The organism is Mycoplasma sp. 5912, from assembly GCF_054353835.1.
Genome location: NZ_JBTHHI010000008.1, coordinates 1 through 47,714, shown reverse-complemented (window position 1 = coordinate 47,714; position 47,714 = coordinate 1). Strand labels below are relative to the sequence as shown.

Annotated in this window: 42 protein-coding genes and 3 tRNA genes; 35 read left to right on the top strand and 10 right to left on the bottom strand. The window is 28.4% G+C overall.

Going from position 1 to position 47,714, the window contains the following annotated elements; genetic code table 4:
- Positions 1-231: 231 nt before the first annotated feature.
- From ACXYRP_RS03330 to ACXYRP_RS03290, 9 genes are all read left to right on the top strand, one after another.
- Positions 232-2,034, top strand: coding sequence for a S8 family serine peptidase (locus ACXYRP_RS03330; RefSeq protein ID WP_458615214.1), 1,803 nt, complete (start codon positions 232-234; stop codon positions 2,032-2,034).
- Positions 2,035-2,180: 146 nt separating this feature from the next.
- The gene (locus ACXYRP_RS03325; RefSeq protein WP_458597543.1) at positions 2,181-2,981 is read left to right on the top strand and encodes a hypothetical protein; all 801 of its coding nucleotides are present in this window, start codon (positions 2,181-2,183) and stop codon (positions 2,979-2,981) included.
- Positions 2,982-3,767, top strand: a complete 786-nt coding sequence (locus ACXYRP_RS03320; RefSeq protein ID WP_458597542.1) for a hypothetical protein — start codon at positions 2,982-2,984, stop codon at positions 3,765-3,767.
- Between the two features lie 127 nt (positions 3,768-3,894).
- On the top strand, positions 3,895-4,212 hold the full coding sequence (locus tag ACXYRP_RS03315; protein ID WP_458597541.1) for a 4'-phosphopantetheinyl transferase superfamily protein: 318 nt from the start codon (positions 3,895-3,897) through the stop codon (positions 4,210-4,212).
- Entirely contained in the window at positions 4,213-4,986 is a 774-nt protein-coding gene (locus ACXYRP_RS03310) for a lysophospholipid acyltransferase family protein (RefSeq protein WP_435129286.1), read from the top strand.
- Positions 4,970-5,737 (top strand): segregation/condensation protein A, encoded by a 768-nt coding sequence (locus tag ACXYRP_RS03305; protein ID WP_458614137.1) that lies wholly within the window; start codon positions 4,970-4,972, stop codon positions 5,735-5,737. The genes ACXYRP_RS03310 and ACXYRP_RS03305 overlap by 17 nt, the downstream gene beginning before the upstream one ends.
- Complete coding sequence (gene scpB, locus ACXYRP_RS03300; protein ID WP_458615213.1) at positions 5,727-6,302, top strand: SMC-Scp complex subunit ScpB; 576 nt, start codon at positions 5,727-5,729, stop codon at positions 6,300-6,302. Before ACXYRP_RS03305 ends, scpB begins: the two co-directional genes overlap by 11 nt.
- 64 nt (positions 6,303-6,366) lie before the next feature.
- Positions 6,367-11,025, top strand: a complete 4,659-nt coding sequence (locus tag ACXYRP_RS03295; protein ID WP_458615212.1) for a DUF4011 domain-containing protein — start codon at positions 6,367-6,369, stop codon at positions 11,023-11,025.
- 588 nt (positions 11,026-11,613) lie between these two features.
- Positions 11,614-12,444 carry a hypothetical protein gene (locus ACXYRP_RS03290; protein WP_458615211.1) on the top strand — a complete coding sequence of 277 codons (831 nt, stop codon included), beginning with the start codon at positions 11,614-11,616 and terminating at the stop codon, positions 12,442-12,444.
- Between the two features lie 70 nt (positions 12,445-12,514).
- Here ACXYRP_RS03290 and ACXYRP_RS03285 read toward each other — a convergent pair.
- A tRNA-Lys gene (locus tag ACXYRP_RS03285) sits at positions 12,515-12,590 on the bottom strand.
- 7 nt (positions 12,591-12,597) lie between these two features.
- Positions 12,598-12,683: transfer RNA gene (locus ACXYRP_RS03280), tRNA-Leu, on the bottom strand.
- Between the two features lie 186 nt (positions 12,684-12,869).
- Between ACXYRP_RS03280 and ACXYRP_RS03275 the strand changes: the two genes are divergently transcribed.
- The 4 genes from ACXYRP_RS03275 (at position 12,870) to ACXYRP_RS03260 (ending at position 21,071) form a co-directional block, all read left to right on the top strand.
- Positions 12,870-13,796, top strand: a complete 927-nt coding sequence (locus ACXYRP_RS03275; RefSeq protein WP_458615210.1) for an ROK family protein — start codon at positions 12,870-12,872, stop codon at positions 13,794-13,796.
- A gap of 57 nt (positions 13,797-13,853) precedes the next feature.
- Entirely contained in the window at positions 13,854-15,422 is a 1,569-nt protein-coding gene (locus tag ACXYRP_RS03270; RefSeq protein WP_458615209.1) for an endonuclease, read from the top strand.
- 9 nt (positions 15,423-15,431) lie between these two features.
- Complete coding sequence (locus tag ACXYRP_RS03265; RefSeq protein ID WP_458597534.1) at positions 15,432-16,508, top strand: endonuclease; 1,077 nt, start codon at positions 15,432-15,434, stop codon at positions 16,506-16,508.
- Positions 16,509-16,712: 204 nt separating this feature from the next.
- Complete coding sequence (locus ACXYRP_RS03260) at positions 16,713-21,071, top strand: hypothetical protein (RefSeq protein WP_458615208.1); 4,359 nt, start codon at positions 16,713-16,715, stop codon at positions 21,069-21,071.
- Between the two features lie 617 nt (positions 21,072-21,688).
- On the opposite strand, the gene ACXYRP_RS03255 is transcribed toward ACXYRP_RS03260, so the two are convergent.
- Complete coding sequence (locus tag ACXYRP_RS03255; protein ID WP_458597532.1) at positions 21,689-22,375, bottom strand: pseudouridine synthase; 687 nt, start codon at positions 22,373-22,375, stop codon at positions 21,689-21,691.
- Positions 22,376-22,470: 95 nt separating this feature from the next.
- Between ACXYRP_RS03255 and ACXYRP_RS03250 the strand changes: the two genes are divergently transcribed.
- The 9 genes from ACXYRP_RS03250 to atpC are packed head-to-tail and all read left to right on the top strand — an operon-like array spanning position 22,471 to position 29,421.
- Complete coding sequence (locus ACXYRP_RS03250) at positions 22,471-22,902, top strand: hypothetical protein (RefSeq protein ID WP_458597531.1); 432 nt, start codon at positions 22,471-22,473, stop codon at positions 22,900-22,902.
- Positions 22,889-23,662, top strand: coding sequence for a F0F1 ATP synthase subunit A (locus ACXYRP_RS03245; protein ID WP_458597530.1), 774 nt, complete (start codon positions 22,889-22,891; stop codon positions 23,660-23,662). The genes ACXYRP_RS03250 and ACXYRP_RS03245 overlap by 14 nt, the downstream gene beginning before the upstream one ends.
- A 12-nt stretch (positions 23,663-23,674) precedes the next feature.
- Positions 23,675-24,049 carry an ATP synthase F0 subunit C gene (gene atpE, locus ACXYRP_RS03240; RefSeq protein ID WP_458597529.1) on the top strand — a complete coding sequence of 125 codons (375 nt, stop codon included), beginning with the start codon at positions 23,675-23,677 and terminating at the stop codon, positions 24,047-24,049.
- Positions 24,050-24,052: 3 nt separating this feature from the next.
- Positions 24,053-24,628: a F0F1 ATP synthase subunit B gene (gene atpF, locus ACXYRP_RS03235; protein ID WP_458597528.1), complete on the top strand. Its 576-nt coding sequence runs from the start codon at positions 24,053-24,055 to the stop codon at positions 24,626-24,628.
- Positions 24,628-25,176, top strand: coding sequence for an ATP synthase F1 subunit delta (gene atpH / locus ACXYRP_RS03230; protein ID WP_435129330.1), 549 nt, complete (start codon positions 24,628-24,630; stop codon positions 25,174-25,176). The genes atpF and atpH overlap by 1 nt, the downstream gene beginning before the upstream one ends.
- Positions 25,177-26,751 (top strand): F0F1 ATP synthase subunit alpha, encoded by a 1,575-nt coding sequence (atpA, locus tag ACXYRP_RS03225; RefSeq protein ID WP_458615207.1) that lies wholly within the window; start codon positions 25,177-25,179, stop codon positions 26,749-26,751.
- Positions 26,751-27,602: an ATP synthase F1 subunit gamma gene (gene atpG / locus ACXYRP_RS03220; protein ID WP_458597526.1), complete on the top strand. Its 852-nt coding sequence runs from the start codon at positions 26,751-26,753 to the stop codon at positions 27,600-27,602. Before atpA ends, atpG begins: the two co-directional genes overlap by 1 nt.
- A gap of 12 nt (positions 27,603-27,614) precedes the next feature.
- The gene (gene atpD / locus ACXYRP_RS03215; protein ID WP_458597525.1) at positions 27,615-29,015 is read left to right on the top strand and encodes a F0F1 ATP synthase subunit beta; all 1,401 of its coding nucleotides are present in this window, start codon (positions 27,615-27,617) and stop codon (positions 29,013-29,015) included.
- Entirely contained in the window at positions 29,008-29,421 is a 414-nt protein-coding gene (gene atpC, locus ACXYRP_RS03210; protein ID WP_435129342.1) for an ATP synthase F1 subunit epsilon, read from the top strand. The genes atpD and atpC overlap by 8 nt, the downstream gene beginning before the upstream one ends.
- Positions 29,422-29,501: 80 nt before the next feature.
- Here atpC and ACXYRP_RS03205 read toward each other — a convergent pair.
- A tRNA-Lys gene (locus ACXYRP_RS03205) sits at positions 29,502-29,577 on the bottom strand.
- A gap of 116 nt (positions 29,578-29,693) precedes the next feature.
- On the opposite strand from ACXYRP_RS03205, the gene ACXYRP_RS03200 reads away from it, so the two are divergent.
- The 3 genes from ACXYRP_RS03200 (at position 29,694) to ACXYRP_RS03190 (ending at position 33,917) form a co-directional block, all read left to right on the top strand.
- Entirely contained in the window at positions 29,694-30,143 is a 450-nt protein-coding gene (locus ACXYRP_RS03200; RefSeq protein WP_458597524.1) for a hypothetical protein, read from the top strand.
- Between the two features lie 22 nt (positions 30,144-30,165).
- The gene (locus tag ACXYRP_RS03195; protein WP_458597523.1) at positions 30,166-31,392 is read left to right on the top strand and encodes a hypothetical protein; all 1,227 of its coding nucleotides are present in this window, start codon (positions 30,166-30,168) and stop codon (positions 31,390-31,392) included.
- Between the two features lie 92 nt (positions 31,393-31,484).
- Positions 31,485-33,917 (top strand): PTS transporter subunit IIABC, encoded by a 2,433-nt coding sequence (locus ACXYRP_RS03190; RefSeq protein WP_458615206.1) that lies wholly within the window; start codon positions 31,485-31,487, stop codon positions 33,915-33,917.
- A 26-nt stretch (positions 33,918-33,943) separates the two neighbouring features.
- Here the strand turns inward: ACXYRP_RS03190 and ACXYRP_RS03185 are convergent, their stop codons facing one another.
- The 3 genes from ACXYRP_RS03185 to ACXYRP_RS03175 are packed head-to-tail and all read right to left on the bottom strand — an operon-like array spanning position 33,944 to position 35,927.
- Positions 33,944-34,447: a dihydrofolate reductase gene (locus ACXYRP_RS03185; protein ID WP_458597521.1), complete on the bottom strand. Its 504-nt coding sequence runs from the start codon at positions 34,445-34,447 to the stop codon at positions 33,944-33,946.
- Positions 34,440-35,288, bottom strand: a complete 849-nt coding sequence (locus ACXYRP_RS03180; RefSeq protein WP_458597520.1) for an MAGa7180 family putative nuclease — start codon at positions 35,286-35,288, stop codon at positions 34,440-34,442. Before ACXYRP_RS03180 ends, ACXYRP_RS03185 begins: the two co-directional genes overlap by 8 nt.
- Positions 35,289-35,927 (bottom strand): hypothetical protein, encoded by a 639-nt coding sequence (locus tag ACXYRP_RS03175; RefSeq protein ID WP_458597519.1) that lies wholly within the window; start codon positions 35,925-35,927, stop codon positions 35,289-35,291. It lies immediately after the preceding gene.
- A gap of 443 nt (positions 35,928-36,370) precedes the next feature.
- Between ACXYRP_RS03175 and argS the strand changes: the two genes are divergently transcribed.
- The 3 genes from argS (at position 36,371) to fba (ending at position 39,241) form a co-directional block, all read left to right on the top strand.
- A complete protein-coding gene (argS, locus tag ACXYRP_RS03170; protein ID WP_458615205.1) occupies positions 36,371-38,026 on the top strand; it encodes an arginine--tRNA ligase in 1,656 nt (551 codons plus the stop codon).
- An 82-nt stretch (positions 38,027-38,108) separates the two neighbouring features.
- The gene (gene rpoE, locus ACXYRP_RS03165) at positions 38,109-38,366 is read left to right on the top strand and encodes a DNA-directed RNA polymerase subunit delta (protein WP_435129364.1); all 258 of its coding nucleotides are present in this window, start codon (positions 38,109-38,111) and stop codon (positions 38,364-38,366) included.
- Between the two features lie 8 nt (positions 38,367-38,374).
- The gene (gene fba / locus ACXYRP_RS03160) at positions 38,375-39,241 is read left to right on the top strand and encodes a class II fructose-1,6-bisphosphate aldolase (protein ID WP_458615204.1); all 867 of its coding nucleotides are present in this window, start codon (positions 38,375-38,377) and stop codon (positions 39,239-39,241) included.
- Positions 39,242-39,294: 53 nt separating this feature from the next.
- On the opposite strand, the gene topA is transcribed toward fba, so the two are convergent.
- On the bottom strand, positions 39,295-41,133 hold the full coding sequence (topA, locus tag ACXYRP_RS03155) for a type I DNA topoisomerase (RefSeq protein WP_458597516.1): 1,839 nt from the start codon (positions 41,131-41,133) through the stop codon (positions 39,295-39,297).
- A 358-nt stretch (positions 41,134-41,491) separates the two neighbouring features.
- Here topA and rpsF point away from each other — a divergent pair, with 358 nt between their 5' ends.
- The 7 genes from rpsF to ACXYRP_RS03120 all read left to right on the top strand — a co-directional run bounded on the left by rpsF (position 41,492) and on the right by ACXYRP_RS03120 (position 46,552).
- Positions 41,492-41,908 carry a 30S ribosomal protein S6 gene (gene rpsF, locus ACXYRP_RS03150; protein WP_458597515.1) on the top strand — a complete coding sequence of 139 codons (417 nt, stop codon included), beginning with the start codon at positions 41,492-41,494 and terminating at the stop codon, positions 41,906-41,908.
- Between the two features lie 9 nt (positions 41,909-41,917).
- A complete protein-coding gene (locus ACXYRP_RS03145; RefSeq protein ID WP_458607551.1) occupies positions 41,918-42,475 on the top strand; it encodes a single-stranded DNA-binding protein in 558 nt (185 codons plus the stop codon).
- A gap of 17 nt (positions 42,476-42,492) precedes the next feature.
- Positions 42,493-42,753 (top strand): 30S ribosomal protein S18, encoded by a 261-nt coding sequence (gene rpsR / locus ACXYRP_RS03140; RefSeq protein ID WP_458597513.1) that lies wholly within the window; start codon positions 42,493-42,495, stop codon positions 42,751-42,753.
- An 88-nt stretch (positions 42,754-42,841) separates the two neighbouring features.
- Positions 42,842-44,128 (top strand): HAD family acid phosphatase, encoded by a 1,287-nt coding sequence (locus ACXYRP_RS03135; protein ID WP_458615203.1) that lies wholly within the window; start codon positions 42,842-42,844, stop codon positions 44,126-44,128.
- Between the two features lie 220 nt (positions 44,129-44,348).
- The gene (gene rplJ / locus ACXYRP_RS03130; RefSeq protein ID WP_435129389.1) at positions 44,349-44,852 is read left to right on the top strand and encodes a 50S ribosomal protein L10; all 504 of its coding nucleotides are present in this window, start codon (positions 44,349-44,351) and stop codon (positions 44,850-44,852) included.
- Between the two features lie 40 nt (positions 44,853-44,892).
- Positions 44,893-45,264 (top strand): 50S ribosomal protein L7/L12, encoded by a 372-nt coding sequence (gene rplL / locus ACXYRP_RS03125; protein WP_458597510.1) that lies wholly within the window; start codon positions 44,893-44,895, stop codon positions 45,262-45,264.
- 220 nt (positions 45,265-45,484) lie between these two features.
- Positions 45,485-46,552 (top strand): DNA-methyltransferase, encoded by a 1,068-nt coding sequence (locus tag ACXYRP_RS03120; protein ID WP_458607548.1) that lies wholly within the window; start codon positions 45,485-45,487, stop codon positions 46,550-46,552.
- Here ACXYRP_RS03120 and ACXYRP_RS03115 read toward each other — a convergent pair.
- A complete protein-coding gene (locus ACXYRP_RS03115; protein ID WP_458607547.1) occupies positions 46,549-47,256 on the bottom strand; it encodes a hypothetical protein in 708 nt (235 codons plus the stop codon). The two genes, ACXYRP_RS03120 and ACXYRP_RS03115, sit on opposite strands and share 4 nt — an antisense overlap.
- Positions 47,222-47,674 (bottom strand): hypothetical protein, encoded by a 453-nt coding sequence (locus ACXYRP_RS03110; RefSeq protein ID WP_458614827.1) that lies wholly within the window; start codon positions 47,672-47,674, stop codon positions 47,222-47,224. Before ACXYRP_RS03110 ends, ACXYRP_RS03115 begins: the two co-directional genes overlap by 35 nt.
- Between the last annotated feature and the right edge of the window lie 40 nt (positions 47,675-47,714).

Genomic DNA, 47,714 nt, shown 5'->3' with positions numbered 1-47,714 from the left:
AGCTGACCATTACTAATAAATTGATAGGTTTAAAAGTAAATGTATTCAAGACATTTTAATGAATTATAATTACTATTCAGTTTTCAAAGAACTATGCCTAAGGGGCATTTTTTTATTCAATTTACGAATATTTCTACAAAAATATGCTTTTATGTTAAAATAATGATAGAAATTATATTTAGAACATTATAAGTATATTGTTTTAATAATAAAAACTGAAAGGAATTGATAATGAAAAGATTTAGTAAATTAAAGATGTTATTATGAGCTTTACCTACGACTGCATTAGTTTTAGCATCTACAGTGATTTTTTCAGTTAAAGAAAAAGGAAAATCTGATATTAAATGATTTGAAAATTATCATAATAATAAATTTCAAGTGAGGAATTTTAGAATAAAGACAAGTTCTTCTGATCCGACTATAATTAATTCACTTAAAAATTTCGAGTTGAAAATTATTTTAAAACATGAATTTGACAAAAACAGCGAAAATGATTTGGAGGATTTGTTAAAAAACAAGAACCAAGATTTCATTGAAAAAATCAAAAAATCAAATCTAATTTTTAAAGATGTTAAAACTTCTTCGTTAGCACCGTTTGTTTGATTTTATTTTGAAAACGAAGAACAACGAAAAAATTTTGTTGAAAAAATACAAAAACTTGATTCAATATTAGGAATTGTTCTTTTTGATCAAAGTGTTGTACAACTAAGCAATAGTAATCAATATGATCCATATTATAAACTTTATAGAAAAATAAATAATAATAATGATTTGTTTATGGATTTTATTAAACAAAAAGAGCGAGAAAATCATAGAAGTTATATACCCACATCTAAAATTGGAATTTTAGAAGTTGGTGGAAAATTTGATGAAACTATGGATAATGACTTTTTAAACAGAGGTTATGAGGTTCTAATAACAAATAAAAATCTTGAATTAAACCATCATTCTCAAGAGGTTCCATTGATTGCAGCTGGTAGTCAGGGATTTGACAGATACGCTAAAATGTATTTTAGTAGTTTTAAAACTGATAAAGAATGAGAAGGCGCCCTTGAATGGTTTGTTAAAAATGGTGTAAAAGTTATAAATCATAGTTATGGATCGATTTATGATTTATTAGGTAGCGAATATAATGAAAATAACTTACTTTTGGATAGTATTTCAAGAAAATATGGAATTATAAATGTATTTGCATCCGGGAATGATAATGATAACCGTGACAAAGGAAATGAATGAATAAATTCAAAATCATTATCAATTAACAATATTGTAGTCGGAGCATTAGAATATGATTCATATCGTGGAATATCATCTGATAATATTGCCCGATATTCAAATTATCTATTATTTGATAAATATAAAAACTTAGCAAAACCTAATGTTGTTGCACCAGGTTATTTATATAAAAGAAAAATATTGGGTTATGGTGATAGTCAATATAATAAAATTGGTACAAGTTATGCAGCACCAATTATTTCAGGGTTGATATCTACATTATTAAGAGAGAAAAGTTTAATTAATAATGATAATTATAGAATTCAAGCAATTAAAGCAATTTTAGCTGTGGCATCTTGAATTCCGAATAATAATGATATAGCTTATAAAAGTAATGGGTACTCACTAAAATATGGAGCTGGTATTCCTAATTTTGAAAAGATGCTTAAAGCGTTTGATAATCTAACAATTGCTAATATTGATAAAAAAACAAACGGAACTGTGTTAGCAACAAAAGAATTTTATGCTTATAAAGGACAAAACATAAGAGTAGCTAGTTCGTGATTATTCAATGCTGGATTGCTTAAAAATAAAGAAAATAAACCAAGTTCGAATTTTAGTTGATATCTATATTTAATTCCATTTTTTGCAATCGGAACAGGAATTGCAGATTTAGTGTGAAGTGGTACACATAAAAACGACAGCCAACTTAAATTACATGAAACCCTAAAAAGACAAGAACAAAAATTATATTCTGATTATGATTTAATTTTAGAATATAAAGATAAAAATGGGAATTGAAAGCAAATTAAAAAATAATTACAGAAGATTCAACAGATGAACTTATAATCCATAATGCAAATATATCAGGTTTATATCGAGCAAGGGTAGTAAAATATAAAGATTCATTATTTGAAAATTCTATTGATGATAATATTGCAATGACATATTTGGTATCTTGATAAATGAAAAGAACATTTAAAACTATATTAGCATCTTCTGTTTTATCAACTTCTTTAATAGCTTTATCCTGCTCTAGTAACAAAGTTTCTATAAATTACGACGATGAAAATATTGATTATCGTTTAAGATTTGCTGAATTACTTGATCTTTACCAAACCCAAACTAATATAAAAAGAAATCCATATGATTTTTTTATGTTAAAATGAGAATCTGGTGAAAATAATGGTGGGTATGGTGTTGAAACCTTATTAAAGAATAATTTTACAATATTTACAAGTTCCAATCAAGTTCGGAATGATTATTTAAGTAGGTTTTCACTAGATTTTTATAAGAAAATATACAATATGTTTTTAAGGTTAAATGAAAAAGAGAGGGATTTTAATATCAATAATTATTGAAAAATTAATCCTAATAATATGACACAAGAGCAAATAAATAAGTATAATGAACAAAAATTCGAAGAACAATATTTATATAATCAAAAAATAGATGAATTTTTTAAGACAAAAAACTTGGTTCTTTCTACATCTTGACATGCTCGCTATCGTATTGACTATTCCCAAATAGATTACTTGATATATAATCCTAGAAGTAATCCTGATGAAATCTCGTTTATTAAAGTACATACTGGACAATTGCAACCTGCGAGGTATTACCAACCTGCAAGTGGAGGTGCATCATTTATGGATTCTGCTGTAATAAATAAAAATATTAAAATTAATCCGATTGTAAATGATCACTTAACTAAGCAAGAAGTTATAGATCTCTTTGAATTTCTTGAAAAAAAATATGAGGTAAAATAAATGAAGCATCATAAGTGATTGATATTATTTGTTTCTGTATCAATGATTGCACCTATTTTAATTGCTTGCTCAAATGTTGAAACAAAAAAACCGACGGAAAATAAAGCAGAGATTAATGCCACAAATGAATTTAATAATTTACTCGAGTGATATCAAAAGCAAAATAAAATAGTATCTAACCAAGACCGCTTTGGTAAGTATTGAAGTTATCTTTGAAACAAAGATAAGATACCTTTATTTAAGCAGCCATACCTTATTATTGAGACACTAGATGACCTAAAGAAAAAAATACTTAATAAATTTGATCGTAAATTATTTGTGGAACTATATAATAGTAAAAAATATAGTTTAGATTTTGATATTCGAAAATTAGATGAAAAAGATATTCTTGAACTTAATTTACAAAAATTTTCTAATATTTTTTTAAATAACCAAAACCTTGAAACTTTCTTTAAAGAAAATAATTTACTTATAGCTCAATATTGACTCGATCCAAACGATAAAAACAAATACAATCAAAAATATCTTATACCAGATCCTACACACCAATCAGATACTCATTTAATATTTGATGTAGTTAGTCCAAATGACTTATATTATGTGGAAGATTTTTGGTTATATCAAAGTTCACCACAATATGAAAAAGACTTTTTATACAAAGATGTAAAATTAACTGTAATTACTTTTAATAAAGGAAAAAAGATTTTTATAGATGAAAATTTAACAAAAACTCAAACTAAAAATATTTACAAAACACTTTTAACAAAATATGGTGATCGAGTATAAAATATACACAACAATATTAATATTGTTGTGTTTTAATAACAAAACACATAAATTTAAAAGCAAAAAATATTAAAATTAGCTTATTTTTATACACTAAAAAACCTAATTTTATAATATAATTTAAGATATGAATAAATTGAAAATAGGTGTTGATATAACACATATTTCCAGGTTTGTAAACAAAAGTAATTCTTTTATTGATAGGTTGCTTTCTGCAGATGAATTAGTTAAATTTGATAAACTTAAACAAAAACAAAAGCAATTATTTTTAGCACGAAGTTGAGCAATAAAGGAAGCTATTTTTAAAGCAGATAATCAATATTATAAATTTAAAGAAATTGATATAAAAAAAATAAACAATAGATGAATCTTTAAAGATTTTATTATTACAATTTCGCATGAAAAAGATATATTGGTTGCTTTTGTAATTAATATGGGGGAATAAATGAAATTTACAATAGATACTAGAATTAAGTTTCTTGCTACATGTTTAGCATGATTGCGTCGTTGATTGAAACTTGGTTCAATGCTGCGTAAGTATAAAAAAACACCTGAATTAGTTTCTCGTGAACAACGCTATAAGTTTATTCTAAAAATTGCTAAGAAATTAATTAAAATTTATAATATTGATTTGGCTATTGAAGGCATTGAAAATATTCCAAATAATGGTGGAATTATTTTAACCCCTAACCATAAATCATATATTGATGCCTTAGTTTTGATTGCTGCATTAGAACAAACAAATCAAGAATTTATTGATAAGCCTCGTGTCCCTACATTTATTGGTAAAGAAGGATTGAAAAAAAGTAAAACTATTTATAAATCAATGCAACTACTTGATTCATTTTTTATAGATAACAAAAATATCCGCGATAGTCTTCGTACATTAGATGAATTTACTGATTTTGTCAAAAATCAAAAAACTTTTGGAATTGTCTTTCCGGAAGGAACCCGCATTAAAGAAGAGAAATTAGGTGATTTTAAATCAGGTATCTATAAAATGGCCAATAATACATATATGGATGTGATTCCTGTTGCTATCTCAAATACATTAGATGCTTTTAGTCTCAAACGTCATGGCAGAATCAAAGTTACAGTTTCATTTTTAACTACTTTAAAAGCCAAAACTAATATTACTAAGGAACCAGCAATAATTGCAACAAAAGCAAAAGATATGATTGCTGCAAAGTTAGGATATACTGATGAAATTAAAAAATAAAAATCTTAACTATTCTTATGAGCATAATTTCAAATTAGCTGATTTTGATGGACCACTTGATTTGTTGTTAGAGTTAATTAAAGCGAAGAAAATAAGCATCATGGAAGTTAATTTAATCGAATTAGCAACTCAATATATTCAAATCATTAATCATTTAAAAGAAGCAGAAATTGATATTGCTGGCGATTATTTAGTAATGGCTACAACCTTAATTAACCTAAAAGCAAAGATGATCCTACAAGGTCCAGACGAAGTCGATGAAGAAATAGAACAAGAAAAGAAGTTGTTTATTCAAGACTTAGTTGAATATGAGCAGTTTCGTCAGGTTCGCGAAGCTTTAAAAACATTTCAAAGCCAGCGCGCTGATATTTATATTAAAAAAGCAAGTAATATTGATGAATACATTCAAGACAGTGATTCAGCAAAACTTGATGGACATTCAAATCCGATAAAATTAATTAATGTTCTGCGTAAGATGTTTGAAAGAGTTTATGCACAGCATTTAAGACAAACCAAACTTGAAAAGTTTAATTTAACACCATCCGATCAATTTCCGTTTATTAAGAATTTATTAAAACAACACCAAACCTTAACTTTTGAAATGGTATTTAATCAACCAACCTTAAATCACTTTGTTATTACCTTAATTGCAGTTTTAGATTTAGCAAGACAACAGTATTTACTAATCAAACAAGATAATCAATTTGATGCAATTTCAATAACCAGAGGAGAAAAATTCAATGAAGAATAAAATATTAGAGGCACTTTTATATATTCAAGGTGATGATGGACTTACTTTAGAACAAGTTAAAGAAATATTTAACTTAAATACCTTACACGAAGCAAAAAAAGTAATGGCAGATTTTCATAAGGATTTCAACTCTGAAGATCGTGGTTTAAAAGTTGTAGTATTCAATGAAATATATAAATTAGCTACCCGTGAAAGTGTTAAAGAATATATAACTAAGATGGTATCAGTTGTGAGTCCACATCGTTTATCAAATGCTGCTATTGAAGTAGCAGGAATTGTAGCTTATAAACAACCAATAACCCGTAGTCAAATTAACAAAGTGCGAGGAACTGCATCTGATCAGGTAATTAATACTTTATTAGTTAAAGGTGTGATTGAAGAGGTTGGTATTTCGCCAACTCCTGGTAGACCAATATTATATGGGATAACAAATAAATTCTATGATCACTTTAAAATTTCTACTTTACGTGATTTACCAAAACTAGATGATTTCAATTATGTTGATGGTGTTGAAAATGAGGCAAATGATTTTGATTTATTTACCAGCCAAAGAGAGGATAAATAACCTATCACTTAGATAGGTTATTTTCTATTTCGCAAAAAAAAAAAAAAAAACTATAATAATATTTATGAAAAATCAAACTAATATTGATGTTAATCTTAGGAAATGAAAACAAAAATTATTGGATTTATCGAACAGAAATAACGCAATAACTTTTAAAGTTGATCCACTAGGTGAAAGCACAAATTTTAAAACTAAAAATAAACAACAAATTCAAATTATTAATCCGACCTTTCAAGAAATTTTATCCATTTTTCAAAACACAGAAAATAAAGTATTCAAAATAAAAACAATTGACGAATCTTCACAAATACAATATAACACTAAGTCGAATATTTTTTATACAAATTCAGAAACCGAAGAAATTGATGCAAGATTAAAAAACATTTATAAAAAAGTCGAAACCTTTAAAAACGAATATTCTATTGATATTCTTTATTTTACTATTGGGTTATTAAAATGATATGAAGATTCAAACTCTGATGTATTCCATTATTCACCGCTTTTATTTATTCCAATTACATTAAAAAAACAAGAAAATATCTTAAAGATTGAATTTACAGACACAAGTAATGTAATAATAAATGAATCACTTTTATTAAAATTGAAAGAAGATTTTGGTATCTTTGTGGAGTGAAATCTTGATGAGAATTTAGATTTATATACCCAATACCAAGAACTCAGTTCTAAAATATTGAATTCATATCCTAACGATACAAGATGAAAAATTATTGATTATTGCTATATTTCTACATTTGATTTCACTAAGATTGTTATATATGAAGATATCCAAAAGAATAGTCAAAAAATTATTGAAAGCAATTTCTACAAAGGATTTCAAGGTAAAGGAGATTTAAGTAATTATGATATTAGTTCCATTAATTCTGACAACATTAATTCACATATTGATGTTAATACAGAATATCGTGGACTAGATGCAGATTCATCTCAAGAAATAGCAATTCAAAATGCTATTAAAGGTAAATCATTTGTTTTACAAGGACCTCCTGGGACGGGAAAATCACAAACAATTACTAACATTATTACTGAGTTAATTGCAAGAAATAAAAAAGTACTATTTGTAGCAGAAAAGAATACAGCATTGCAGGTTGTATTTAATAATCTTAAAAAAATAGGTTTAGAAAAATATGTAGTTGCAATTCACGATGGCGATCTTGATAAAAGGAAAATACTTAATGATATAATAACATCGATAGAAGATTCAAAATTTTATGAATTAGATAGTGAAAAAACTGATGCATTATTAGCAAAACATAATAATAGCAAAGACATTTTAGATGCATATGGTGAAATACTTATTAAAAAAAGAAAACCACAAAACTTAAATTTATATGAATATATTTCTGAATATTATAAGTTAGAAAACTATCCTGATATAGAATTTTATACAGGAAATTTCTCAGAATTGTCACTTAATGAACATGAGAATATTCTTGAAAAAATAGATAGTTTTTATAAAGCATATAAAGAATTAAATTTTGATATGCAAGCATCGGTATGATATGGTTTAAATATAAATCAAAAAAACCAACAAATATATCAGTCATTAAAAGAGAGTATTTGAAACCTTATTAATAATTTTGCTAATATTAATGAATATTTTAATAATATTTTATTAAAACCTTCAAATATTTTTATTAACAATTTTCAAAAAATATTTATGCAACTTAATTTATATACAAAATATAACATTCAATTATATAAATTTGCAAACTATGCAGAATTTATACAAATTAATGATAATTTAAAAACCATATTTAATAAGAAAAGTGAAAATAACAAGTTATTAGATGAATTTATTGAGCATTTTGTTGATGTTAATGTAATACAACAAATTAAGATACAAGAAATTAATAGTAAAATACCTAGCATAGAAAACTCATGAACTAGAATATTTTCATCAGCATGAAAATACGCTAAAAAATTACTTAAAAAGTCATCGTTTAAAGTTTTATCTAAGCAAGATAAAGGGATTTCAAATTTATACAAAAAGGTTGCACAATATTTAAAAAATAATTTAGATATAAAAGAAATTTGAAATAAGTTAGGTGTATCTGTTATAGATGATGTTGACAAACTAAATGAATTAATTGATGTCTTTGATAAAATTATTGAATTTAATGATACAGAAAGTAATGGTTATATTTCTTTTTTGACTAACCTATCATATATTAATCAGATGATTAATGATTTTGAAAAATTTTATTCAAATTGGAACCTCTTTATCTCATTTTTTGATAAAAAACAAATTGATTATGCAAATTATGATTACCAACAATTAATATCAAAAATACAAACATTACAAAAAAATTTTTATGATACATTGGAACCATATATTGAATTAAATTGAGCTATAAGTGAACTTAAATATATAAACTTAGATTCATTTGTAAATGCAATTATTAATAACAAAATAACAAATTATTTTCAAGAAATTTATTTACGCAAAAATTATCAAATATTGATTCAAAGTATATTATGAAATGAAGTAAAAACAAATCAAGCACAATTTCTATCTACACACCTTGATATATTACGTGAAAAAGAAATCGAATGTCTTTCATTTTCAAAGCAAAAAGTTAAACAAAAAAATGATGAATATTTAAGTTATAAACTCAGTTTATCTAGAAATAACCCTGAATATAGAATAATTAAAGCAGAAAGTCAAAAGAAGAGAAATTTTTTACCTTTTAAGAAAATCTTTGAAAAAGCATATAACTTTATATTAGATGTAAAACCCTGTTTATTATTATCACCCTTAATGGTATCAAATTTATTTAAAGATATTGATTTTGAATTTGATACAGTGATTTTTGATGAAGCTTCTCAAATAAAACCTGAAAAAGCAATTTGTTCACTTTTTCGTGCTAAACAAGCTATAATAGTTGGTGATCAAGAACAAATGCCTGCTTCCGACTTCTTTGAAAAACAACTCATATCCGAAACTTATATTGATGAAGAAAGTGAAGATATTTCATCTGGTTACGACTCGTTACTTGATTTTGTTGCTTCTAGATATGATTCGATAAGACTAAAATGACATTACCGTTCAAAATTCGAAGAACTAATTCATACATCAAATCAAATGATTTATAGAGATTTAATAACCTTTCCTAACTCAAGAAACCCTAAAAAATTTGAGGGATTAAACTTTATTTATGCAGAAAATGATACTTTTAATAAAAAAGAAGATATTTTTGTATTAATTGAAGAAACTAAAAAACTTCTTAAAGATATTATTGAAACTCATAGAGATAAGTATTCTGTAGGTATTGTTGTATTTAATGTTAATATCTTAGATAAAGTTGAAAGAGAAATTGAAAAATTTAGAGAAAGCAATCCTGAATTAGCTTATTTCTTTGAAAAAAATAAAGATGAACCATTTTTTGTTAAAAGCATTGATGGAGTTCAAGGAGATGAAAGAGATATTGTTATCTTCATAATTGAAGCAAAAAGAATTTCAAAGGATCGTTTTGGAACAAGTTTTGGTGCAATAAATCGAAGTAATTCAGGTTATAAACGTTTAAATGTTGCAATAACTCGTTCTAAAATTGGAATGCATATAATTTCTAATTTCACAAGTTCGCAAATAGACTGATTCCGTAGTGAAAGTCGTGGGATAAAAATCTTAGAGCAATTTATTAAAAATGCAGAATTTGGTATTTCTAATCTAAGTGATAACGATAGTAATAATGGTGATGTAAGTATATATTTTGATTCAGGTTTTGAAAAACAAGTATATGATAAACTAATAATGCAAGGCTTGATGGTTCGCACCCAAGTCGGAGTTTCAGGGTATCGAATTGATTTAGGAATTGTAAATCCTAAAACAAACAAGTTTATTTTAGGTATAGAATGTGATGGGGCTTTATATCATTCTTCTAAATCAACTCGTGATAGAGATCGCTTAAGGCAACAAGTCTTAGAAACACGTGGTTGGATAATCCATCGCATCTGGTCTACTGATTGATTTAATAATCCGGATCGTGAAGTTCAAAAAATATTAAATAAATTAAAAGAATTAGAAATGTCAAAAACAAATCAATCGCAACAAGAAACAGGTATACCTAAAATAGCAAATAATGTCCATCAAGAATCATTAGTAAATACATATTTAAAAGAAAATAAAATTCCTAATGTTGAAATTTTTGAAAAATATTGACCAATACAAAAAAGTGCAAGACACTATAAAGTAGAATTTAATTTACATTCTAGCTTGAGAAATAAATTAAAATGTAAGGAAATATTGCTAAAAATTTTTGAAAAATCAGGAGCATTAACATTCAATAAATTCCTTGCCTTCGTAAAAATTTTATTAGAAGAAAATTCTACAACAAATAAAGTAAAGGATTTTGCTCAGTCTATAATAAATAGATATAATTTGATTTTAGATTCTGATGAATTTGTTTATCCTGATTCAGAAAATTTTAAATTCATCTTTAGACAATCAGATGAAGATGATGAACGCAGACCGATAAATGAAATTCATAATAATGAACTTCAACATTTAATTTTGACACTATTTAAATATGCTAATGTGTTTGATTTTAAAGGTATTAGCACTGAAATTCTTTCACGAACTAACAATAAAGCATTAACTGTGAACACTAAAAATAAAATAAAATCAGTAATCGATAAAATGATTGATAACCAACTACTTGAAGAAATATCGAATGAGCATTATAAACTGGTAAAAGCAAATTAACTTGCTTTTATTTATACAACTTTTTAAAACTATTATAATTTTATTATGTTAAAAAGTCATTTATGAATCATTTTGCTTTTTTATCCAATTATAGTGTTTTTAATGCTATATAATATCACATTAAAACGAATACAAATCTATAAAAATAGTTATGAATTAACTATTTTAATAATTTATGCTTTAAGTAGCATTATTTATCTTTTAGCACTATATAATAGTGCTAAAAGGAATATTCTATCGTTTATATACTTTATTATTGATTTTGTTATTAATTTTATTTTCCATTTAATTTATAAAAATTATATTAATTTATTTACTACTTTAATAACTTTTATTATTCTAACTTTATCAATGTTAAAACAATTAATAAGATGGAATAAAACTAATAAAGGAAATAAATTTATATATTATCGGTTAAATATTATTTCTATTTTATTTTTAATAATTTTATTTATTCTAATTTTTAATTTAACTTATTTTTTAAGTTTTTGGTTTAAAAATACTTCAAAAAATTACTTTTTTACCTATGATATAGTCTCGAAAGTAATTTTTAGTATATCAGAAAGCATTTATATTATCTTTATTTTGATGTTAATTTTTGGAATCAGATTTTCATATATATTAACATTTTTATCTAGTATTTTTGCAATTATTTTTTATTCTTTAAAAATAGTAGATATATCAAAAATAATTTTAATTTTAATATATCAAATTATTTATTTATATTTATTTTTTATTAGTAAAAACAAGCAACTTTCAATAGCATTTATCGGTATGGGGGCTTCAGGAAAATCAACTTTAATAGCAAAATTAGATGATTTTTGAATTCCTAATAATTTTAAAATTCTAAATGATCGCAGTAAAATAATAAAACCATATAATGAATGTTTAAAAGATTTAAAAGATAATGCTTTTAAATATCAATGAACTTTTTTTACTGATCGACTTAGACAACAGCAGATGATGCAAAAATATGATTGTTCTGTAATTGATCGACATTTAATTGAAGAACTTATTGCTCATAATGTGCTTGAAAAAATGCAGTTTTTTAACCAAAAACAAAAATTTTTATGATACATATGGTATAAACCACTGATGAATTTTATTCTAAATTCACAACCCAAAACAACTTTAGCTTTTATTATTCTTAAAAATCCAGAATTTATTAAAAATAACCGTTTGAATGTTATTAATAGTAAAGATATACAGCAAAGTCAAAAAAGACAAAACGAACTAATAAATACTGAATTTATGAACTTAATAAATAAAAATTATTTAGATCAGCAAAAGGTTGGTAGACTTTTAAAACGTCTTTTAAAACATATTAAATATTCATATATATTCATTGATGAACAATGATTTGAAAGTATACCTAAAATTAAAAAAATAATATTATCGCATCTAAATAAATATGTTTAAGTCTAGAATATAGGTTTAGACATATTTTTGTATAAAAAAAGACCAAAGGCCTTTGGTCAATTACTTGAAATGGTACGTCCTAGAGGATTCGAACCTCTGACCCAATGGTTAAAAGCCATTTGCTCTACCTGCTGAGCTAAGGACGCACAATCCTGGTGCCCAAGACTGGACTTGAACCAGCACGGTCTTGCGACCGAGGGATTTTAAGTCCCTTGCGTCTACCATTCCGCCACCTGGGCAATTCGTTAATTGCTTATAAATTATAGCACAAAAGAATAATAACATAATTTTTATTTTATTTATTTTTCTTATGAACACTATTAATTTACAATGCAGTTTTTCACATATTTTTAAGCAAATAAAGAATTTTATGATATTTAAAAGAAACTTTTAAATATCTAAAATAAATGAAGTAAAATTAAAATATGAAAGAACATTTACAAAATTCTGAATATGCTGCTGTTGATATTGGCGGAACCAATACTCGCTTTGCTGTATTTGATAAATATGGAAACATTATCAAAAAGAGCAAAACACAAACTGATTATCTATCAGCAGAAAAAACTTGTGATTGAATAATCGAACAAATTAAAAAATATGAAATTAAATATCTTGCTTTATGCATTCCGGGACCATCTGATTATCAAAATGGTATTGTTTTAAAGAGTCCTAACTTAGCAGGTAGTTGAGTAAATTTTGATGTAAGAAGTTATCTTATGCAAACACGCACACTTTCTGATATTGTTTTTGAAAATGATGCAAATGTTATGGCCTTAGCAAATCATGTAAAAGCAAATGGATTTAATTCAGATAAAATAAGTCAATTTTTTACTATCAGTACAGGTTTTGGTGCAGGACTGATTATAGATAATAAAATTTATCATGGACGTGATTATTATGCACAAGAAATTGCCCAACTACCTGCAAGCAAAATCGGTTTTTATCAAGAACATCGTCTTAAAAATCCTTATGCATTAGAGTTACATTGTTCAGGTAGTGGTATTGAAACCAAGGCAAAAGCATTATTAATAGCAAATTCAGCAAAAGAGGTGTTTGAATTAGCTAAAAATAACGATGCTAAAGCCATGAATTTAATTAAAGAAGCGTCTGATGTATTAACTAATATTTTTGCTACTTGTGCTGCTTTGTTGGCTCCACATGATTTTTATATTGGCGGAAGTTTAGCACTTGCTCAAAAAGATTTTGTAACAGATGCATTTGAAAAAGCAAAATTAATTAGTGATCCTAATCATTTTAAAGATGTCAAACTTATCTTTGATCAACACGGTGATGATTCTGCATTAATCGGTCTATATTATTTAACTAAAATGCGAAATAATATGGATAATTAATCAAAACAATCACATCTGCTTATAAAAGTTTATAATTAAGATGTAATAAGGAGAATTATGAAGAAATTTTTATTACCTTTTTTAACTATTGTGTCAGTTACTACCCTAATAGCAACAAGTTGCAATAGTCAAAGTAATTCTACACAAGAAAAAACAGACAAAAATTCACAAAAACCATCTGAAATAAGCATCCCTAAGGAATCAGGAGGCCAAAAACAACAAACCCCTCAAAATCCCATGAATAAACAGCAACCAAAGACAGAAAATAAGATTCCTAAGATCCAATCTGAATCAGGAAATTTTAGTGGTAATGAATTAGATAACTTTGTTTCAAGTCATTTAGATATGGTTTCATTGCTTAAGCAAGATTTATTAAATGAAGTTGCTACGAGTGATTTAAAAATTGTTTATGATTGGAAAAATAAGAAAATTATCAAACTTAATAAAGATGAGTCATTAAACTGAAAAAACCTTGGGGATCGTAGTTTAAGGAATATTTTTGATGTCAATATAGATAAAACATATAATATGGTAAATGATCAACAACCAAAGCAAGAAAATAACGAAAAACCAAATGATTATTTAAGATATACAGCTGAAAATAATCAATTTAAATTATTTTTTAAAGTTGCTAAAATTTCCAAAGGAAAAGTTACATTACTTTCAGATAATACTTTTTCTATAGTTTTTGAAGTGCAAAAACAAACTACACAAGCAGATTCAACACCAGTTCAGATACAACCAAAACAAGAAATTAATATCCAAATCCCAAATCCAGTTGATATATCAAATTTAAAATATAAATCAGATAATTATTATCAAGCAGCAAATGGAAAAAGTGGAAAAGCACTTTGAGAAGCCCTAAGCAAGCTGCAAAAAACACATTTAAATGAATTACAAAATAAAGATTCATATAAAAAACTACCTGAATTTTATAAGGATTCAAAAGCATTCATAGATTTATATTATGAAAAAGATAATTCTTTATTGGATATTTATTCAGAAAATCCAAACGGTAAAGATCCTTATGAATATAAAAGTTATCAAGGTGGAGACTCTGCTAATACCGAAGGAAAAGGTACAAATCGTGAGCATTTAATTCCACAAAGTTGGTTTAATAAAAACCTACCAATGCGTTCTGATCCGAATTTTGTATGACCAACTGATATCAAAGTAAATTCAGAGCGTGCTGATTTTCCACATGATAATGTAAAAAATGTAGAATTAACAACTAAAAATGGTTCAAAATTAGGAACAAACATTCTGGGCCAAAAAGTTTTTGAAGTAATTGATGCTTTCAAAGGAGATGTGGCGCGAAGTTATTTATATTTTATTACAATTTACCATGATAACAGTATTTATCATAAAGAAACTAATATATTCACTCAAACATTTCCAAATATTAAAGCACACTTTTTGCAAACTTATTTAAATTGAGATACTAAAGACTCTGTCGATGCTTTTGATATCAATCGAAATAACGAAACATATCGAGTTTATGGATTAAGAAATCCTTTTATCGATTATCCCAACCTTTTTGAAAATTTATTTTCAAAAAATCCTAAACCATTTATAAACAAAGGAATTTTAGTATCAAATGGTTCATCCGAGATACTAAATTCATAAAGGAAGTATATGAAATTTAATAAGAAATTATTATCATTATCATTTTTTATCCCTGCTGCAGCTGCAATAGCAACCAGTTGTGCATCACATCCGAGTAAGGTGGATAAAAAGTCTGGTGATAAAGACGATAATCAAACTACTACATCAGGACAATCTGCTGATAAAACAACAAATCCAGGTTCTAAAACAAACCCAGTGACAACAGAAGAAGATAGAAGTCCAATTAATTTGACGGATACAAGTAATTTAGTTTATAAACCATCTAATTATTATGCATCTGCAGATGGTAAAAAAGGTATGGATTTATGAAGAGCATTAGAAATGCATCATCACGGAATTCGGGCTGGTATTTTACACGGTTCAGTTATATATGAAGCATTAAAAACTTTTTATAATGAATCTAATGCATATAAAGATTTATATTATAAAAAAGATAAAAGTATTTTAGATATTTTTACAGCCCAACCAGATAAAACTAATTTTGCTTCAAAACAAACTTTTGTAGAAAATGCTAACTCATCATCTGAAAATACTGCACAAATGCGTGGACATTTAATACCAGAAAAATGATACTCAAGCGATGATCCGATGCAACCCGATCCATTTGTAACTTGACCATTAGATACATTTGTAAACTCTAAAAGGGGTAATTTTCCTTTTGGAGAAGTAAAAAATGTAACTTTTACCTTTAAGAACGGGTCAAAACTTGGAACAAATAACAAAGGACAAATGGTGTTTGAAGTGATTGATAAATTTAAAGGTGATGTGGCTCGTAGTGTGTTATATTTTATTTTAATGTATTATGAAAAAAATATTTATTCAGATGCATCTAATAATTTATTTATAAGTAATTTTCCTTATATCAAAGATGATTTTTTACATACACTTTTAAAGTGAGATATGCAAGATCCAGTTGATGCTGTAGATATTAACCGAAATAATGAAATTTTCAAAAAATACCAATTTAGAAATCCATTTATAGATTATCCAAACCTTCCTGCAAATCTTTTTGGTGCAATGCCAGACACATTTAATGATAAAGGTATTTTAGTTTCAAACGGCGATAATGCTGTAATCAAAGAGTAGTAGTTGTATTTTTTGGTATTTTTATAAATTTACTAATTGCAAATTTATAAAAATCATATTTTCGCAAAAAATATAAATACAAAAACAGATAAAACACAACATTTAAAAACACAGATTATTTATTGTATTTTTTTACATATAATAATATAATTTAAGATATTAAAATATTAAATATACCTTATTGGTAGTTATATAGGAGTTTATATGAGTGAAAAAAATACTCACAGTGAAAAAGAAAGAAAGCATCGTGTAGGAAAACAAGCATTTATAGTTGCTTTTGCTGCTGCAACTGCTACTGCAGCATTAACAATTGCTGTTGCTACATCAGGTGTTAAAACTAACAAGGAAGCACAAGCGAAGTATGAAAAAGCAGTTAATGATTTTTTAGCAGTAGTACCAAAGATCCAAACTGTTGCTAATCGTAATTTATTAGTTGAAGAATTTCATAAAATCCCATTACAATATTCTGATGCTTCATATCGTAAAGTATTAGATTTATTTAAGCAAGCCAACGATTTTATTCAGGCAGAATTTGATGCTAAAATTAAGTTTCAATTAGATAATGTTAACTCACAAATTAATGCTGTTAAAAATCAGGATGCACAAGAAACTAAAGCAGTTGTTGATAAATTACACCAGTTAGTTGAAAGTTCTAAAACCCTAAGTGAAAGTTTGTTACATAAAGATGGAATTTATAGCGAAGGTAAATTATTAGGACTTTACACTTCTAATTTTATTACTAAGTTCAACCAACCACTTAATTTATTAGATAAATTGTTTTACAGTGAAAACTTTACCAAACAAGCTGATGATAAGAAGCTGAATATCGAAGGAAAAACAACTTTATTAGATGCATTGTTACAGACTATCAATTTGGATGTACTTAAGTTTAAACCAACAAATGAAAACAATTTAACCAAAGTAAAAGATGAGACAATTGCTGCTTTAACTACATCTTCATCAGCATTAGATGATGTATTATCGCGTATTAATACTGCAATTGATACACAGTTTGCTAACTTTAAATTCAACCTTGATAAATCAAGTGAATATTTAAATAATCAAAAATATGCTAATCAAGCATACTTTAATCAAAAAGTTATTGAATTTAAACTAGATTTACAAAAATTACAACTTAAAATGCAACAAAAAGATACCTTAACCAAATCTAATGTAACTGATGCAGAAGTTTTATATTGAAAATCTAGATATTTACTTGAAGCAACTGAGATGACTGAAAGTCTTTTTGATCAAGCAAGTAAGAATACTGCTCGTGCGATGATTTTAAATTCTGAATCAATCAATGATTTTCTTAATGTATTAAAATACATCGAAGAAAAACGCAAATCAGAAGCGTCTATGAATCAACAAAAACTTGACTTAATTTTAAGTGTAGTTAAACAAATTAAAGATAGTGCAAAAAACAAAGAATATCAAAATAAATATAATGCACTTGTGCAACCATTGAGTGAATCAATGATTAATCCATTATTATCATATGCACATGCATTATTAACTGAAGCAACTACTTTTACCAGCGATCAAAAGAGTTCATATCAATCACAAATTACAGATTTTGAAAGTAAATTAGGATCAGATTTTGATGAAAAAACAGGTGCTTCATACTTACAAGAACTCAATTCTATCGTAGCACATATGGAAAATGATTTAAGATCATTACCACTTGCTGACTTTGAAGCAAAAAGATTAGCTGCTAAAAAAGCAGGTTTAACCAACTTCATTAAAAAATACTTACCTTCACTTTCATTAGATTCATTGAATATTCCAACAATCAGCAACGATGATGATTACAATACTTTATACAATAATGTAATGTCTAAATACATTGATTTATTTGTAGCGACTCATACAGGATTGATCGCTTCACGTTTAGCAAACTTTGATGAAGCAGATTTAGTTGCATACCGTCGCATAGATTTAGTTGATGCAACATATAAAATGTATGATGGAGATGCATATGAACCAAGTTTTGTAAGAACCCAATTTAATGCTCTTTATGCAAATACCTTAGCAAAACAACAAGCATTATTTACTACTTTACAAAACAGTTTTGATGCACAAAAGCAATCCTTAACCGATGATATTAATAAAATTACAGATGAAAAAGTTAAAAACCTATATACATCTGAATTAAACAAACTTACATCAACTGATTCAAAGACAACTATAAATGACTTTAAAAACTTACATCAAAAAGTAATATATCATTTATCATTGCAAACTTATCAAGGCCAAATTATTAAAGAAGCAAATGATTCAGGTTTATCAAATGATTTTAAAACCAATTTTGCTAATGCGATAAAATTACCAGAGAATTTTACTTATGTTAATCTAACAAAATATCAATCAGTTTTAAGACTAAAAGGAACTGAAAGCAAAATTAGGACACAATTACAAGAATCAATTAATAAACTATCCGATGCGGATAAAACAAAGATGCAAGTTGAGTTTGATAGAATCAAACAAATTAGCACTGATAATTTATCTAGCATCCAAGCAGCTGTAAGTAGATTGACTCAACTTGCAACAATTTATGAAGCATCATTATCACAAAATAATGCTCCAAAAGCAAGTGCAAACGATTTAACCATAGTAAATTTTGGTTCTTATGCTAAATTACAATATCAAATTGCACAAGCAACCGAATCGACTTCACAAACAGCAGCCTTAAAAGCACTCTTAAATTCACAAAAAGAATACCTTTTAAAATTAGCACAACTTTTTGGTCAAGCAGCAATTGATGAAGTTAATAAAGTTGATAAGAAAACAGTCGATGGAAAATTAGAAGACGAACCCGATTTATACACAATTCGTCATAATATTGATAAAGTTCAATATATGCTATTTTATAATAAATTAGGCACACCTGGATTTATTACAAAAGATGAACATAATTCATCAGAAGATAAAACTAATAATAAAACAACTGAAAACAAAACTGATGCAACTAAAAATACAAAAGATCAAGCAGCAGGGTCAAATGCAGCATCTGGTTCAACAGATAAAAAAGATGCAGTAAAAGAAACAACTAGTGATAATTCACAAAAACAGATAAATGCAGACAAAACTCAACCAGAAAATGCAAAACAACCATCAGACATGACTGAATCTGGTGCAGCAAGTACCGAAACTAAAGATAAACAAGGTGCTACAAGTACGCCTGCTACAAATAATGCTGGGGCAGGACAAGGTAATAATGAACAAAAAAACTCTCAAACCTCTACATCACCTGCAACAAATACTACTTCTGAAAACACACAAAATCAGCAAAATCAACAACAAAACCAAGCAACACAGTCAGCAGATGAAAGTCAAACTAACGCATCAGCAAATACAGATGTTATAGCAAACAAAGTTAAATATGTAGAAATTATATTAAGAGAAATTAATGATATACTTTCTGCTTTAGCATCTATTCAAGATGTAACCACTAAGAATCAAGCAACAATTCTTAAAAACACATATACTACTCTTAATGATACAAATAGTACAAATAAATATAAAAATGCTTTAGCATCAGATAAAACAGAAGATAAAGTCTTTGTTAATTCATATTTAGATAATGTAATGACATTAAAATTCCAAGTTGATAAACTTGCATATGATAATATGTATCGTAGTAGTGTATGAGCATATTTAAAACCACAAATAGCCCAATTGCAATTTGCATCTGATCGCAGCAAGATTATGGCATTAATTCGTGATAAAAATGTAGATAATTTATTAACACTTGATAGTATCAAATCTCTTATTGATTCTTATGCTTCATTAGTTAATCGAAATAATTTATCAAAAGTATTCTTAATCGCTGCATTATCAGTTGTTTCAGATACTTTAAAAGATGATAGTCAATTTAAATTAGATTACTACCAAAGTATTTCAAAATACTTTGATGCAGATAAAGATAATTTAGTGCATTCTAACTTAGGATATAACCAAGTTTTTGAAATGTTGCTTTCAAACTTTGACTTAGCAAAACAAACAGCAAAATTACTGGAATTAGGTAAATCATTACAACCAACTGGTTATGCAAATTATGAAACAAACAAAAAAGAACTTGATCAAATGCAAAAATCAAGAAATTTTGATCAAAGTAAGTTGATGCAAATTAATTCAGATGTGCAAAGCGCTTTAAATGAGCAAAAAAATTCTGCTTTAGATGAATTATTAACTTGAAACGATCAAAATCCTAATAAAGAAAAATTCCTTAGTCAACTTAATACTCAAACTGCACAAAATCTTTTTGATGTAGTTCAAGAAATCAAATTTACTACATTATTGCAAACACTAATTGCACAAGTTAAAGATGAAAGTAAAAAAACAGAATTTACCAATGAACTAAATTCTGCTACTAATTTAACTAAATTGACAGAATTAAAAACAAAAGTAGATGCTCAAATAGAATCACAGAAACCAAAAGAACAAACACCTCCTGCAAACACAGCACCAAGTGATCAACCTAGTTTACCAGCAGAAAATAACCAAAGTGCAAAAACACCAGATAATGCTAGTGGACAAGGTGAGCAAACAAAGTCACCATAAACCGAAAACACCGAAAATAACCCTAAAACTCCAACTGAATCAAAAAACACACTTTCTGGTAATGGTGAATCAGGAGGTCAACAACAAACCCAAACTGCACCAAAATCTAATGAAGTTGACGCATCTGCTTCAACAGGGGAGGACAACAGTCATAATACCACTGCACAAGTTCCAAACTCAGGTGGTTCAACTGCTTCAAACAACCAAACAAGTAATACTCCTGCTGCACAACCTGGACAAAGTGAATCAAGCGAATCAGCACAAACTGCAACAAATCCATCATCAACAGCTAGTTCATCGACTACTGGAACTACAACTTCTCAAGGACAAACAGATGCATCTAGTTCGGGTAGTTCACAAACATCATCAGGACAAACTGCTTCAGCCACTCATACAGAAAATAGTGGTTCTGAACAACATACAGAGCAAGGAACTTCCACAACAACTCAAGCTTCACAAGCATCAGGATCAAGTCCACAAGGAGCAACTTCAACTGATACACAGGCAGTAACACCACAAGCATCTGCACAATCACAAGGACAATCATCCGAAGCTTCAAGTACACCTGCTAAACAAGCAGCTTAATTTACTAAAAATAACCCAAGAATGGGTTATTTTTAAATTATTTGATCTTTATTAATGCTTATGTATTCTCTTGGTGATAAATCATCTGGCAATATAAACTTACCAAAAGCAACTCTCTTTAAATCAATTACATTGTAACCAAGTTTATTAAACATCCTTTTGACTTGATGGTATTTACCCTCATTTATAGTTAAATAGCAGTTATATCGATCAATAATCTCTAGTTTAGCACTTTGACATACCTTTGCTTCACCAATATCGATACCTTGCTTAAAAACTTCTATCATATATACATCAAGTTCTTTATCAACTTGCACTAAATAAACTTTTTGAATATGGTTTTTTGGTGATAACACCCGATGAGTAAAAGCACCATCATTTGTAATAATTAGCAAACCGTGTGTATCTACATCAAGTCTACCTACGGTATGGATATTTTTGGCAAACCTATATAAATCTGAAATAAGATGCAAAACACTTGGATACTTAGCATCCGCATTTGCACAAATATATCCTTTAGGCTTATTCAGTGCTAAATAAAACAACTTTGTATTAATGTTCTGATTATCAACTGTGATGATATCATCAACATTTACATAACAACTTTTATAGACAACTATATCATTCACCTTTATTTTACCTTTTTTAAGCATTTTATTTATCATCAAACGAGAATAATTAGTATTATTAGCAACCATTTTTTCAATACGATGTTTCATATAATTATTTTATCTATTTAAAATTAAAAATAAAAATTTTTTTGTTTTTATTTTAAAAAAGGTATAAAATAACTAACAGCAAAACAAGGAGAAAAATGCATAAATTCCAAAGAGATTATGAAATAGTATTTTGAAGTCTTTTTGGGTTTTTATCAGTTATTTTTAGTATCTTATCAATATGATTTAAAGGTAGTTTTTTTGGTTTTGCGATTGGAGCGCTAAGCTCATATTTGCTTTTTATGATCACAAGAATTTTCGGGATGATACCATTAAAAAAACGAAAATCACTAATATTTTTAAATATTTTAAAGATGTTTGTCTTTTTTATTTATTTAACTGCAGTAATTTTAAGCATATATCATATTAATTTAAAAATATATGCATTAAAAAAATATACTGGATTATCTGAATTTACTCTACCAATTAATATGTTTGTGTTTTTTGGGAGCGTAGGATTTAATTTTTTTGTGATTATAGCAACATTTATTTATTCAAAATACAAAGGAGGCAAAATTGGACGAAATTAAACAAAGACTTTGAAAGTTTGATTTACCTCAGTTATTTTCACTGATTGTAACAGTGATAATTATCGCGATATTCTCATTAATTATCTTTTTCAAAGTTCGCAAACAACGTGCTGATCAAGCTCCTAAAGGTATCACTCAGCTTGCTGAAGGATATTTAGGATATATAGATAATTCGTATCAAGAAACAGTTGGTGATCAACTACCAGGTTCGCGTTTTTATATTTTTACCTTAGCAACTTTTTTACTTGTTGGTAACTGAGTTTCAATTATCGGTTTAGAACCAATTGGAACTGCATTTAGTGTTCCAATTACCTTAGCAGTTGCTACTTGATTAGGAATTATTCTTTCAGGGACTATATACCGTCGCTGAAGATATTATTGATCCATTATTAAAGCACCTTGAGATATTTTTGGTAAGTTTTCCCCACTTATTTCCTTAAGTGCTCGTATGTATGGGAATTTAGTTGGAGGATCAACCATTATTGTTTTAATTTATGCAATGTTTGGATATTTATTTAAGGTTGCTTTAGGCACAGATAATAGTGCATTTCAAAATATTTTTGCCATATATTTCACACCATTGCTACATATGTACTTTGATTTATTTGATGGAATATTGCAGGCATTAATTTTCACAATGCTGACTGCTGTATATTGAACAATAGAATCGCAATCTACAGAACCAGCTAAAAAAACAAAGAATTCTGAAAGTAGATTCTTTAAGAAATTTACCAAAAGAAAGATACAATCGATTTATTAATAAGGAGATAAAATGATTTTAGATTTACTTACAAAATTAGCCGATGGAACAACCTCTACTACAGCACCTGCTTCAAATGCTGCAGCTGCAGCAAAAACAGCCATATCAAATTCTGCCAGTGATATGGGATCTAAGGCAGGAACACACATTGGTTTAGGTTTAGTAGCAGTTGGTGCTGGATTAGCAGCAATCGGGGTTCTTGGTACTGGAGTTGGACAAGGATATGCTGCTGGTAAAGCAGCTGAAGCAGTTGGACGTAATCCGGAGGCTGAAAGCAAAATAAGAACTATGTTAATTATCGGTGTTGGTATTGCTGAAACAGCTGCGATTTATGCTTTCGTTACTGCGATTATTATCTTATTCGTTTTCGCAAGTAAAGTAGTCTAGAAAATGATTACTACATCAGTTGCTGCAGCAGTAAAGTTTGAGTCAAGTTCAGATGTAGGACAAGCTGTAGCAGGAAAATTTGAAGGATTATTTCCTAGCATCCCAATTATGATTGCAACTATTATTGCATTTATAATTGTTGCTATTATTCTCTGAATTTTCTTTTATAAACCCATTAAAAAAATGATGAAAGCACGCAGAGATTTTGTTCAAAACAATATCGATGAATCTGTAAGACAAAAAGAAGCAAGTATTTTAGCTCTTAATAAAGCAAATGAAAATCTTAAAAATGCCCACACACAAGCAGATAACATCATTACAAATGCTAAAATAAAAGCTGAAAAAGTTGCTGAATTTTATACCATAAAAGCACAAACCGAAGCAAAAAGGCTTTTATCTGAAACTGCTTTGGATATCAATGCACAACAAAAAGAATTTCAACAAAATGCTAAAAAATACATTGTTGAAGTAGCTACAGACCTTTCGCAAAAGATTCTTAGACGTGAAATTAGTCAACAAACACAAGATGAAATTGTAAATCAATTTTTAAATACAGATAAAGATGTTGAAGACTTATAATGCAAATTAAAAAGAACATTCAAGCTTATTCTGTAGCTATATTTGATTTAGTTCATGAAGCAGATAAATTTCAACAATTACATACCCAATTTGAAGCAGTCAAAGAAATTTTTAGCAAACATCCTGAGTTTGTTGATTTCTTTAAAGATGAGTTTGTTCCTGAAGAAGAACGTTTGAAAACTGTTGATTTAGCATTCAAGGACTTTGATTGAATTATTATTAATGCTTTAAAAGTTATAATAATGCGAAAGGTTGCCAAATATATTCGTAAAATCATTATCGAATATTTAAAACTTTCAAACCGTGAATTAAGAATTCGTTTTATTGATGTTATTTCAGCTTTTCCACTAACAAATGAGCAACTTGAAAAAATAAAAACTAAAATTCAAAATAAAACTCGTCGTACCATTGAGATGACCAATCATGTTGATCCATCTTTAATTGCAGGGATAAAAATTGTGTCACGTAGTGAAACAGTTGAAATGAATATCAAAAACAACTTAGAAAAACTAAAACATGAACTTATAAAATACGAAAAGGAGGTGTAAATGGCAATTAAATTAGATGATATTTCAGCAATTATTAAAGATCGCATTCAAAATATGGGATCTAAAGTAGATTATTCTGAAATAGGACGTGTAATTTCAGTAGGTGATGGAATTGCTGTTGTCACCGGATTAGATAAGGTTAAAAATAGCGAGATAGTTATTTTTAACAAAAGTGTCTATGGTTTAGCATTAAACTTAGAAGAAGAAACCGTCGGGGTAGCACTATTTGGTAATGCTAACTCAGTTTCTGAAGGTGATTATGTTGAACGTACCGGAAAAGTTATCTCTGTTGAAGTAGGAGATGCTCTTTTGGGTCGTGTAGTCGATGCTTTAGGAAATCCAATTGATGGAAAAGGTAAGATCGATGGAACTCACCGTTCAGAAATTTTTAAAAGAGCATCAGGTGTAATGTCACGTCAAGAAGTTAATCAACCACTTGAAACAGGTATTTTAGCAATCGATACAATGATACCAATTGGTAAAGGACAACGTGAGTTAATTATTGGAGATCGTCAAACCGGAAAAACAGCCATTGCAATTGATACTATTATTAATCAAAAAGGTAAAAATGTTAAATGTGTTTATGTTGCAATTGGACAAAAAAATTCTACCGTTGCTCAAATAGTTCAAAAACTTTCTGATTCACAGGCACTTGAATATACCACAATTGTGGTTGCAGGTGCTTCAGAACTTGCGCCACAACAATATATTGCTCCATATACAGGAGTTACAATTGCTGAAGAATGAATGAGTAAAGGACAAGATGTTTTAATTATTTACGATGATTTATCAAAACATGCCATTGCATATCGTACCTTATCATTACTTTTAAGACGTCCACCTGGTCGTGAAGCTTATCCTGGTGATGTTTTCTATCTACACTCACAACTACTTGAACGTGCTGCTCGTTTAAATTCTGAATATGGTGGTGGTTCAATTACTGCATTGCCAATTATTGAAACACAACAAGGTGATATTAGTGCTTATATACCTACTAATGTAATTTCAATTACAGACGGACAAATTTTTACCAAAGAAAGTTTATTTAATGCCGGACAGCGTCCAGCAGTTGACATCGGTTTTAGTGTTTCACGGGTAGGTTCTGCAGCGCAAACTAAGGCAACAAAGCAAGTTGTAGGTTCATTAAAATTAGAACTTGCACAATACAATGAAATGCAAGCTTTTGCACAATTTGGTTCAGATTTAGATGATTCAACTAAAACTATTTTGGATCATGGAGCAAAGGTATATCAACTTTTGAAGCAAGAACAATACTTTCCTATTCAACAACAAACACAAGCGATTATTTTGTTAGGTGTTAAAGAACGTCTTATCAACCCGCTTCCTCTTGATTATATGCATGAATACCGTGATCAAGTAATTAATTGAGTTACTAATGATAGTGAAGGAATGCAAGTATTTAAAAACATCACTGCAAGTGGAAAAATTTCAGAAACAGATTATCAAGTAATTGCTAAAAAATTAGCAAGCATCATTGAAGGTATCATTGCGACTATTCCGAACTATGATAGACGTATGTATAAAGAAATACCATCAAAATATAAGGTTGCATAATGCCGAGTTTAAATAGCTTAAAAAATCGCATTTCAGTAGTTTCTAATACTCAAAAAATTACCAATGCGATGGAATTGGTTTCAACTTCCAAATTAAGACGTTTGCGCAATGAATACACCCGAATACAAGCATATAAAGAAACATTAGAAGATACTTTCAATGAATTAATTTCACATGTTAGTTCTCGTCAATTTTATGAAATTTTTCCTAAAAACGAAGGAATTGATGGTAGCGTATATATTGTAATCACAAGTGATTTAGGTTTATGTGGTTCATATAATTCTAATATATATAAAATGTTAAATGAAAATCTTAAACCACAAGATAAAATTGTTGTAATTGGTACCAAAGGATTTAGTATGATAAATTCTGCGACAATTAAAGCGCAAATGATTAAATATTACATTAATAACGGAGATAAAATTACATATAAAATTTGCAATGATATCACTAAAATCGCATTCGAGTTATATAGTAAAAAACTAGTTTCGCAAGTGAAATTAATTTATACTAAATTTATCAATAATATAAATCAAGAACCGCGATTAAAAACACTTTTTCCACTAGATTTTAGTATTCAAAAACAACATAATGCACAAATTATTGAATTTGAACCCTCTGCTGAAGAAGTGCTTTCCGATTCAGTTCCGATGTATATTGCAAGTATGATATATGCTTTATCAGGTGAATCAAAAATTTCAGAAATGGCATCACGTCGAAATGCAATGGAAAATGCAACCAATAATGCTGAAGATTTAATTAAAGAACTTAGATTAGAGTTCAACAGACAACGTCAAGGAAAAATTACTCAAGAAATTACCGAGATTGTTGCTGGTGCTGATGCAACTTAATAAGGAGAGAATATGAAACAACATAATGGAACAATTGTTCAAATTTTAGGACCTGTTGTTGATGTGCGTTTTAGCGAAGGAAAACTTCCAAAACTTCTTAATGCTTTAACTATAACAACTGATAATGGACAAGTTTATACATTAGAAGTAGCGCAACATATTGGTGACGATACTGCTCGAACCATTGCGATGGGTAGCACAAATGGGTTGCAACGTGGAATGACAGTTGTTGATACCAAAGCACCTATTTCGGTTCCGGTTGGAAATATTGTTTTAGGTCGTATTTTTGATGTTTTAGGTAACCCGATTGATGAGTTACCGCTTGAAGGTGAAATAATCCGTGCTCCAATTCATGCTCCTTCTCCATCATATGAAGAACAAAAAACATCTTCTGAAATTTTAGAAACCGGGATTAAAGTTATTGACTTATTAATCCCATATGCAAAAGGTGGAAAAATAGGTTTATTTGGTGGTGCAGGAGTTGGAAAAACAGTTTTAGTACAAGAGTTAATCAATAACATTGCTACCCAACATAATGGTCTTTCAGTGTTTGCTGGTGTCGGTGAACGTACCCGTGAAGGTAATGATTTATACCACGAAATGAAAGCAGCTGGTGTGCTCGATAAAACTGCCTTAGTCTTTGGGCAAATGAATGAATCCCCTGGAGCTCGTATGCGTGTTGCACTAAGTGGTTTAACAATGGCTGAATACTTTCGTGATAAACAAAATCAAGATGTGTTATTGTTTATTGATAACATCTTCAGATTCACCCAAGCAGGTTCAGAAGTATCAGCACTTTTAGGACGTATGCCTTCTGCAGTTGGTTATCAACCTACCTTAGCAACTGAAATGGGTGCTTTACAAGAACGGATTACTTCAACACGTCGTGGATCAATTACATCAGTGCAAGCTGTTTATGTTCCTGCTGATGATTTAACTGATCCAGCTCCTGCAACAACATTTACCCACTTGGATGCTAAAACTGTTTTAGACCGTGGAATTGCATCCTTAGGAATTTATCCTGCTATCGATCCACTTAACTCCGCATCAAGATTACTTGATCCTCTGGTAGTTGGAGCGGAGCATTATAATGTTGCACAAAGTGTAATTTCGATTTTACAACGCTTCAAAGAACTACAAGATATCATTGCAATTTTAGGAATGGGTGAACTTTCTGAAGAAGATAAAAAAATCGTTGCCCGTGCCCGTAGAATCCGTAACTTTTTATCACAACCTTTTACTGTCGCTGAAAAGTTCTCAGGAATCAAAGGACAATATGTACCTCTTTCAAACACCATACGCAGTTTTAAAGCAATTTTAAATGGTGATTATGATTCATATCCTGAAGATATCTTTAGATATGCAGGAAGCATTGAAGATGTAATCGAAAGATACCAAAAGAATAATGGCTAATACATCATATCTTAAAATTACTGCACCAAATGGAATTGTTTATGAAGGTAAAGTATATATTGTTACCTTAAAAACACCTAAAGGTTACATTGGATTGCAACCAAACCGATCTCCATTGTTTTCAAGTATCGAAATTGGAACCTTGAAGATTGAAACATCTAAATCTGATACTTTAACATATTATATTGGTGGTGGAATAGTTTATGCAGACCAACATAAAATCAATATTATCACCGATGATATTATTGATGTTAAAAAAATCGATATAGAACGAGCTAAAAAGGATGCTGCATCATTAACTGAGGCAATTAAAAGTAATAAAGATACAGTTGATTTAGCCTTATTAGAAACGAAACTTAAAAAAGCTTTGTTTCGAGTTGATACATATAATTTATTCAATAAATAACACCTTTGGTGTTATTTTTTTATCCTTTGGGTAACAAAAACCTACTAAGTGTATTAGTAGGTTTGATCATAAAAATGAAATGGTACATCGTACAGGGTTCGAACCTGCGACCCGCTGGTTAAGAGCCAGCTGCTCTACCGACTGAGCTAACGATGCAGGATTATTATAAACCTTTTTAACAAAAATATAAAAATATTTTTATCCTATCTAATTATTTTTGTTCTTTTTTAGTTCTTAAATATACATTTTCTTATATATATAACGAGGTAAGAATGAAACTAGATGAAAAATTTAAACTAACCAGCAATATCAAACTTTTTAGGTTATACAAAATGAGCGAGAAACTCAGTAAATCTATAAGTAAATTTACTGAGCAGCAAACTGAGCATTTGCTTCCGATTTTATATATAGGTGATGATATTATTTTTGGTGAAGTTCGAGCACAGGATAAAACTGAAAATCTTGAGACAACCGATTTATATAACCATGAGAAAATGTGGGATGTTGCTTTATATTATAAAAATTTCTATCGGATGAACTCAAAAATCTTAAAAGAATATATTTATGAAGATGAACAAACCATTTCATTAGGGCATGTTAGCGAAGTTAATGAGTTAAATATTTTAGATAAATTAAAATACTGCTTTACAAGTTTAGATGCTGATACTAAATTAACATATATTTATCCGAAAAAAACTGAAAATAAAAGTATTGCTAATTAAGAGTTTCTGCTAAAATTTTGACATGAATATTTTAACGATTGAAAAAAAGTTATGAAGGTATTGATTTACCAATACATTCATTAAACTCTTATTTATAGGTTTGCTAGTATTTAGCATCGTTATCATTCCGAGTCTTAATTTAGTTGATATCAAAATCAAGCAAGACTCAGATCTTGCTTTTTTATTTTTATTTGATGTAATTTTGTTTATTTTAAGCATCTTTTTTGGGTATTATGAGCAATTTTACTGAAAAAAACTACTTTATAAGCATTTGGATGATAAATATCAAACAAATAGGTTTTTAAAACTATTAAACATCTCTTTTTATACATATTTATCAGGACCATTGTATCGAGCATATTTATTAATTTCATTATTTTTTGAAGATGGTAAATATCATTTTATGTTTAAATATGCCAGACGCAAAAAATATGGTTTTTCAATTCAAGATATTTCATTTTCAGGAATTTTATTTGCCTTATTTTTAACATTAACTTTAATTAAAAACTTTACAGCAGCAAGAATAATCAATTTAGATTTTGAATTTGCTTTTTATATTCTCTTTGCTTATTTTTTAGGTAAATTCAAAGGTGCTTTATTATCCTTTATGGCTGATTTTTTTGGATTGCTGTTTTCAGGAAGAATCGGTTTTTATCATTGAGTTTATGCCATCGTTCCGATTATTGCAACGATATTGATTGGATGATTTATTGATTTATTTAAAAAACATAAACAAACATCGATGATTGTGATGAATATTGCATTGGTTGTTATTTTTGTTATTTTGCTAGTTGTATTTTTATCACAAGTTAATAATCCTAAAGGAATAAGAATTTCTAAAACCTTTGGAGTTTCAAAAATATCACTTGCAGCTGGGATAATTTTATTAGTTTTTGCTGCTGCATTTATATTTATTATGATAGCCTTAACTATTTATTATTTAAAAACTAAAAATGATTCACAAAGCAAAAATAGAATTGGTTTTTTAGTTCTATCATTCTTTTTAACAGTTGCATTAATTGTTGTAGCCCGTTGAATTTGAGGACCATTTGCATTCATTCGTTTTGCTAACTACTTCTTAGGTCGTAAATACACATTATCACAACACTATTTAATATTTATGACACCAATTGTAATTAGATCACTGATATCAATTCCGATTTATGTTTTTATTTTATATATTATCTTGCTTCCGTTATCTATAATGAAGAAGCAATATGAAAAAAAAGAATATGGTATTACATATTAATAAGGATTCGTTTCCTTATTTTTATAAAAAAAATTAAATAAATTTGCTGTGTGTTATAATTTATAAGAAAACAAAACTACATAAGGAAAAAAATGAAATCAATTAAATTAATGTTTCAGAGATCGACACAAAAGAAGAAATTAAATAACTCTGGATCTGGTAAGGTTCGTAAAGTGTTATCAAAAATTTCTGGTGCTTTTATGTTACCAATCTCTGTTATGTCTATTGCTGGTTTATTTTTAGGAATCGGTGCAGCAATTGCAACTGGTGCTCCTGAAGGAAGCACTGCAAATATAATAGGTAATTTAGTTAAACAACTAGGAGACCCAGTTTTTGGTGCATTACCATTGTTATTTGCAACTGCCTTTGTGATTGCATTCACGGATGAAGCAGGAGTCGGAGTGTTTGCTACGATAATTGCCTTTTTAATCTTCACTGCTGTTCAGAGTGTCTTTATTTTTGATCATACAGTAAAGTATATGGGTAAGGAGTGATTTAATGGTGCATTACGAGATTCTGTAAAAACAAAAATAACTGGTTATACAATATTCTTTCAAGGAGCAGGACGTAATCCACAAAACTTAGTTAAATTAGTTGGAACTACCTTAGGGATTAAGTCAATGCAAACTTCAGTATTTGGTGGGATAACAATCGGATTATTAGTGCAATGATTATATAATCGTTTTCACACCATACAACTACCACAAGTTATCTCATTCTTTGGTGGTAAAAGATTTGTTTCAATAGTTGCAATCCCTGCTGCATTTATTGTTGCAATCATCTTCTTAATTTTTTGACCATGGATTGGAGTTGGATTAAATGTTTTTGGAACAGCACTTGGAAAAGCTCCATATGGTATAGAATCACTTGTTTTTGGTATCATCGAAAGATCATTGATTCCATTTGGATTACACCATGTATTCTATGCTCCATTATGATATTCAAGTGTTGGGGGAGATTTAAATACATCACTTGTTAACTGACAACAAGGATTACAAAAAGAAAATATTACATTAATTCCAGGTGATACATTAACTACATTAATAAAAGCTATTACTAAGGATCCTGATAAATACCAAGGTGATTCAACTGCTGCATTATCACTTGTTGGTATGCCGAACCATATTGATTATACCTTGCAGCAAGTAGGTAAACCTGATTTGCATATATCTAAACAATTATTTGTCTTTGTCGCAGATGAATTAGGAACAAAGATAGGACGCTTTACTGATGGTAAGTTTGGATTTATGATTATAGCACTTCCTGCAGCTGCTGCAGCTATGATTATGGCTGCTCCAAAAGAAAATCGTAAAGTTGCCTTAGGAACAGTGCTACCAGCAGGATTTACTGCAATGCTTACAGGTGTAACTGAACCAATCGAATTTACCTTCTTATTTTTAGCACCATATCTATTCTGAGGTTTCCATGCATTTATGGCTGGATTGTCATTTATGTTTGCTAACTTAGCTGGTGTGCATATTCCACAAGCATTCTCAGGAGGATTATTAGACTTCTTTATTTATGGAGTGATAAATGTAGCAAAAGGAACTCATTTCTGATGAACACTTGTTATAGGTGCTGCTTATGCACCAGTATACTACTTTGTCTTCTACTTTGTAATTAAGAAATTCGATCTTGCTACTCCAGGACGTGGAGGGAATACTAAACTATTTACAAAAGCAGATTTTCAAAATAAAAATGCTCAAGTAAATGATGAAGCAGCAAGCGAAATAGATCCTACTGCCTTAGCAGTGGTTGAAGCATATGGTGGTTTAGAAAATATTACAGCTTTTAATAACTGTGCTTCTAGACTTAGATATGATGTTAAAGATGCAAGTAAGGTTGATGTTGATAAACTAAAGGCTGCTGGTGCATTTGGTGTAAAAATTGAAGGAAATAACCATGCACAAGCAATTATGGGTCCTGTTTCTGAGCAACTTAATGCTAAAATAAAATCGCAAAGAGAATTAATTGCTAAATATGAATCAGAACATAAAGGACAAGAATTTGTTACACCTACAACATCACAGTCACAACCAAAAATAATCACTTCGGCTAAATCGCTTGAATTACATACTGCTGCTCGTGGAAAAATCTTACCACTAGAAGATTTAAAAGACGGTATCTTCTCTGAAAAGATGCTTGGTAATGGTTTTGTAGTTAAATTTGATTCAACTACTGAAGGAAATGTTTATACACCTGCTGCTGGAACTATTGATTTAGTAGCAGACACTAAGCATGCATATGGAATAACTACTGATGAGGGTGTTAAATTGCTAGTTCATATTGGTCTTGATACCGTTAAATTGAATGGACAAGGATTTAAAGACTTAGTTAAAGTTGGTGATAAAGTAAAAATTGGTGATAAGCTTGCAAGTGTAGACTTAGAATTTATTAAATCACAAAACCTTCGCAGCGATGTTATTGTCGTTGTGCTGCATGAAGGAAGTATGTCAAACTTCGAAGTTTATAATAATTCTAAAGCTGACACCACAACTGAAATAGTCGGAATTGTCAGAAAGTAAAAAAAGATACTAACCGTATCTTTTTTTTATCTCTCATGGTTAATATGTTCATATTTATATGTAGTGAATTCTGCTTCTTGATGGATAATATTTTCTGGTATCAATTGGCTTTTATCAATGTATTCAAAATATGTATCACATTTATAAGTACCATTAATCACTGAAACATATACTTCCTTAGTTATTTGTCAATAATCTAAATATAAAAATCTTCCACCACAAATAAAAATATCCTTATCACATTTAAGCATCGCAGCAGTTGCTGGGCCTGAATCAAAGAAAACACGATGTGGTCGTAATTTTTTGTTTTCTGGTATCTCAAAAGGTTGATAATAGGTTAAAACTCAAATTTCCCGATTTGATGTATCAAAATCATCTGGCAAAGAAAAAAAAGTTCTTGCACCAAAAACCAAAACACTATTTTGAGTTATCTTATTAAAAACTTTTAATTCGCTTTTTGTCTTTCAAGGAAGATGGTTTTTATATCCAATGCAGTTTTTCTCATCAACTGCTACAATTAATTTAATCATAAAAATCCTTATCTGCTTTCCCGTTGGCTTTTCATCTTACAATTAATTGGTTATATTGTTCATAATTTTCACATTCTAAATATTCAAGTTGATCAGCATCATTACTAAAATCAAATTGTGGAGATGTATCGGTACTGGTATATTTATAATATCATTCTTTAACCAATCGAATATCTTCTTCAACTTCAGCATTATTAACATTAAAAGTATATGATTTGATTTTACGTTTATTTAAATCTACTGCTTGTGGGTTTAAATAATCACCTTGAGCATCGATTAAAAAAGCAGCAATAATTGAATAAGTTGTTATCGGTTTATTTAACTTTTTAGACATTAAATATGCATATAATTGTGCTTGCTTGCGATATGATGCATCAACACCCTCAATTTCTCATTTATCTTTTTTACTTTCACCAGCTGTTTTAATTTCTAAAATTCTATTTAGTGATGGAATATATCCATCTGGAACACCACTTAAAACATCATCAACACCTGCAAAATAATCATAATTGAAGTTTTTTGCTTCATAGTTTTCTATATACAAATTTGGTGATTTTGCTCTTAAAAGATCAAAGATTTTAGGTTCTAAAATAGTTCCGGCATTAATGTATTTTTTACTTAATACAGGTAATTTAAGTCTTGTGATATGACAGAAAGCATTAAATTGTGATTTATATTTATTTTCAATTAAAATATCACCAACACTGCTTCCTCCAATCTTTTTATACCCTCTGAATTTATCAAAAGTTTTTAATTCTGAATAAAATTCGGGTAGCAACTTAATTACCCTATTTTCCTTATCGATAATATAATGTTGTTTGTTAAAATATTTTCTTGCCATTTATTTAAAGAAATTTTTCACAATAGTATTTGCTGAAATTTCTACTCCTTTAAAATCTGCTTCCCATTCTTCATTAATCATAGTGTTTTGTGGGACAATATGGTCAAAACATATATTTACCAATTTATCAAAACTTGTTTCTGTTGAATTATCATCAACACCCACCACAAACTTATTAGCATCCATAAACTTTTCAATTCGAATTGATATCACACGACATTCGTCATCACTTTTTTTCAAAGTTGCTTCTAAATCCTTAACATTCTTTTTAAAGAAGTCTAATTCGTTTGGAAAGCGCAAATCATCTATTATAAATAAGGTGCTTTTGCTGCCCTTAATTGATTGTTTCACAGTTGCTTTTATTTTATCGAAGACACGTGCGCATCAGATGTTGCTATCGATGTTTCGACCTACTTCACCCATTGCAATTCATAACGGACGTACAATTTCTTTATTTATTCCATCTCATTTTATTTCATCTAAAATCGGTTTAGTAATACTTTTTATAGGTTCTGCAAAGGATAAAATATGTACATTGTTATCAAATTTTTTAGCTAACTTTTTAGATAATGCTTGTGTTAGCAATCCTTTTCCACTTCTTCTTTTTCCGTTAATTAAAACTATGGTATGTTTTCTCATCATTCTCCTTTTAATAAAATAGTGTTTTAATATTATATATATAAAATAAATTCTGTTATTTATTTATTATATTTTTTGATTTTTGGTTAATTAGATAACTTGTTTATAAAAATGTATAAAAATTTTTATACCTATGATATAGATAAATAAGTTTTAATAATATATAATAATAAATTAAGTTAATATTCTTAAAATAACATATTTACCTAGTATATAGCACAAAAAGAAAATATAAATAATATGGAAATTTTGCAGAACCATTTTTATTAAGGTGTACACAGTCATTAGAGTCTTTAGATAATATAAAAATCTTTTTTAATTATATAAGCAACATTATTCATGCAGAATTCATAACATCAATAATTTCTAATATCTAAATATTTTACCAAATCCATATAAAAATAATTTTATTTGTTAAAATTTAAATATATAAAGGAAAATAAATGACATTAACACAACTTATAAAAGCAGAATTAATTAATATTGTTAAAAAACTACAAGAATCACATTATTTTGATGTAGATTTTAATGCAGATGATTTAAATTTTATCTTAGGTGAACCTAATTTACCTGTAAAAACAAGTTCGGTTGCAAAAAGATATGATTTATCAACTAATTTAGCATTTGTTTTAAAAGCATATAAAAAAATAAATCCAATGAAAATAGCAGAATGTCTCGTTGAAAAGTTAGCAAATTCATTTAAATTTATTTATCAAGTTGATATAGCTCCACCAGGTTTTTTAAATATTGTTTTAAATGATTCTGCTTTTATTTATATAATATCGAATATCTTAGAGCAAAAATCTTTGTATGCAAAAAATCAAGTAGAAGGACAAAAGATAAATGTAGAATATATCTCTGCTAATCCGACAGGTTTTTTGCATGTTGGTCATGTGCGTGGTGCGGTTTTCGGAAGTACTTTAATTAATGTTTTAAGGCATATTGGATATAATGTTGAATCTGAATATTATATAAATGATGCCGGAAATCAAATTAACATCTTAGTTAATTCATTATATGTGCATTATGCAGCATTGTTTGGTAAAAATCTTAAAATGTCAGATGAATGCTATCAAGGTAATGATATCATATGAGTAGCACAGCAGGTTAAAGAAAGTTATAATGATTACTTTTTGGATCTTAATACAAATAAACGTAGTGAACTTGAAAACCTTGCTGTTGAGATATTGTTGAATAAAATAAAAGATGATTTAGCAAAACTTAACATTCATATTGATACTTTTACATCTGAAAATTCTCTATATGAGCAAGATATGATTAAACCAGTATTGGAAAAATTAGCTCCATATACATATTTAAAAGATGGTGCATTATTTTTAAAAACCAGTGATTTTGGTGATGATAAAGATCGTGTATTAATTAAATCGGATGCAAGTAATACTTATTTATTACCTGATATTGCATATCATTTGACTAAAATAAAAAAAGCAAGTCGTTTAATAAACATCTGAGGTGCAGATCATTCTGGTTATGTTGCTCGGATGAAAATCGCTTTTCAGTGTTTAGGATATAATCCAAAAAATCTAGAAGTACTAATTATTCAACTAGTTAGATTGATAAAAGATGGTAGTGAATTTAAAATGTCTAAAAGAGCAGGGACATCAGTTACTTTAGCAGACCTTTTAGATGTAAGTTCATCTGATGCGATTCGTTTTATGATGCTAACTAGAGAAATATCAAATAAATTTGATTTTGATATAGATTATGCTAATTCAAATGATACAAATAACCCTGTATTTTTAGTCCAATACACTTATTCACGCATTGTTTCGTTACTTAAGAAGATTAAAAAACCACATTTAAATAACACTGCCAAATTTACTGATAAGGCTAAAAAAATCATTATAACACTTGATTTATTTTCAGATTTAATTAAAACGATTTCTGTGACATCAAAAGTAAATTTATTAAGTCAATATTTGCTTAATTTGGTAAAATTATTTAACAGTTTTTATGAACAAACATATATTCAAACAAATGAACAAGAAGAATCATATGCAGCAATGATTGAATCAATAAGAATTGTAATGAAAATTGCTTTAGATTTAATGGGTGTAAATGCACCTGAGCAAATGTAATTGATTCCATATTTTGTTATAATCAAAGTGATTAAATATTTAAAAAAAACAAATAAATATATAAAATAAAAAAGGAGAAATTATGAAAAATACTACAATGTTAGAAGTAGCGATTGAAAAAGTTAACTCTAATCCACTTTATTCATTCACATTCGCAGAACTTTTTGATGCAGTTGAAAAAGAATTAAAGGATAACTGATACTTTAGATTTGTCAAAGGTGAACCTAATTTACCTTATGAAAAAGTTCGTGAAACCAAAATGGGTGAGCTTTATCGTTTGTTAACAGTAGATAAAAGATTTCACAGAAACATAGATGGTAGCTGAAGAGCTGCAAATTAAGGAGAATTATGCCATTAGTAAATGCAAAGGAAATGCTACATAAAGCAAAAGAAGGAAAATATGCGATTCCACATATAAATATTAACAACCTTGAATGAGCAAAAGCTGTGCTTTTAACAGCTGAGGCTGAAAAATCACCAGTGATTATTGCAACTTCTGAAGGAGCAATTAAATATATGGGTGGATTTAATGTTGTTTCAGGAATGATGTTAGGATTGGTTCAGGATTTAAATATTAGTGTTCCAGTCGCATTACATTTAGATCATGGAACATTTGAAGGAGCAAAAAAAGCAATTGCTACCGAAGCATACACTTCATTAATGTTTGATGGATCGCATCTTGATTTTGAAGAAAACTACTCAAAAACCAAGGAATTAGTTGAATTAGCAAAAGAAAAAAATATGTCATTTGAAGCTGAAGTAGGAACCATCGGGGGTGAAGAAGATGGGATTGTAGGAAACGGAGAATTCGCTGATCCTGAACAAGCTCGTAAGATGGCAACACTCGGAATCGATGTCTTAGCAGCCGGAATCGGAAATATTCACGGACCATATCCAGCAAGTTGAAAATCACTTAGTTTTGAAACTTTAACTAAAATTTCATCAGCAGCAGGAATAGGGATTGTATTACATGGAGGCAGTGGAATTCCAAGTGAACAAATTAAAAAAGCTATTTCTTTAGGTGTAACTAAAATTAATGTTAATACCGAACTACAACAAGCAAATCATAAAGCAATTCGTGAATTTATCATGTCTGGAGAAGATTTAAAAGGTAAAAACTTTGATCCACGTAAATTATACAAACCAGGTTATGATGCAATGTGTCAAACAGTTCGTGATAAAATTTATGAATTTGGTTCAAACAATAAAGCATAAACTAACGAAAGTTAGTTTTTTTATCCCTTTGGTTCCGGGATAAAAAAATCACATTACTGTGATTGTTCGATAGGATTACATTCATCGGTGCAACTTTCTGCATGTTTGCATTTAGGGAAGTTTTTGCAACCGATGAATTTTTGACCTTTTTTATTATTACGAATCAGCAAGGTTCCGCTGCAAAGTGGACAAGGACGTTTTAGTTCTTCTAATTTAAATTGCACAACATCAATTTTACCCTCTGCTTTAACAATTTCTTTTTGAAAATTATCTCAAAAAGATTGCATTAATTGATTCTTGTTTAGTTGTGATTCAGCTACCTTATCAAGATCTTCTTCAACTGCAGCGGTATATTTTTCGTTAAAAATATCTGGGAAAGCTTTAATTAATGTATCATTAACTTTCATTCCAAAAACAGTCGGGATAAGTTGTGTTGAATTTGTTTCAACAAATCCACGATCTTTAATAATATTAACAGTTGAAGCAAATGTTGAAGGTCTCCCAACTTTGATAATATCAAGCATTTCAATTAAACTACCATCATTATATCTCGGAGCAGGCTTAGTTTCATGATCTTCAAAATTAAAACTTTCAACATCTACTTGCTGATGAAGTTTATAATTTGGATCTTTGTTATCATTTTCATAACCAGAAACTACATAATATCCATCGAAAATAACTTTTGAATAAGTTTGTCGAAATTGATATCCGTTGTTATCAAATGTATATGCTTTTGATTCACGAATTGGTTGTTTTATTAGTGCCTGCAAGGTGGTTTCGTAAATCAACTTATAAATTCTTAACTCCGATTCACTGATATTAGGATATGTTTGTTTTAGTAGTTGCGGTGTCATAGATACATCAGTTGGTCGAATCGCTTCATGAGCATCTTGGTCACCACTAAATCCTTTTATTTCACTAGCTACATAGTCTTTGCTTCATTTTGTAGTTATATAACTTTGTGCATTTGATACAAATGAAGCAGACATACGGGTTGAATCGGTTCTTGGATAAGAAATTAATCCACCGTCACCAAAACCTTCATATAATCTTTGCACAATAGCCTGGGTTGTTGCAGCACTAAACGGACTCTTTTTATATAAAACAGATTGTTTTAGTGGGGTAATAGCACCGATTTTACGTTTGGAAACATTAATATCAGTAACCGTTAAAATTTTCTTAGTTTTTTTAATATCAGCTTTATATTGATCAATTTGACTCGGATAAATTCAATCACGATGTTCTGAATCATTTTTTGGATTGAAATAATTTGCTAAAACTTCATTATTAACAAGTTTTGCATTTAATTTATAGTATTTTTCAGGGATAAAAGCTTGTATTTCTCGTTCACGGTCTACAACTAATTTTAGAGCAATTGACTGCACACGTCCTGCAGTAGGTGTGCCGGGAGAATTTTTAAACTTATTTTTAATTAAATTAGTTACTCTAAAACCGATAATGCGATCAAGCATACGACGTGATTTTTGTGCAGCAACTAAATCATTATCAAGTGAGTTTGGTTTTTGAATCGCATGTTTTATAGCATCCTTGGTAATTTCATTATATTTTATTCTTGAATATTTGTTTTCAAGTTTAAAATAGGAAATCAAATGACTTCCGATTGCTTCTCCTTCGCGGTCTGGGTCAGTTGCAATATAAATATGTTCTGCTTGCTTAACTAACTCGTTAATATCTTTTACTACCTTTTTCTTAGTTGAATCTAATGAATATTTTGGTTCTCAATTTTCAAAATCAATTCCAAGTCCATAAATACCTTCGGTTTTCATTTTCAAAAAATGTCCAACTGAAGCAACTACTTTATATTCATCACCCAAATATTTTTGGATGGTTTGAACTTTATTAGGGGACTCGACTATTACTAAATTTTTCATATTCAATAATAATACAATATTTTGCAAGAAAAATTTAAAAATTTATAGAAATTTATATAATCACTTTCTATAAATTTTTGTTGATTTATGCAATAATAAATATTACAATTTAATATTTTAATGACAATTATTTGTAAATTTTTTATTTGAGTAAAATTTAAATTTACAAATAACACTAAATTACAGAACTTTTATCCCTTTGATACAGGATTATAAGAATATAAAGTATAAAGCAACCTGTCTATAAATTTAATTTATATTATAGTAACAAAACACAAGAAAATGATAAAATTAATTATGAGTATTATATTAGATACTCCTTGGCAAATTTAGCCCAGTAAAGACCATAAGGAGAAAAATGTTTAAATACGAAATTATGATGATCGTGAATCCAAAAGCGGATGTAAAAGTTGCTTTTGACTTGCTTTCAGAAGTTTTCGGCAAGGGTATAAAAAAAGCTGAAAAACTAGAAAGACACGAATTAGCATATGAAATCAATAAATCAAAACATGCACAATATGTTTTAGCACATGTAGAGGCAGATGCCAAAGCACCTGCAGAATTTACCCGTCGGGCAAATATTATTAAAGATATTTGAAGAACATTGTTAATTAACTTAGATACTGAAAGAGGGATGCATCCAAAAAAAGAAGTAAAACAATCTAAACCAAAAAGAACATATGTAAAAAGAGAAGTTAAAGTTAACGAGGAAAGTGAAAAACCTAGAAGACGTCCAAGAGTTAGTAAACCAGCTGAAACATCTATAAATAAGTAAAAGGTAATTATGAACAGAGTAATTTTAATCGGAAGAACAACTACAAATATTGAATTAAATACTACATCATCAGGTGTTGCTTGAGTAAGATTTACACTTGCAGTAACACGCAGAAGCCAAAGTCGCAATGAAATAACTGATTTTATTCCTATTGTTGCATTTTCACATTCAGCAATTTTGTTAAAAAATTCAGTTCCAAAAGGAACCTTAATTGCTGTAGAAGGTAATTTACAATCAAGTTCTTATCAGTCACGTACATCGAATCAAACAATCAGAAGTTTGGATGTGCATTTAGATACTTTTTACTTCTTAGAATCAAAACGTGTTACTGATGAACGTGCTAAAAATCGTTCTTCTGATGATTTTATTGGCACTAGTCCATTTACTGGTACCAGTTCATATCCAAAAAATACTTATTCACCGGAAAAAGTTGAACCAATATCATCACAGTCATTTTCACCAAATCCTGTAGTTGAAGAGTACCCAAATAAAAAACCAATTGAAGAAAAATTACACGATTTAGGTGATTTAGAATCAGATGTTAATGATGATATTGATATATTTTAGTTAAACCAAGGAGATTTATGGCTTACATTAAACGTAAAAAGAACTTCTCAAATAGAAAAAAAGTATGTGCTTTCTGTGAAGAAAAAGTTAATTATGTAGATTTTAAAAATGTTGAATTATTATTCAAATATATTTCTGGAACTGGATCAATTAAATCAAAATCAATGACCGGAACTTGTGCAAAACACCAAAGAAAGGTTGCTAATGCAATTAAAAGAGCCAGATTTATGGCCTTAATGCCTTATACAATCGTTCGCACACGTAATTTATCAAAATAATATAATATCCCAATAAAATACAGCAAACAGCTGTGTTTTTTATAAAAAAATAATATAATTAAGAATATTAACATTAAAAGGAGATTTAATGAAATTTAAAAAAATATTCTTAAGTTTAGGAGCAGTTTCAGCAACGGTTGCATCAGTAACTGTTGCTGTTGCTTGTCATCCAGAAACTCACGAAAATGCTAAAATTGATTTTAAAAGCATCAGAGTAAATTCAAACATTTGAAATAGCATTTCGGCTGAAAAAGATGCAATGACATTAGGACAATACCGTTCGGCACAAAAACAATTTGATGCTATGGTGCAAGGACAAAAAACATTATTTGATACTGATAAAGTAAAGGTAACAGATAAATCAGTAACTGTTACTAATCCAGAAACAGGTAAAGCAATTCCGGTTGTATTTATGGATATCGATGAAACCATTTTAAATAATTTTGGATATCAAAATTATTTAACTGCTAATGGACTTTCATTTAGTCCTAAAACATGACATCAATTTGTTACTGATGAAGTATCAACAGCAATTGCTGGCGCAATTGATTTTATTAAATATGTATGAAATCACGGTGGAGTTGTAATGTATAATTCTAATCGTGACCAAGCAACTGAATTAGATGCAACTATTTCAAATCTTAAAAAAGCAGGATTAGATGCTAAATACCTACCTAAATGAGCATTCTGAATGCAAGGTGTAGACTTATCTAATGCTAAACCTTGAACAGCAATTGACAAAACTAAAGTTAAAGATTCAAATGGTAATGTTGTAAAAGAAAAAGTAACTGTTACTGAAAAACAAGCAGACGGAAGTGAAAAAACAGCTGAAAAAGAAGTTGATAAAGAAAAAGTTGTTAACTCTAATAAAGAAGCAAGAATGAACCTTGTAAATAGTAAAGGATGAGATTTATCAGGTGAAAACTCTGATAATGGTAGTTTCGGAAATAATGTTGCTTTAAAAACTGTAATGCGTATCGGGGATAACTTTGATGATTTTAACGATATTGCTAGTCATGGACTTTTAAACATCAATCAAAATAAAGAAAAAGATAAAAAACAAGATCGTAAAGGTGTTTTAGAACAAACAGATAAATTATTTGGTAACTTTGATGTAAATGTTAAAGGTGTAATGTTTACCAAAGACGACAACGGAAATCCAGTTGCATCAAATGAAGCATGATCAGAGTCATATGTTTTAATCGGTGGTAATTCATCATATGGAGGTTTTGAAAGTGGTATTATGAAAGATTACTATAAAAATGTTGCAACAAAACCAAATGATGCTCAAAAAGCTATTTATGAAGCTTTAAAACCATTTACTTGAGATCCTAATAAGAAAGCAAATGAAACAACTCAAAATAAAGCAAAATAAGTCAATTTTAAAATCATCAATTGGGTGATTTTTAAAATATTAATTTTTTATACTATATATAAGCAAAAAAAAGAAAATAAAAAAATTTACATAATTTTACTATTTTAATATAATTACTTAGCAATACATCAAGACAGTAACGGCAAAATTGCTTAATTATGTTACCGAGTGTATCCTTAAGATTGCTCTTGTATTGCTTAATTATGCGAAAGGGGGCATTATGTCAGAATCAAAATTTAAGTTAGCTAAAAGAGAAGTTGTTCTAGAAATCTCACAAAAGATTCAAGAATCACAAGCACTTGCTTTTGCTGAATACCGTGGTTTGTCAGTTTCTGAATTAGAAAATTTAAGAAATGAAGCTACTAAATTAGGTGTTGAAGTTAAAGTATATAAAAATCGCTTATTTAAACTTGCAGCAAAAGCAGCAGGTTTAGGTGATTTAGACCAATTTCTTGTAGGTCCAAACATCTTTGTTTTTTCAAAAAACGATGAAATGTCAGCAGCAAAATTACTTACAGCATTTGCTAAAAAACATAAATTAATGGTAATTAAAGCCGGAACCTTCGATGGTAAAGTTGTTGATGCTAAAGGTGTTAAAGATGTTGCGACATTACCTACATACGATGAAGCACTTGCTATTCTTGCAAGATCATTGATGTCACCATTACAACAACTAGGTATGGCACTTAAAATGTATGCAGAAAATTTACCTGCTACAGAATAATATAATAAATAAAATATCAAATAAACGAAAGGAATATATTATGGCAAAATTAACTAAAGAAACATTTGTAGAATCATTAAAAGAAATGTCTATTAAAGAAGTAATGGAACTTGTAGAAGCAATGAAAGAAGCATTCGGAATTGATCCAATGGCCGCTATGGCAGTAGCTGCTGCCCCAGCAGAAGCTGCAGTTGAAGAAAAAACAAGTTTCAAAGTTGTATTAAAATCAGATGGTGGAAAGAAAGTTCAAGTTATTAAAGCTGTTCAATCAGTTTTAGGTGTTGGACTTATGGATGCTAAAAAAGTTGTTGATGCACTTCCTGCTGTAGTTAAAGAAAATGTTAACTCAGATGAAGCTGAATCAATTAAAGCAACATTAGTTGCTGCTGGTGCAGAAGTTTCAGTAGAATAATGAAATAACATTAATACCGTTTTAAAGTAGGAATAAAAGATTAACAACTAATTATGTTAATCTTTTTTTCTGCTTTATAATTTCTTATCACTATATTTTTATTATAACAATATCAAATCAAAAACAAGAAAATAATAATTTTTCATATAAATTTTTAATTTTTTCAGACATTTAATAAGTTAATTATTTATTCATTATTTATAGTTTATAATATATAAATATGAATTCATTAGAAAAAATTATAAATAAAATTCATCTAGGAAATAACCTTGACTTGTTTAAACAAATACCAGATAAAAGTATTGACTTAATCTTTGCTGATCCTCCTTATAATATGAATTTGCAAAAACAATTATATCGATATGATGGAAGTGTTTTTGATGGAGTTAATGATGCTTGAGATAAATATGAGTCATTAGAACATTATGATACTGAAACTAAAAAATGACTAATAGAAAGTTTAAGAGTTTTAAAAGATAGTGGTTCTCTATGAGTTATTGGTTCATATCAAAATATTCATCGTTTAGGATACTTATTACAAGATTTAGGGGCATGAATAATTAATGAAATTGTTTGAGAAAAAAGTAATCCTGTACCAAACTTTGCTGGAACAAGATTTGTTAATGCACAAGAAACTTTATTATGAGTTACTAAAACTAAAAATGCTAAGTATACCTTTAATTATAAAACAATGAAACATCTAAATGGTAATTTACAGATGAAATCCATATGACGTTTTCCAATATGTAATGGTAATGAACGCTTAAAAGATGTAAATGGTAAAAAAATTCATTCGACTCAAAAACCACTTGTGTTATTAGAACGAATTATTTTAGCCACTTCTAATGTGGGTGATGTTATTTTAGATCCTTTTTCGGGAACCGGGACCACAGCACATGCTGCCAAAAAACTTGGTAGAAATTATATTGCTTTTGAGCAAGATCCAAAATATTATCAAGCAAGTGTCGATAGACTTGCATCTGTAACAGAAGATAATGATCACAATGATTTAAAATTTGCAATATATGATCATAAACCTAACAAAGTTACTTTTAAAGAGTTAATTTCAAATGGTTATCTTGATATAAAAATTCCGATAAGAATTTATAATTTCCAACAGGATTTATATTTTAATAACCAAGGACAAATTTTATATAATAATGTTTGATATACCCCAAATGCGCTTTGTAAAAAGTTGTTTAATAAACCAACAAATGCATGAGAGAATATAAGTTATCAAGGAGAAAAATTATCTTCGCTTCGCGAAAAATATAGACAAGAAAATTAATCTTGTCTATATTTTAAAATTTTTAAAATTCTTTGATCGATTTTTTTAACTAAATCACCTGTATTGATAATGTGTTCAAAGATAAGAGTGTTTATATAGTTATTGCTCACTATTTCATGATTAAATTCAACAATTTGTTGCTTTAAAGTATTTCAATGTTTTGATAAGTTTAAATATTCAAATAATTGATCACCGTATAAAACCTTTGCATCTTTAAGATTTAAATGATCTTGGAGTTTATTTAGTTCATTTTTATAAAAATTATAATTTTTGTTCTGACTTGGATCTATAAAATAAAGCAAAACAACAATGTTTGAATAAGAACTTGAATAATTAGTTACTTTTGACATTAAATTTTGAATTTGTCCACGTTTTTTGGTGCTATCATGATTATCTCTGATTTTGATTTCACCGATATAAATAGTATTATTCATCTCAAAGACTAAATCAATATTTGATGTTTGATCATTTTTGTTTAAAGTTGCTCCATTTTCAAATAAGAAAAAATTGATAACATCTTCAAGAAAATACCCATATCTGATGTTTTTAGTATTACTTATACATCCATAAACATATTCATAAATATCATTTGGACAATGATAAATATCTTGTTTTATCTGATTGGTAGTTATTTTTGATGTAAAATAACTACCAATTGATTTAAAATGCTTATCAAATAAGGATTGGATTTGTTGTTTGTTCATAAGATAATGAGCAGATATAGAATGTACAATTTGTTGATATATTTAAAACCCATCTCGGTTCTAATCTATCATCTCTGTTAAATAATTCGTTAATTATAAATCCATTTTGATTCATTAAGGTTTTAATATCATCGGGAGTATAAAAACGATTTTTAATTTTAGTGTCATAATGAATGTTAGTTAATATTTTCTCTTTTGAAAATAAGGGTAATTTATATATATGTTTTCTCATTCAAAATTGTGTATATTCTTTTGTAGAAAACATATTATGTAGAGTGAAGATGAATTTTGAATTATGATGCATCATTGATTTGATATTTTTAATGGTATTCAACACTTTTCTTCTGTATATAATGTTAGAAAAACCGTTGAAAGAAAAGAGAATTAAGTCAAACTTTTGTGCTCCTGCATTTCCCACTTAAGTGGGATTTTTTATTTGATTATTTAACTCTCTTATA